The 57,671-nt window shown below is 53.2% G+C and carries 54 protein-coding genes and 2 pseudogenes (2 of these 56 cut by a window edge); 22 read left to right on the forward strand and 34 right to left on the reverse strand.

Going from position 1 to position 57,671, the window contains the following annotated elements:
- The 3 genes in view from lpxA to lpxB are tightly spaced (each overlapping or abutting the next) and all read left to right on the forward strand, a layout consistent with a single transcriptional unit that may run on beyond the window.
- Positions 1–150, forward strand: partial view of an acyl-ACP--UDP-N-acetylglucosamine O-acyltransferase gene (gene lpxA / locus HRQ87_RS11255; protein ID WP_174138359.1) — the 3' portion only. Its footprint begins 648 nt before the window's first position; the window shows 150 of its 798 coding nt (coding positions 649–798); the start codon falls outside the window, past its left edge; its stop codon occupies positions 148–150.
- Entirely contained in the window at positions 150–971 is an 822-nt protein-coding gene (locus HRQ87_RS11260; protein WP_174138361.1) for an LpxI family protein, read from the forward strand. Before lpxA ends, HRQ87_RS11260 begins: the two co-directional genes overlap by 1 nt.
- Positions 968–2,149 carry a lipid-A-disaccharide synthase gene (gene lpxB, locus HRQ87_RS11265; RefSeq protein WP_174138363.1) on the forward strand — a complete coding sequence of 394 codons (1,182 nt, stop codon included), beginning with the start codon at positions 968–970 and terminating at the stop codon, positions 2,147–2,149. The genes HRQ87_RS11260 and lpxB overlap by 4 nt, the downstream gene beginning before the upstream one ends.
- A 43-nt stretch (positions 2,150–2,192) precedes the next feature.
- Here lpxB and mnmA read toward each other — a convergent pair whose 3' ends face one another.
- Positions 2,193–3,338 (reverse strand): tRNA 2-thiouridine(34) synthase MnmA, encoded by a 1,146-nt coding sequence (gene mnmA / locus HRQ87_RS11270; RefSeq protein ID WP_174138365.1) that lies wholly within the window; start codon positions 3,336–3,338, stop codon positions 2,193–2,195.
- Between the two features lie 122 nt (positions 3,339–3,460).
- Between mnmA and sciP the strand changes: the two genes are divergently transcribed.
- The 5 genes from sciP to HRQ87_RS20485 all read left to right on the forward strand — a co-directional run bounded on the left by sciP (position 3,461) and on the right by HRQ87_RS20485 (position 9,127).
- Entirely contained in the window at positions 3,461–3,739 is a 279-nt protein-coding gene (sciP, locus tag HRQ87_RS11275) for a CtrA inhibitor SciP (protein ID WP_174138367.1), read from the forward strand.
- Positions 3,740–3,835: 96 nt separating this feature from the next.
- Positions 3,836–4,552 (forward strand): response regulator transcription factor CtrA, encoded by a 717-nt coding sequence (gene ctrA / locus HRQ87_RS11280; protein ID WP_174138369.1) that lies wholly within the window; start codon positions 3,836–3,838, stop codon positions 4,550–4,552.
- A 123-nt stretch (positions 4,553–4,675) separates the two neighbouring features.
- Entirely contained in the window at positions 4,676–6,808 is a 2,133-nt protein-coding gene (ligA, locus tag HRQ87_RS11285) for an NAD-dependent DNA ligase LigA (protein ID WP_174138370.1), read from the forward strand.
- On the forward strand, positions 6,805–8,895 hold the full coding sequence (gene recG, locus HRQ87_RS11290) for an ATP-dependent DNA helicase RecG (RefSeq protein WP_174138371.1): 2,091 nt from the start codon (positions 6,805–6,807) through the stop codon (positions 8,893–8,895). The genes ligA and recG overlap by 4 nt, the downstream gene beginning before the upstream one ends.
- Before the next feature lie 109 nt (positions 8,896–9,004).
- On the forward strand, positions 9,005–9,127 hold the full coding sequence (locus tag HRQ87_RS20485) for a hypothetical protein (protein WP_281356637.1): 123 nt from the start codon (positions 9,005–9,007) through the stop codon (positions 9,125–9,127).
- A 404-nt stretch (positions 9,128–9,531) separates the two neighbouring features.
- Here the strand turns inward: HRQ87_RS20485 and HRQ87_RS20640 are convergent.
- Both HRQ87_RS20640 and HRQ87_RS11300 read right to left on the reverse strand, forming a co-directional pair.
- Positions 9,532–9,765 (reverse strand): annotated as a pseudogene (locus tag HRQ87_RS20640) (Tn3 family transposase); the annotation flags it as partial.
- Positions 9,764–10,221 (reverse strand): annotated as a pseudogene (locus HRQ87_RS11300) (DUF4158 domain-containing protein); the annotation flags it as partial. The pseudogenes HRQ87_RS20640 and HRQ87_RS11300, both read right to left, overlap by 2 nt.
- Positions 10,222–10,365: 144 nt before the next feature.
- Between HRQ87_RS11300 and HRQ87_RS11305 the strand changes: the two are divergent.
- Entirely contained in the window at positions 10,366–10,608 is a 243-nt protein-coding gene (locus HRQ87_RS11305) for a hypothetical protein (protein WP_174138374.1), read from the forward strand.
- A gap of 168 nt (positions 10,609–10,776) precedes the next feature.
- Here HRQ87_RS11305 and HRQ87_RS11310 read toward each other — a convergent pair whose 3' ends face one another.
- From HRQ87_RS11310 to HRQ87_RS11325, 4 genes are all read right to left on the reverse strand, one after another.
- Complete coding sequence (locus HRQ87_RS11310; RefSeq protein ID WP_174138375.1) at positions 10,777–12,582, reverse strand: purple acid phosphatase family protein; 1,806 nt, start codon at positions 12,580–12,582, stop codon at positions 10,777–10,779.
- A 639-nt stretch (positions 12,583–13,221) separates the two neighbouring features.
- Complete coding sequence (locus tag HRQ87_RS11315; protein WP_174138377.1) at positions 13,222–15,801, reverse strand: HWE histidine kinase domain-containing protein; 2,580 nt, start codon at positions 15,799–15,801, stop codon at positions 13,222–13,224.
- Complete coding sequence (locus HRQ87_RS11320; protein ID WP_174138379.1) at positions 15,798–16,358, reverse strand: heme oxygenase-like domain-containing protein; 561 nt, start codon at positions 16,356–16,358, stop codon at positions 15,798–15,800. Before HRQ87_RS11320 ends, HRQ87_RS11315 begins: the two co-directional genes overlap by 4 nt.
- Before the next feature lie 489 nt (positions 16,359–16,847).
- Positions 16,848–17,885 (reverse strand): LacI family DNA-binding transcriptional regulator, encoded by a 1,038-nt coding sequence (locus HRQ87_RS11325; protein WP_174138381.1) that lies wholly within the window; start codon positions 17,883–17,885, stop codon positions 16,848–16,850.
- A 128-nt stretch (positions 17,886–18,013) separates the two neighbouring features.
- On the opposite strand from HRQ87_RS11325, the gene HRQ87_RS11330 reads away from it, so the two are divergent.
- From HRQ87_RS11330 to HRQ87_RS11350, 5 genes are all read left to right on the forward strand, one after another.
- Positions 18,014–19,528 carry a sugar ABC transporter ATP-binding protein gene (locus tag HRQ87_RS11330; RefSeq protein ID WP_174138383.1) on the forward strand — a complete coding sequence of 505 codons (1,515 nt, stop codon included), beginning with the start codon at positions 18,014–18,016 and terminating at the stop codon, positions 19,526–19,528.
- Between the two features lie 10 nt (positions 19,529–19,538).
- Entirely contained in the window at positions 19,539–20,543 is a 1,005-nt protein-coding gene (locus HRQ87_RS11335) for an ABC transporter permease (RefSeq protein ID WP_174138385.1), read from the forward strand.
- A 30-nt stretch (positions 20,544–20,573) separates the two neighbouring features.
- The gene (locus HRQ87_RS11340) at positions 20,574–21,512 is read left to right on the forward strand and encodes a substrate-binding domain-containing protein (protein ID WP_174138387.1); all 939 of its coding nucleotides are present in this window, start codon (positions 20,574–20,576) and stop codon (positions 21,510–21,512) included.
- Positions 21,513–21,588: 76 nt separating this feature from the next.
- Positions 21,589–22,650: a sugar phosphate isomerase/epimerase family protein gene (locus HRQ87_RS11345; RefSeq protein ID WP_174138389.1), complete on the forward strand. Its 1,062-nt coding sequence runs from the start codon at positions 21,589–21,591 to the stop codon at positions 22,648–22,650.
- Entirely contained in the window at positions 22,647–23,765 is a 1,119-nt protein-coding gene (locus tag HRQ87_RS11350) for a Gfo/Idh/MocA family protein (protein ID WP_174138391.1), read from the forward strand. Before HRQ87_RS11345 ends, HRQ87_RS11350 begins: the two co-directional genes overlap by 4 nt.
- Positions 23,766–23,911: 146 nt before the next feature.
- Here the strand turns inward: HRQ87_RS11350 and HRQ87_RS11355 are convergent, their stop codons facing one another.
- Complete coding sequence (locus tag HRQ87_RS11355) at positions 23,912–24,190, reverse strand: hypothetical protein (RefSeq protein WP_174138393.1); 279 nt, start codon at positions 24,188–24,190, stop codon at positions 23,912–23,914.
- Positions 24,191–24,336: 146 nt separating this feature from the next.
- Between HRQ87_RS11355 and HRQ87_RS11360 the strand changes: the two genes are divergently transcribed.
- From HRQ87_RS11360 to HRQ87_RS11370, 3 genes are read left to right on the forward strand one after another with little or no spacing between them, the layout of a single operon-like run.
- Positions 24,337–25,560: a helix-turn-helix domain-containing protein gene (locus HRQ87_RS11360; protein ID WP_174138395.1), complete on the forward strand. Its 1,224-nt coding sequence runs from the start codon at positions 24,337–24,339 to the stop codon at positions 25,558–25,560.
- A gap of 29 nt (positions 25,561–25,589) precedes the next feature.
- Complete coding sequence (locus HRQ87_RS11365; protein ID WP_174138397.1) at positions 25,590–26,744, forward strand: alpha/beta hydrolase family protein; 1,155 nt, start codon at positions 25,590–25,592, stop codon at positions 26,742–26,744.
- Complete coding sequence (locus HRQ87_RS11370) at positions 26,726–27,133, forward strand: hypothetical protein (RefSeq protein WP_174138399.1); 408 nt, start codon at positions 26,726–26,728, stop codon at positions 27,131–27,133. The genes HRQ87_RS11365 and HRQ87_RS11370 overlap by 19 nt, the downstream gene beginning before the upstream one ends.
- A 395-nt stretch (positions 27,134–27,528) precedes the next feature.
- Here the strand turns inward: HRQ87_RS11370 and HRQ87_RS11375 are convergent, their stop codons facing one another.
- From HRQ87_RS11375 to HRQ87_RS11475, 21 genes are all read right to left on the reverse strand, one after another.
- On the reverse strand, positions 27,529–28,893 hold the full coding sequence (locus tag HRQ87_RS11375) for a TolC family protein (protein ID WP_174138400.1): 1,365 nt from the start codon (positions 28,891–28,893) through the stop codon (positions 27,529–27,531).
- Positions 28,890–29,630: an RND family efflux transporter gene (locus HRQ87_RS11380; protein ID WP_174138402.1), complete on the reverse strand. Its 741-nt coding sequence runs from the start codon at positions 29,628–29,630 to the stop codon at positions 28,890–28,892. The genes HRQ87_RS11375 and HRQ87_RS11380 overlap by 4 nt, the downstream gene beginning before the upstream one ends.
- 116 nt (positions 29,631–29,746) lie before the next feature.
- Positions 29,747–30,463 (reverse strand): ABC transporter ATP-binding protein, encoded by a 717-nt coding sequence (locus tag HRQ87_RS11385; protein ID WP_174138404.1) that lies wholly within the window; start codon positions 30,461–30,463, stop codon positions 29,747–29,749.
- Positions 30,460–31,656: an ABC transporter permease gene (locus tag HRQ87_RS11390; protein WP_281356639.1), complete on the reverse strand. Its 1,197-nt coding sequence runs from the start codon at positions 31,654–31,656 to the stop codon at positions 30,460–30,462. The genes HRQ87_RS11385 and HRQ87_RS11390 overlap by 4 nt, the downstream gene beginning before the upstream one ends.
- A 257-nt stretch (positions 31,657–31,913) precedes the next feature.
- Entirely contained in the window at positions 31,914–33,068 is a 1,155-nt protein-coding gene (locus HRQ87_RS11395) for a sensor histidine kinase (RefSeq protein WP_174138408.1), read from the reverse strand.
- Complete coding sequence (locus tag HRQ87_RS11400) at positions 33,068–33,775, reverse strand: response regulator transcription factor (RefSeq protein WP_174138411.1); 708 nt, start codon at positions 33,773–33,775, stop codon at positions 33,068–33,070. Before HRQ87_RS11400 ends, HRQ87_RS11395 begins: the two co-directional genes overlap by 1 nt.
- A 272-nt stretch (positions 33,776–34,047) precedes the next feature.
- Positions 34,048–34,563, reverse strand: coding sequence for an IclR family transcriptional regulator (locus HRQ87_RS11405; protein WP_174138413.1), 516 nt, complete (start codon positions 34,561–34,563; stop codon positions 34,048–34,050).
- A gap of 916 nt (positions 34,564–35,479) precedes the next feature.
- Positions 35,480–35,662: a hypothetical protein gene (locus tag HRQ87_RS11410; RefSeq protein WP_174138414.1), complete on the reverse strand. Its 183-nt coding sequence runs from the start codon at positions 35,660–35,662 to the stop codon at positions 35,480–35,482.
- 114 nt (positions 35,663–35,776) lie between these two features.
- Positions 35,777–38,074, reverse strand: a complete 2,298-nt coding sequence (locus HRQ87_RS11415) for a DUF3772 domain-containing protein (protein ID WP_174138415.1) — start codon at positions 38,072–38,074, stop codon at positions 35,777–35,779.
- Positions 38,074–39,108: a cysteine synthase A gene (locus tag HRQ87_RS11420; RefSeq protein ID WP_174138416.1), complete on the reverse strand. Its 1,035-nt coding sequence runs from the start codon at positions 39,106–39,108 to the stop codon at positions 38,074–38,076. Before HRQ87_RS11420 ends, HRQ87_RS11415 begins: the two co-directional genes overlap by 1 nt.
- A gap of 49 nt (positions 39,109–39,157) precedes the next feature.
- Positions 39,158–39,799, reverse strand: a complete 642-nt coding sequence (locus tag HRQ87_RS11425; RefSeq protein ID WP_174138417.1) for an NUDIX domain-containing protein — start codon at positions 39,797–39,799, stop codon at positions 39,158–39,160.
- Between the two features lie 132 nt (positions 39,800–39,931).
- Positions 39,932–40,225, reverse strand: coding sequence for a gamma-glutamylcyclotransferase (locus HRQ87_RS20645; RefSeq protein WP_174138418.1), 294 nt, complete (start codon positions 40,223–40,225; stop codon positions 39,932–39,934).
- Positions 40,226–40,271: 46 nt separating this feature from the next.
- Entirely contained in the window at positions 40,272–40,730 is a 459-nt protein-coding gene (locus HRQ87_RS11435; RefSeq protein ID WP_174138419.1) for a TrgA family protein, read from the reverse strand.
- Positions 40,731–40,757: 27 nt separating this feature from the next.
- Entirely contained in the window at positions 40,758–41,969 is a 1,212-nt protein-coding gene (locus HRQ87_RS11440) for an SAM-dependent methyltransferase (RefSeq protein WP_174138421.1), read from the reverse strand.
- A 77-nt stretch (positions 41,970–42,046) separates the two neighbouring features.
- Positions 42,047–43,465, reverse strand: coding sequence for a cryptochrome/photolyase family protein (locus HRQ87_RS11445; RefSeq protein ID WP_174138423.1), 1,419 nt, complete (start codon positions 43,463–43,465; stop codon positions 42,047–42,049).
- A 37-nt stretch (positions 43,466–43,502) separates the two neighbouring features.
- The gene (locus HRQ87_RS11450; protein ID WP_174138425.1) at positions 43,503–44,729 is read right to left on the reverse strand and encodes an aminotransferase class V-fold PLP-dependent enzyme; all 1,227 of its coding nucleotides are present in this window, start codon (positions 44,727–44,729) and stop codon (positions 43,503–43,505) included.
- 15 nt (positions 44,730–44,744) lie between these two features.
- Positions 44,745–45,734, reverse strand: coding sequence for an MDR family oxidoreductase (locus HRQ87_RS11455; protein ID WP_174138427.1), 990 nt, complete (start codon positions 45,732–45,734; stop codon positions 44,745–44,747).
- Between the two features lie 170 nt (positions 45,735–45,904).
- Positions 45,905–46,573, reverse strand: a complete 669-nt coding sequence (locus tag HRQ87_RS11460) for an alpha/beta hydrolase (RefSeq protein ID WP_174138429.1) — start codon at positions 46,571–46,573, stop codon at positions 45,905–45,907.
- Positions 46,570–47,196, reverse strand: a complete 627-nt coding sequence (locus tag HRQ87_RS11465) for a DNA-3-methyladenine glycosylase family protein (RefSeq protein ID WP_174138431.1) — start codon at positions 47,194–47,196, stop codon at positions 46,570–46,572. The genes HRQ87_RS11460 and HRQ87_RS11465 overlap by 4 nt, the downstream gene beginning before the upstream one ends.
- A gap of 7 nt (positions 47,197–47,203) precedes the next feature.
- Positions 47,204–47,986, reverse strand: coding sequence for a hypothetical protein (locus HRQ87_RS11470; RefSeq protein WP_174138433.1), 783 nt, complete (start codon positions 47,984–47,986; stop codon positions 47,204–47,206).
- The gene (locus tag HRQ87_RS11475) at positions 47,983–48,726 is read right to left on the reverse strand and encodes a cobalt-precorrin-6A reductase (protein WP_174138435.1); all 744 of its coding nucleotides are present in this window, start codon (positions 48,724–48,726) and stop codon (positions 47,983–47,985) included. The genes HRQ87_RS11470 and HRQ87_RS11475 overlap by 4 nt, the downstream gene beginning before the upstream one ends.
- Before the next feature lie 82 nt (positions 48,727–48,808).
- Here HRQ87_RS11475 and HRQ87_RS11480 point away from each other — a divergent pair, with 82 nt between their 5' ends.
- The 3 genes from HRQ87_RS11480 (at position 48,809) to HRQ87_RS11490 (ending at position 51,169) form a co-directional block, all read left to right on the forward strand.
- Positions 48,809–50,032 carry an MFS transporter gene (locus HRQ87_RS11480; RefSeq protein WP_425501561.1) on the forward strand — a complete coding sequence of 408 codons (1,224 nt, stop codon included), beginning with the start codon at positions 48,809–48,811 and terminating at the stop codon, positions 50,030–50,032.
- Positions 50,033–50,054: 22 nt separating this feature from the next.
- Positions 50,055–50,438 carry a hypothetical protein gene (locus HRQ87_RS11485; RefSeq protein WP_174138437.1) on the forward strand — a complete coding sequence of 128 codons (384 nt, stop codon included), beginning with the start codon at positions 50,055–50,057 and terminating at the stop codon, positions 50,436–50,438.
- An 83-nt stretch (positions 50,439–50,521) separates the two neighbouring features.
- A complete protein-coding gene (locus HRQ87_RS11490) occupies positions 50,522–51,169 on the forward strand; it encodes a hypothetical protein (protein WP_174138438.1) in 648 nt (215 codons plus the stop codon).
- Here the strand turns inward: HRQ87_RS11490 and HRQ87_RS11495 are convergent.
- From HRQ87_RS11495 to HRQ87_RS11510, 4 genes are all read right to left on the reverse strand, one after another.
- Positions 51,152–51,916 carry a squalene/phytoene synthase family protein gene (locus tag HRQ87_RS11495; protein ID WP_174138440.1) on the reverse strand — a complete coding sequence of 255 codons (765 nt, stop codon included), beginning with the start codon at positions 51,914–51,916 and terminating at the stop codon, positions 51,152–51,154. The genes HRQ87_RS11490 and HRQ87_RS11495 overlap by 18 nt on opposite strands.
- A 43-nt stretch (positions 51,917–51,959) precedes the next feature.
- Entirely contained in the window at positions 51,960–53,576 is a 1,617-nt protein-coding gene (cimA, locus tag HRQ87_RS11500; RefSeq protein ID WP_174138443.1) for a citramalate synthase, read from the reverse strand.
- A 199-nt stretch (positions 53,577–53,775) separates the two neighbouring features.
- Positions 53,776–55,200 (reverse strand): cysteine--tRNA ligase, encoded by a 1,425-nt coding sequence (gene cysS, locus HRQ87_RS11505; RefSeq protein ID WP_174138445.1) that lies wholly within the window; start codon positions 55,198–55,200, stop codon positions 53,776–53,778.
- A 169-nt stretch (positions 55,201–55,369) separates the two neighbouring features.
- Positions 55,370–55,813, reverse strand: a complete 444-nt coding sequence (locus tag HRQ87_RS11510) for a MarR family winged helix-turn-helix transcriptional regulator (protein WP_174138447.1) — start codon at positions 55,811–55,813, stop codon at positions 55,370–55,372.
- Positions 55,814–55,884: 71 nt separating this feature from the next.
- Between HRQ87_RS11510 and HRQ87_RS11515 the strand changes: the two genes are divergently transcribed.
- Both HRQ87_RS11515 and HRQ87_RS11520 read left to right on the forward strand, forming a co-directional pair.
- On the forward strand, positions 55,885–56,253 hold the full coding sequence (locus HRQ87_RS11515) for a DUF1428 domain-containing protein (protein WP_174138449.1): 369 nt from the start codon (positions 55,885–55,887) through the stop codon (positions 56,251–56,253).
- A gap of 11 nt (positions 56,254–56,264) precedes the next feature.
- On the forward strand, positions 56,265–56,921 hold the full coding sequence (locus HRQ87_RS11520; protein ID WP_174138451.1) for a glutathione S-transferase family protein: 657 nt from the start codon (positions 56,265–56,267) through the stop codon (positions 56,919–56,921).
- Between the two features lie 2 nt (positions 56,922–56,923).
- Here HRQ87_RS11520 and HRQ87_RS11525 read toward each other — a convergent pair whose 3' ends face one another.
- On the reverse strand, positions 56,924–57,671 hold the 3' portion of the coding sequence (locus HRQ87_RS11525) for a hypothetical protein (RefSeq protein ID WP_174138453.1). The gene runs 182 nt beyond the window's last position; 748 of the gene's 930 nt are visible here — the last part of the coding sequence; its start codon lies beyond the right edge, outside the window; the stop codon is at positions 56,924–56,926.

Below are 57,671 nucleotides of genomic sequence, written 5' to 3' on the forward strand. Positions count from 1 at the left end.
CGGGCGGCCTTTCAAATGCTGGCACAAGGCGAAGGTGCTTTTATCGACCGCGCCCGAAAATTATCAGATGAAACCGAAAGTGATTATGTACGTGAGGTAGTTGATTTCGTTCTGGGCGACTCGGATCGGTCGTTCCTGACCCCGCGCTGATGATTGCGATTGTTGCAGGGCAGGGTGATCTTCCGCGCCACATTATAAAATCGCTGCAAGCGCAAAATCTGCCATTTCAACTATGCCAGATGCATGGATTTCCCGTTTCCCTTGATCACCCGGTTCTTGAATTCAGAATTGAACAGTTGGGCAGTTTTCTGCAAGAGCTTAAGGCACGGGATGTAACCAAAGTGGTATTTGCCGGATCTGTTCACAGACCAAAGATTGATCCAACCGCAATTAATGCGCAGACCATACCTTTGGTGCCACGCATGATGCAGGCAATACAGCAAGGCGATGATGCAGCATTACGTGTTGTATTGGATATCTTTCAGGATGCAGGATTCTCGATCTGTGCCGCTGTTGATATTGCACCTAATTTGATGCCTGATGCTGGTAATTATACCGACGTATTCCCATCTGATATTCATAAAAAAGATACCAGTCGTGCCGTTAAGTTATTAGATACAATCGCACCGCTAGATATTGGGCAGGCTTGTGTTGTGGGCTCTGGCCAGGTCATTGCAGTCGAAGGGATCATGGGCACAGACTGGATGCTGTTGTCACTAAATCCTGATCTGATTGAACAGTCAGCTGCCCGACCAAAAGGGGGGGTGTTCTATAAAGCCCCCAAATTCGACCAGGACCGTCGGATTGACATGCCGACGATTGGTGTATCAACGGTGGATTCTGTTGAAGCCGCTGGCTTGGACGGGATTGTGATCGAAGCACGCGGTGTCCAGGTTCTTGATTTTGACAAGGTTGTGGCACGTGCAAATGAAAAGGGCCTGTTCCTTTGGGTGCGTGAAAGATCCCTATGAAACTGTTTTTAATCGCGGGTGAACCGTCTGGCGATAAACTTGGCGCGGCCCTTATGAAAGGGCTACAGCAGCTTATTCCTGACGTAGAATTTCACGGTATTGGTGGTCCCTTGATGCAGCAACAGGGTTTGATCAGCCTGTTTCCGATGGACGAACTTAGTATCATGGGCATTGCCGAGGTTTTGCCAAAGTATTTCCATCTAAAGCGACGGATCAGGCAAACTGCGGATAAGGTTCTGACACTGAAGCCAGATGCGTTGATCACAATTGACAGCCCTGATTTTTGTCTGCGTGTTGCAAAGATTGTAAAAGCGCAAAGTTATATCAGAACAGTACATTATGTTGCGCCAACCGTTTGGGCCTGGCGCCCAAAGCGGGCACAGAAAATGGCACAAATGATCGATCATGTACTGGCACTATTTCCGTTTGAACCGCCATACATGCAAGCGGCCGGAATGCGGTGCGATTTTGTTGGTCATCCTGTGGTGTCCGAACCACAGGCGAATGATGCGGATGTGCAGGCGTTTCGCCAAAGATATGATATCGCTGATCAGACCCCTGTCGTTCTTGTTCTTCCTGGCTCCCGCAAGGGCGAGGTCAGTCGCCTTGCAGCGATTTTCGGGCAGGCTTTAAAACCTGTTCTGACCAAACATCCAGATGCGCGTATTGTTGTCCCTGTGGCATCGCCCGTATCAGGATTGGTTCAGGATTTGACCAGTGATTGGCCCTGCAAGCCAATCATTCTTGATCCAGCCCAAATGTCTATTGATGCGTATGTTTCCGAAAAACGTACAGCTTTTCGTGCCGCTGATGTGGCGTTGGCTGCTTCTGGAACCGTGTCGCTTGAATTAGCTGCAAGTGCGACGCCAATGGTCATCGCCTATGATATGAACATCATTTCAAGATACCTGATCCGGCGTATGTTGCTGGTTGATACAGTCACTTTGGTTAATCTGGTCTCTGAAACGCGGACAGTGCCTGAATTTCTTGGCGCTGACTGCCAGCCTGAACCGATTGGGCAAGCTTTGATTGGTGTTTTGGCCGATCCGTCAGCGCAACTGGACGCGATGCGCGTAACCTTATCGCGACTGGGACAAGGTCAAAAGGACCCGGGGCTTCGCGCTGCTGAAGCCATCATTGACGATATCAGTAGAATATCCGCCACTGATCAAAGATGATGACGCAATTGTCGCGCAAAACCCGCAAGGGTTTGATAAGCGGTTAATATCCACGCCAGATCCAACCACCGCCCAGGATACGGCTGCCAGACGTTTCATAAAACACGCAAGCTTGACCCGGTGACACACCTTCTTCGGGGGTCAACAGTTCGATTTCTGCTTCTGTGTCTGAAATTGGTCGGATGATCGCATCGCGCGGAGGACGTGTTGATCGTACTTTGATCGCGACGTGACGTTCGGACTGATCGCTAAACTTTCCATCGCCCAACCAATTGATTTCACGCACAGGAATGGTGCGCGTGGCCAGCATCTCTTTGGGGCCAACAATTACGTGACGTTTATCGACATCAAGCCTGACCACATAAAGCGGGTCGCCCAGGCCACCAATCCCAAGACCGCGACGTTGACCAATCGTATAATGGATCACACCTTTGTGCTGGCCTAGAATATTCCCATCGACATCAACAATATCTCCGGGATCCGCAGCCCCAGGGCGCAGTTTTTCAATCACGCTGGCGTAATTCCCGTTTGGCACAAAGCAGATGTCCTGACTGTCCGGTTTGTCCGCCACGCTTAGCCCATATCGGCTGGCCAAAGCACGCGTTGCCTCTTTTGACGGCAAATGCCCAAGCGGAAAACGTAGGTAATCCAATTGTTCCGGGGTCGTCGAGAACAAAAAATAGCTTTGATCCCGCGCGGCATCTTCGGCGCTATGTAACTCGGGCCCTTTTTGCCCCATTTTGCGCTGAATGTAATGGCCTGTGGCCATGCAATCGGCGTCCAGATCCTTGGCCGTTTCCAGCAGGTCCTTGAATTTCACCCTCTCATTACAGCGTATGCAAGGAACAGGCGTCGCGCCCGCCAGATAGCTGTCGGCGAATTCGTCGATGACGGCTTCCCTAAAGGTGTTTTCATAATCCAGCACGTAATGGGGAAAGCCCATTTCTTCAGCCACGCGCCGGGCGTCGTGAATATCACGGCCCGCACAACACGCGCCTTTCTTGGCCAAGGCAGCACCGTGGTCATAAAGCTGAAGGGTAACGCCTACGACATCGTATCCTTCTTCAGCCAATTGTGCTGCCACAACAGAACTGTCGACACCACCGGACATGGCAACCACCACACGTGTTTCAGCCGGAGTTTTCGCAAACCCCAGTGAATTCACTACTTTGTCATTGTCCAGCGCCATAAAATTCTCCTGAATTTTAAACGAAATATAGGAAAATGCGAAAGACTAACAAGGGGGTGTTTCACCACACGTTAATCCCGTCACGTCATGGTGACCACAATATGACTAAAGGGGTGAGTACTATGTATCTAAAGAAAATTGAAGGACCAAGATCTGTAACCTTGTCGGATGGATCGATTATGACACGTGCCGATTTGCCGCCCATTGGAACAAGCCGATGGGTTGCATCGCGTAAGGCTTGTGTGGTGCGGGCTGTGGCCCACGGGCTATTGGGCAAAAAAGAGGCGTTGAGCACCTATGACATCTCGGAAGAGGAGTTTGATGCCTGGTGTAATGCAATCGCGGACCATGGGATAGGTGCCCTTAAGACAACTGCGATACAAAAATATCGACAACCTTAAGTTGCTTAGTTAATATTTTCGCAACGGTAACTTGTCGTTAACCATTGCTTGCGAGTGTAGCAGGGAATGAAGCGATACCAGCGGAGATTAAAGAGTATGCGAGTGTTATTGGTTGAAGACGATCCCACCACATCCAAAAGCATCGAACTGATGCTAACCCACGCAAATCTAAATGTTTATGCGACAGATTTGGGTGAAGAAGGTATCGATCTGGCAAAATTATATGATTATGATTTGATTTTGCTGGATTTGAACCTTCCGGATATGAACGGTCATGAGGTGCTGCGCCAGCTGCGCCTTGCCAGGATTGAAACCCCCATTCTGATTCTATCAGGCGCGGATGATACTGAAAATAAGATCAAAGGATTTGGCTTCGGTGCAGATGATTATCTGACAAAGCCGTTCCACCGCGAAGAACTGGTTGCCCGTATTCATGCGATTATTCGACGTTCCAAGGGACATTCGCAGTCGGTTATTAAAACCGGTAAGATCGCGGTTAACCTTGATGCAAAAACGGTCGATGTCGAAGGGGCTTCTGTTCATCTGACCGGAAAAGAATATCAAATGCTTGAGCTTTTAAGCCTGCGCAAAGGGACGACGTTAACGAAAGAGATGTTCTTGAACCATCTTTATGGCGGCATGGATGAACCGGAACTCAAGATCATTGATGTATTCATCTGTAAGTTGCGCAAGAAACTGGCCGCTGCAACAGATGGTGACAATTACATAGAAACAGTTTGGGGCCGTGGCTATGTACTGCGCGACCCTCAACGTGATCAAATTCCTGCCGAACGCATAGCGGTCGGCGCATAATTTTATCAGCTCTTTGTAAAAAGGGCTGATTTTCTTACACGGCATATCTTCATATATTGCTTCTGGTCTGGACCTCTTTCGCACTGCCTCATATCACTAAGGCATTACGAAAGAGGCAGATCAATGACTTCCAAAGATACCGCAGACATCGACGTTGATCTTCTTGATCACAATCAGGCCCAAGTTGAACTGGCGCGGTTGGCGGATCTTCTTTCAAAAGCAAATCGCGATTATCATACAGCTGATGCACCGGATATTTCCGATGCAGATTATGATGCATTAAAACGCCGCAATATACAGATTGAAACGCGCTTTCCTGATTTGAAACGCAATGACAGCCCGTCAGAAAAAGTCGGGGCGCCGATTGCCGATGGCTTTTCAAAGGTTATTCATGAAATTCGAATGCTGTCTTTGGGCAATGCATTTAACGATAAAGATGTTACTGATTTCGACATAAGCATCAGAAAATACCTTGGGCTGACCGATGCGCCAGCTTTAACTTACACCGCTGAACCAAAGATTGATGGATTATCCCTGTCGTTGCGTTATGAAAACGGCCACCTTGTTCAAGCGGCCACGCGGGGCGATGGTGAGGTTGGTGAAAACGTCACAGAAAATGCGCGTACCATCAGTGATATACCACAAATGCTTTCAGATGCCCCCGATATTCTGGAAGTGCGCGGCGAAGTTTACATGTCTCATGAGGATTTCTCTGCTTTAAACAATCGCCAGACATCAGCAGGTCTGAAAACATTTGCCAATCCGCGAAACGCTGCTGCGGGGTCTTTGCGCCAATTGGATGCAAGTGTCACACAAAACAGGCCGCTACGGTTTTTTGCCTATGCATGGGGTGCTTTGTCGGACCCGCTGGCAGAAACGCAAATGGGGGCGATTGAACGCCTGGCGCAGTTGGGGTTTTCAGTCAATCCACTGACAGTCCTTTGTGTGGGGCCAACAGAAATGATCCGCCACTATGTACAGATCGAAGAGCAGCGCGCAACGCTTGGCTATGATATTGACGGTGTTGTGTACAAGCTTGACGATCTTGCATTGCAGCGCCGCCTTGGCTTTCGGTCCACAACGCCGCGTTGGGCGATTGCTCATAAATTCCCTGCAGAGCTGGCTTGGACGCGCCTTGAAAATATTGATATCCAAGTGGGACGTACTGGTGCCTTATCCCCTGTGGCACGCTTGACTCCTGTCACCGTCGGTGGCGTTGTTGTGTCAAACGCGACTTTGCATAACGAAGATTATATCGCAGGTCAGGATTCAGGCGGGCAACCCATTCGGGGTGGGCGCGATATTCGGGTCGGCGATTGGGTTCAGATTTATCGCGCCGGTGACGTCATTCCCAAGATCAAAGATGTTGATCTGACAAAACGTCCAGATGACACACACCCCTTTGATTTTCCAACCCAATGCCCGGAATGCGGATCGGATGCAGTTCGTGAAACGGGTGATGCTGTTCGGCGTTGTACCGGGGGGCTTATCTGTCCTGCGCAAGCCGTTGAAAAGTTAAAACATTTTGTCAGCCGCGCAGCGTTCGATATTGAAGGCATGGGTGCGAAACAGGTTGAACAGTTTCATAACGATGGCTGGGTCAGAGAACCGTCGGATATCTTCACCTTGCGTGATCGGTATGGATCCGGTTTGCAGCAGCTGCAAAATCGCGAAGGCTGGGGTGAGAAATCTGCGCAAAACCTGTTTCAAGCCATTGATGAAAAACGTAAAATCTCACTTGGCCGGGTTATTTTTGCGTTAGGTATCCGCCATGTTGGTGACAGCTCTGCCAGTCTGCTGGCCAATAACTATGGCACCTGGCAGGCTTTTGAAACGGCAATGACATCTGCAACAATTGGCAAAGGCGATGAATGGGATACACTGATCGCAATTGACGGGGTGGGCAGCGTCATGGCGGCCTCGGTCGTTACGGCATTTCATCAAGAAGCCGAGCGTGCATCAATTGACCGACTGATTGCCCATCTTGATATTCAACCTGCAATCAAACGCGTGAACACAGACAGTCCGGTAGCAGGCAAAACTATCGTTTTTACCGGGGCATTGGAAAAAATGACACGGGCCGAAGCCAAAGCACGCGCTGAAGCTTTTGGTGCAAAGGTATCAGGGTCTGTATCGGCAAAAACCGATTTGGTCATCGCGGGGCCGGGTGCGGGATCCAAGGGTAAAAAGGCCGTCGAGTTAGGCATTGAAACCATTGACGAAGATGGTTGGCTTGCTTTGATCGGCGACGCATGACCGGGCGTCCGGAAATTCTGTTTCCCCTGTTTTCCGCGCTGGATACGCTTGACGGGATAGGGCCCAAGACTGCCAAAAATCTGGAAAACGCCCATATTTTAACGCCCCGTGATTTAGCGTTTACATTGCCGCATTCTGGCATTGATCGAACCCGTCGTGCATCGGTCATGGATGTCGTACCACCAACGACAGTAACGGTTGAGGTAACAGTTGGCACGCACATTCCGGCCAAACGCAAGGGCGGCCCGCATCGCGTGAATGTTCAGGATGCCAAAACCTCGTTCCAGCTGGTGTTCTTCCATGCACGTGAACCCTATCTGCAATCAATCCTGCCAACAGGACAGCGCCGCTTGGTTTCCGGCAAGGTTGAGCTGTTCGATGGTCTGGCCCAGATTGTCCACCCGGATCATATTCTGCGATTGGACGAAGCAGGCGATATGCCTGATTTCGAACCGGTCTATCCGCTGACAGCTGGGGTGACGCAGAAAACCATGGGCAAAGCAACAGCGTCGGCATTAGAGCGCGTGCCGGATTTAGCAGAATGGATTGATCCCGCGCTGTGCAAACGGGAAGGATGGCCAGCGTTTAAAACCGCAATTCAACTGGCTCATATGCCTGAAAAAACAACAGATATTTCGCCATCAGCGCCAGCGCGACAACGTTTGGCTTATGACGAGTTATTCGCACACCAACTGACATTGGCATTGGCGCGGTCTGCTGTCCGCAAGGCCAAGGGCATGCCTGTCATCGGCACGGGTAGATTGCAGCAAAAGGTTCTGGACAGTTTGCCCTATGCCCCCACTGGCGCGCAGACGCGTGCAATCGCTGAGATCAAAGATGATATGGCACAGCCCGTTCGAATGAACAGGCTTTTGCAAGGGGATGTTGGTGCGGGCAAAACTCTGGTCGCGTTCATGGCCTTGCTGATCGCGGTCGAAGCGGGCGGGCAGGGCGTCATGATGGCCCCTACGGAAATTCTGGCACGACAACATCAGGAGGGGCTGGTAAATTTGGCCAATGCCGCAGGGGTGCGACTTGAAATTTTGACGGGTCGTGACAAGGGCAAAGATCGCCTTGCTAAATTGCAGGACTTAGCGAATGGCAATATCCAAATTTTGATCGGTACTCATGCAGTCTTTCAAAAAGACATTTTTTTTAAAGACTTGCGCCTGGCTATTATTGACGAACAGCACCGCTTTGGTGTGCGGCAAAGGTTGGAATTGGGTGCCAAAGGGGCAGCAACTGATGTTCTGGTGATGACGGCGACGCCGATACCGCGTACGCTGTCATTGGCGCAATACGGGGATATGGATATTTCAATCCTCGATGAAAAACCGCCCGGCAGAAAGCCTATCAAGACAGCGATGATCTCGGATGGACGGATGGATCAGGTGATATCCCATCTACGCGATGCAATTGCCGAAGGGCGGCAGGCTTATTGGGTTTGTCCGTTGGTTGAGGAAAGCGAAATTCTGGACATGACCGCGGCAGAGGAACGTTTCAAACGCTTGCGTGCCGTCTTGGGCGATGATGTCGTTGGGTTGGTTCATGGGCAATTGCCGTCTGCTGAAAAAGATGCAGCCATGGCCCGGTTTGTGGCCGGTGAGACTAAGATTTTGGTCGCCACGACGGTTATTGAAGTCGGGGTCAATGTTCCAAACGCGACGATTATGGTCATTGAACGCGCCGAGACGTTTGGTCTGGCACAGTTGCATCAGCTGCGCGGCCGTGTCGGTCGTGGATCTGCCGCATCAACGTGCTTGCTGATCTATCAAGTGCCTTTGTCCGAAACGGGTCGCCGTCGGTTGCAAACGCTGCGTGACACCGAAGATGGCTTTAAGATTGCGGAAGAGGATCTGGCCATGCGTGGGGCAGGTGACGTAATTGGTGCAGCACAATCCGGGTTGCCGCGATTTCGTATTGCAGACCTGGAACGCAACACTGGCCTTATGGCATTGGCGCAAACCGATGCACGTAAATTGCTTCTGGATGATCCGACCCTGGAAACCAACCGGGGGCGTGCTGCACGTGTTCTGCTTTGGTTAATGGAACAGGATAAAGCAATTCGTTTGATTTCAGTAGGTTAGAAAGTTTTGTGCTAATTTGTTCACAAATGTTCCTAAAAAGTTCTTTACATCGATTAAGAAAAATGAGAACAAAAGGTTAACACAGACATCAGATCAAAGGAGATAACCCATGTTGAACGATGTAAAAGACGCTTTCGTCCGGTCATCCGATACGCTTCTGCTAGATGCAGTTGGGGCAGGTGCTTTGATTGTGATGCTGTTCGTTGGATTACTGGTGCCCGGTCTTTTATGACCGTTTCTTCCTGCCTGCGGTCTGTATCGCAAGTCCCGCATCTTGTCCCCAACTTTGATGTGTTTGACTGAATACTGCCTTGTTTCAAGTCCCTAGGGTGATCTGTCCTTCACCCGACTGAATTTGCGATACGATAGATACGCCACCTTTCGCCGCCATCCCAGCTTGGATGTGCGGCGATTTTTTTCTGTATGTTGGAATTCTCTAATCAAGCAGGTCGTTAAGCATCGCATGGCTCCTTCAGGCGATCCAGTCCATGCCACTCACACATGCAAACATACAGCGTTTCTAGATCAGTATCGGTCAATCGCAGTTTTTCAAACGGTAGGATGATCGCACTCTCAGGCTCGCATCTGCGCCGCAAAAGGGGAAAGAGGGGTAGATTCCGGCTGAGTGCAGGATACGTTGATGAGATTAATGGTTTCACCATGTCGCGCGGCGGGAAAGAACTGGCCATCGCTAGACGCGGTGACGCCGCCACCCCAATGTATCGTCATTGGCAAGTGTGATTTTGCTGTGATCACAGTTGCGAGCGCCCGATTTATGACACCGCTTTCAATGTGGCAGCGAGACATACGTGATGGCTGAAAGAAGTCACGTGTGTTGGTCGCTTCGGCCATATTGTTTAAACCAAGGTTGCCGAAGCCAAACGAACCCTACTGATGATACCACCGACCATTTCTTTCAAAAGACCATCCAGCCGGTCTCTTTCTTTATTGCTGAGCTGACCTGCGATCCGGCTTTATATGCGGCGCTCTGCCGCGACAAGAGCGTCTGCACACAGCCGCTCCACAAACGAGACACCCGGCAGGATCGTCTGGGTGCGGTGACATTGTTCGACAAATTTCTGCGCCGACTCCTTGTTTGAATGACCAGTCTCTGCCTCGTTTTCAAGCCAGACCTTAAGATCACGCGCGCCCCGCCCCGAGAACATCCGGTAGCCATAGATCGACCGAAGCTCGATAAGATGCGCACGCCTCGTTTCTGTCCGATGGGCATAATCGATCAGATCGTCGGGATTCAGTCCAAGCTGAGCAACCAAAAACCTTGTGAGTGACTCGGGGCATCTTTTCCCCCTGTGACAACAATCGCCCAAGGCAGATGGTTCACAGTCGTTGGATATCCAGCGCGATGCACTGATCGCCGCAGGCGTTGCTGAGGATCAGATATAGTCGGACCTCGCATCTAGTTTGATGAGTTTTTCAACTTTATGACGAACTGGATGGAACCAATCCAAGATGAATACGACCAAGCAAGGCCGTACGATTGAAATCCTACACTGGGGCGTGGGCTTGGCGGCGTGTGCAGCTCTACTTTTTGTCTTGGTTGCTGCTCTAATTTTCTATGTGGATGACGATAGCGAAACCTCAGTGCTGTTTGCGTTGGCTTTTCTCGTGCCGCTGATTATTTGCTCAGGCTTATACCTAGCCGCAGTTATGCCATTTCTGGGGCCAAAAAGGGGTTACAGGCGCGGCTTTTAACTATTAAGTGCGAAGGCGAAAAAAGATAACCAGAAATGTCGGGTCTCTTTATTGTGGAAAGCTCCAAGCGTTTCGATTGGGTTCGGAAGCTGGTATTTGTTCCTTCGCCTTCTTTGTGGTGTCGGCACTCATGCACTGACTGCGCAGGGCAGATAACGCGGCCGGAATTCAGTCTTCGATTTCAATGCGGTCGTGCTCTATCCCGTCGACGTCGTAGGCGCGGTAGATCATACGGTCGTCGTCGCGCATGACGTCGATGATCTGGAACATCTGCCGCTCTTTCACGGACAGCTCGATATAGTCGTGGCTGTCGATCTCGTAGAACTTCTCTCCCGCGCTGGAGACGACATAGTAGATGCCGCCGTCATCGACCGTCGAGACCTCGCCGCCCAGCATCGGATGAGTGCGCATATAACCGTGGTCGTGGCCCTGGAAGACCATCGAGATGACGTCGTTCTGTTCCCAGGTGGGCATCCAGTTTTCGGTGATGTGGCCATAATAGCGGCCCGGGCGCGACGTGTAGGCGGCATGGTGGGTGAACACAAAGGAGAAATCGTCGGCAGCGTCTTCAAGGGCCGTTGGCAGCCAGTCGCGCTGTTCGCCGTTCCAAGCATTGCTGTCAAGCATGATGAAAGTGTTGCCACCGAATTCGAAGTGGTAGGCGAGCTCTGCGGGGATCCTTTCGGGCCCGTTTTCGGGCAGGCGGAATGTGGCGCGGTAATAGGCAGGATCGTCATCGGGCAGGTATTCGTGATTGCCCGCGATCGGTGCAAGGGGGATCGACCGGCCCGCATCGCCGAGGGCGGCGAAAAAATCGTCCCATTGATCGGCATCGTTGCCGCGGCTCACTAGGTCTCCACCGAAGATTAGAAGGTCGATATCGGGACGCATCCGCATGAGTGTGTCCATGACGCTTTCGAACCGGTCGAAGCCTTCCTGGACGTCGCCGATATAGGCAAACGACATGGGGTGTTCGCCGCTGCGCGCTGTCTCGAACGTCGCAGCGGAGGACCAGCCGGTTTGGTCAGAGCCGACGGCGTAGGTATATTCAGTGCCGCGTTCCAGATCATCGAGGAGTACGCTGTGGCGGTGGACTGCTGTCTGGTTGACAACACGCCGGCTTTCCACGACGGCGGTGTTGGCGGGGAAAATCTGCGGGTCGGGCCGGCTCGGGGCGTTATAGTCCTCTGCCAGCCAGAGGGCGACGGATTGGTCCGTGACGGAAGTACTGGTGCGCCAGTTGACGGCCATCTGTTCGCGCGGGTTTTCAGCGATCGTCAGGAAAATTTGATCGGGGCGGTTGGTCGCCGGGTGGTCTGTTTCATGGAACGCGCCGTAGATCGCAGCGGCGGAGCGCCGGTCGGATGGGGTGCGAATAAGCGTCATGCCTTCGAGTTCCGGCGAGACAGCATCCAGCGTGACGGAGCGGTCGACATAGGTCAGCGCCCCCAGTTCCAGTGTGCCGGTGTTGAGGGTGTCGGGGACGAGGTTAGTGATCTGAGCCGGTGCGATCTGGCCCTGAGGGGTAACGCCGATGAAGTAGTGTTCGCGGACCACGCGGAGGGCGTGGATGCCGAGCCCGACCTCTCCAGCCGGGTAGTCGCGGCGCCAAACGTCAAAGTTGCGCTGGTAGGCCTCGGCCGAGAAATTGGTGCGGTCGAAGCCTTGGTCTTGTAGCCAGAAGGGTTCGTTCACTTCATCGAGGCGGGTGTCGCGAAAAATGTAAACGGTGACAGGTTCCTGCGCCGTGAAGATGATATAGCCGGTGGCAAAGAGGGCGCGCTCGTCCTCGGTGAGGAGGGCTTCGAAATCGCCTGACTCGGCATCGATGATCTGCTCTGGCGCGAGGGTTTGCAGGAAGCGGTTCTTAATCGCGTCTGTTGTGTCAGCGATCGGGTCCGCGCTCGCCATAACTGCGGCAGTCCAAGCCGCAAAACTGATCGCTAAGAAGAAGGATTGGCGAACAGATTTCATTGAAAAGCTCCAGAGTTTGACGTGATCATAGCTAGGATTATTTTACGACAGATTTATGACATGGACATTAGGGCACGACGCGATCTAATCGATGATTTGCAGACGCCCATCCGACGACTGCGAGCCAACATGGCCGGCGCAAATTTTTGGAGCAGCTAAACCTCGGTAATTGGCGGTGCCTGATTGGAGCAGCTAAACCTCGGTAATTGGCGGTGCCTGATTATGGATATCGTTCCAACCAACTGCGCCCATGTGGACTCGACCAAAATGTCTCGCCCCGTCAAACGGCATTCCTTTTGGGTTTCAGAACGCTCATACGGCAGGTTCAGACTTGTACGAAATCCCATGCTGCCTGTGCAGCACAAACTGTTATAGCTGCCATTCATGCACCGCGCAGCATCGGTGAATCTGGGCTCTTCCGGCACCTGCACCGCGATCTTTACGAACGACCGGTTCAAGAAACACTACCGTTCGTTGCATGAAGCATGAACTGTTAAGACGCCGACAAAGAGTGCATTCGCTGCGACTGCGCCAATGGCCGCTTTTCGAAGCCAGATGATGAGCGTCGATCTGTTCAGAACAAGCTACTTACCGACTTTCCGGAAGATTGTGATCCAGGTTAGTCGGCGGAAGCTGGTTCTAATCATCTGGACGTGAGAAAGCAGAACTCATCGCTTTGACAAGACTTTCGGCAGTGAAAGGTTTTTTAGCGATGATCGCAGGTGGATAGCTGGCCGTTATACTTTCGGTGTCACCATAGCCAGTCGCGAGCACAAAAGGGATGTTGCGGTCCGCCAAAACCTGCGCGACAGGAAGGGACGTCTGGTCACCCAAATTTACATCAAGAAGCGCGAAGGTGATTGTGTTAGCCTTAAGAACAGCCAGCGCATCGGCGACAGAGCTGGACATGTGAACATTGTCCGCTCCGTTGTCTTTGAGAATATCGGAGGCATCCAGCGCGATCACCATATTGTCCTCAACCACCAGGACGTCGCCGCTCAGGTTTAATGATCGGCTTTCTTTGTTGTCCACGATACTCAGGCTGTCGTCTGCAACAATCTCTTGGATATCAGAAATGGCAGTAGATGGGATCATGATGTCTGCTTCAAATCCGGTCATAAGATAACGCGTTTTGACCGTACCCTTGAGTTCGTAAGGTATCGTTTTTTCAATGATTGTCGTTCCAAATCCCTGACGGGATGGCGCCTTTACCGGTGGGCCACCAATTTCGCGCCATTCGATCTGCAACGCCCCGTCATCCTGAATACGAAGATCAATTGAAATTCTTCCAGAACGGTCCGTCAGCGCGCCGTATTTAGCGGCGTTTGTCACCATTTCGTGGATCACTAATGCCATCGTTGAGAACGCATCAGGCCTGAGCATGGGCGCATCGCCTGTGATCGACACGCGATCCTTCGCATCCGTCAGAAAGGCGTTCACTTCGACCTCAATCAGCTGTCTTAATGAACTGGGTGACCACTCCTGCCGTGTGAGTTGATCATGCGCGCGCGCCAACGCCTGCACGCGTCCGTCCAGCACTTTGGTGTAAGTTGCGACGTCTTGCGCGCCAGCCCGGCTTTGAGAGACCAAGCCTTGGATCAGATTGAGAATATTGCGGACACGGTGGTTAAGCTCGGCGATCAAAAGTTCTTGCTTGTCAGCGGCTTTCTGGCGGGTTTCATTCGCGTTATCAGTCAGTTTCAGCACGATCTCGATCAGTGACACCCGCAACGACTCGCCTATTTGAACCTCACTGTCGGTCCAACGGGTCGACGTGTTCCTGACCATTTCCGACCACGCATCGAAACTTTTGCGAGGTGTCAGGCGTGTCCCGTTTGGGCCGACTTCGACCGGTTTGTTCGGGTCACCCGCCCATTTAACCGATTTGGCGACCTCGCGCCGGAAAAACACGATATAGTCCCGTGGCGTACGAGAAATCGGAACAGCAAGGACACCCGCAATATCAGCAGAGAAATCCGCAGCCTCCGGGTACAGCGCCGCAAGCCTGTGCGTCGCAAAGACCTGACCTGTCGGAGCAGTGTTCAGGAATCGTGCGAGTTTCTTGAATTCCACCTCGTCAGGTGCGTCCCCAATAGATGCATAGCGCCCATCTGAGTAAACCGCGACACCATCGTTTGCGATGAGGCCACGCAATTCGTCCGCGATCATCTCAAACCCATTGATAAGATTTGTCCCACCGGAGAGTTGGATCATCAGATTGTCATGCATCTGCCGCGTTTCGCTGCTCTGAACGCGCGATGCTATGTCGATTTTCTGAACCAGCTCATACGAGAAGAACTGCGCGAACAGCTCGATTGCAGTGCGCCGCTCAAAATCGACGTGGTGAGGCGCTTCGTGGTGGCAGGCGAACAAACCCCAAAGCTTTCCATCTTTGATGATCGAGACTGACATAGAGGCTGCCACGCCCATATTCCGTAGATATTCCAGATGGATGGGCGACACGGCGCGCATTACAGACAACGACAGGTCCATTGGGATGCCCTGCACATTCGTGGGCGGGGTAATCGGCGATACCGCCCCGTCGACATCAGCAATAAGCCGCAGCGTGCTGCGCATATACAACGCGCGTGCTTGCTTCGGGATGTCACTGGCAGGATAGCGAAGCCCAAGAAAGGGCACCATACTCGACTTACGCTTTTCCGCGATGACCTCACCGGTACCGTCTTCGTCGAATTGGTAGACCATCACACGGTCAAAACCGGACATGACCTGAACAGCCATCGCGGCCTGATCACAAGCGGCTTTGATGTCATTGGCACGTCTTACCCGCGCGATCAAAGGCTGAACCAAACTCATTTCGTCGCGACTTTCGATGTCAATCTTGGGTTCAAATTCGAAGACATACGTTTGATCCAACATATGCACCGACACGTCGAACAACTTGCCGTCGCCCAGAACGTCGTATCCAAACAGCCGGGACGAACTGGTCTCTACATTCAATAGTTGCAGTTTTGTACGTAGATCGTGAACTGTCTTCTCAGGCAGCAAGTCCATCAACCGTCCACCGACTGCGTCGTCTGGCGAGACCTGGAGGATATCCTGCACATTTTCTGAGACATGATTAACCATGAAATCAGAAGACGTTGCAATCAGACATCCATACCCCTGCACACCGCCCAGCAAATGGATTGGTTCCCGGTCACAATTGGTAAGATCAACCGCTTCGTCTGATGTGATGTAGTTTTGTTCTTCGGTCATGCGAGCGCACCCTCAACTGTAACTATCTTGGCGAACGCCGCCGCGAAAAGTTGGAATTGTATTCTTGTGTCTTCTACGATGCCATCAGCACGTGCGCTGCCAGGTGGCATAGCTGAAAGCGCACGACATGTTTCGGGCCACAGTTTCGGATCGATGGCTTGACTAAAATATGTGTTTGCGCGTTGGACGCAGGGATCCGTCGATGCGCCCCATCGTTTGCGCAGGATTTTTGAACCAAGCCGGGATCCCGCCACCATATAATCGATGGATAAGGGGTCGAGCGCAGATGGCGCCGGTAGGTCAACCGCATGTCGGTTCCCAGATACAATCTCAAGATCTGCGGTAAGCCCGTCGATCATGTCAGACAGTACCGACGTAGAAAGCCCCTGATCCAACGATCGTGACCGCATCACAACAAAGCAGCAATGGTGTATTTGCAAAAACACTCTGAAATCATCCAATTGCGCAATGTCGAGCGTCGTGATCATTCGATCCAGAAGATCATGATCCGTGCGTGTTTGCTCCCGAATCACGTGTCGAAAATCCATTTCCATCATGGTCCCATGCCCCAAAAGCGAAGACCGATTTGGGTAATTGTTATTATTTGGTGTGGATGTCTCACAGCGCAGCATCTTTGTCATTAATCTATGACATACATATCCCATACATTTATTCATTAACAGTCTTTGAGCCATCCGCAGGCGTTACATCCGTACCGAGAGGATGGATTTCCGCTGATTAATGTTGGCTGAAGTTGCTCTGTGCTAAAAGTATCACCTGAGCAATCTGCAAAGCTGACGTCGGTGCAGTTTGCAGCATCATTCAAAAAAGGCTCGTTCCGGATCGTCCCTGCAGTTTGTTCGAATGTCTGTTCCTAAATACGAAATGCATTATAACGATATCTCTTGATTATCGTTACTCAGTAAAACGAGGTTAGCTACAGGGCAGGGCGGTCACGGTAGTAGCTCGTACTGATAACCAAACACCGTTACACACTTGCTCGCTCAGCAAGGACTGAGATTAGAATTAATCACTAGGCTCGTGGGCTACGTTGCTGTGAACCCACGATTTAGTGCGACACTCGCCCGCTCGACAAGCTCAACCGGCAGAGTCGTGATCATATTGCTTGCGTCATTGTCACCTGCAATCAACTCAAGCAATATCCGCGTTGCGCGCTCGCCGATTTCTGCGCGTGGTTGATGGATTGTCGTAAGTGCGGGCTGAGCCGTTCTGGAGAAAGCAATGTCATCAAATCCGACGACTGATACATCTTGGGGGACATGAATGCCGTGTTCTGCCAGACGTGACATCAGCCCAATGGCCATTTCATCGTTTGCACAGAGTACCGCGTCTGGCATCGATCCCGCTGCGATCAAGACCGAGGCTGCCGCAATGCCGCTTTCGATCGTGAAATCGCCATCGAGAAACATGTCTGGCGAAACCTGAAGGCCAGCCGCTTTCATGGTACGCGCGAAGCCTTTGGCACGTTGACACGTCAGAATGTTGCTTACTGGGCCCCGCAGGTGGACGATACGACGATGTCCGTGATCGAGCAGATATTGCGTGACCAAGGCTGCTGCGCGGTCATTGTCTATTCCCACATGCGGCACGATCTGGTCGGCGAGGGCTTCCGAAACCGAGACAATGGGAAGGCGACGCCCCGGTGTTTCACCGATCTTGGTCGCCACAGAAGCCGGCAAGTGACCGTTCAGCAGAAGCGCGCCGTCGGCTTGGCTATTGAGGAGGTTGTTGAGGTATTTCTCCTCGCGCATATGGTCGTGGGCAGTGTGACCGATCAGGATTGTCTGACCCGCTGAAGAAGCAACGCGTTCGATCCCCGCGAGGATTTCCGAGAAGAAGGTGTTGCCGATATCCGGAACTAGGACAACGATCGCATTTGACCGCTGTTGGCGAAGATTTCGCGCTGCAAGATTGAGCGTGTAGTTCGTTTGGCTGATCGCGCTGTAGACGGCTTTGCGTGTAGAATCAGTGACAAGGTCTGGTGTGTGAATGACCCTGCTGACAGTGGCAGTCGATACCCCGGCAAGTTTGGCAACATCTCCGATCGTGGCGCGCTTGTTCATTCAATTCCCTTTTGTGCCAACGGCTTAGTTCGTTCTATTTCACCGAGCAATTATTCTTCTTTACAGTTAGAAATGTAAAGCATTACATTCCTATGTAAAGGATTACATTGCTTCTTTGGGGAGGAAACATGGCGCCGAAAACGACGCATCCCACCGTCTTGCTAAGCGGAACGGGCCTGCGCAAATCCTACGGGCCAGTAGAGGTTTTGCACGGTGTCGATTTTGAGGTCCGTGCTGGGGAAGTGCATGCGCTGTTGGGGGAAAACGGCGCAGGCAAGTCGACATTGGTCAAGATCCTTTCCGGCCTCGTGCAACCTAGTGAAGGAATGGTTGCCTTGGACGATAAGTCCGTTGCCTTTGCCACCGTCGCAGATGCGGAGAATGCGGGGATCGTGCTGATCCATCAGGAGTTTAATCTCGCCGAGCTTCGCACCGTTGAGGAAAACATCTTTCTTGGGCGAGAGCGGCGCAAGGGTCTGTTTCTTGACAAGGCAGCGATGCGTATCGAGGCGCGTATGCTGCTTGATCAGTTAAATTGCGCGGCCCCCGTGACGGCACAGGTCGCCAGCCTGCCGGTCGCCGACAAACAGATGGTCGAAATTGCGAAGGCGATGTCGCGCAAAGCGCGGGTCCTGTTCCTTGATGAACCGACAGCGGTGCTAACAAAGGCCGAAACCGCTTCGCTTTTCGCGCTGGTTGCGCGTCTTAAGGCGGAAGGCGTCGGTATCGTCTTCATCTCTCACAAGCTTGATGAAGTCGAAGCCATCGCAGACCGGATCACCGTGCTGCGCGATGGCAACCATGTGACGACGGTATCCGCCGAAGGTATCAGCCCCGACGATATGGCGCGGATGATGGTGGGTCGCGAATTATCGGATTTCTACCCCAATATATCGGCGCCGTCGGCAGAAACCCTGCTGGAGGTCAAAGAAGTCTCTGCACCGGGCGTACGTCGCGCAAGTTTCGACCTCAGGCGCGGCGAAGTTCTAGGTTTTGCTGGGCTTCAGGGCGCAGGGCGGACGGCGCTCATGGAAGCTATCATTGGTCTTCATGCCATAGAAAGCGGGACATTGCGGCTGAACGGCGATGCTTGCACGTTTGATAGCGTCGCAAAGTCAAAAGCCAGCCGTATCGCCTATCTGACCAAAGACCGCAAGGGCAAGGGGCTTTTGCTGGGCAACGATCTTGTCTGGAACTTTTCTTTGTTCGCGCTCGACAAGTTCGCGACACCGTTCCTAGACCGGAAGGCAGAGCGCGCGGCATATGACGCAGCAACGCAGGCGGTCGATCTGCGGGCGGGATCGCCGAAAATGACGGCGGGCAGCCTGTCCGGTGGAAACCAGCAGAAGTTACTACTGGCCAAAATCCTCGAAGCAAATCCGCAGGTCATCATCATCGACGAACCGACACGCGGCATCGATGTGGGTGCAAAGGCGCAGATCTACGGTTTCATCGCTGATCTGGCAGCCGAAGGGCGGGGCGTAATCGTCCTGTCGTCCGAACTACCCGAGATCATCGGGCTGAGCCACCGTGTCGTCGTCATGCACAACGGCATGGTCACTGGCAGTTTGTCCGGTGAAGACATCAACGAAGAAACAATCATGCGCTACGCCTCGGGCCTTGTGTCCGAACGCGCAGCGTGAAGGAACGCCTATGACAGATACAACCGCACGACAGACCAAGCCGGGCTTGCTGGCAGGACTTGATTGGAAATTGCTAGGCCCTCTGACGGCGCTGGTTGTCCTGTTGATCATCGGTAGCCTGTTGAACGAAAACTTCCTGTCGTCGGGCAACCTGCTGAACATTCTGACACGATCCGCCTTCATTGGGATCATCGCCATCGGCGCGACCTTCGTGATCTCATCCGGCGGCATCGACCTGAGCGTCGGGTCCATGGCGGCTTTCACGGCGGGTGTCATGATCATGCTGATGAACTGGATGCTCGGCATGACCGACATGATCTGGCTGATCGTTGCTGTCGGCATCATGGCAGGGGCGCTAATCGGCAGTGCGGCGGGCTGGCTCAACGGGATCCTGATCACCCGCGGCGGGATCGAGGCCTTTATCGTGACGCTTGGCACTATGGGCATCTACCGCAGCCTTGTGACTTACCTCGCCGATGGTGGCACGCTCAGCCTCGACCGCGAGGTGCGGGCGCTCTACCGGCCCGTCTACTACGGTGACATTTTTGGCCTACCGATCCCAGTCCTGTTTTTTGCGCTGGCGGCGATCCTTGGCTGGATAGTGCTGAACAACACCGCTTTCGGACGCCACGTACAGTCGGTCGGCGCGAACGAGGATGTCGCCCGCTATTCGGCCATCAATACCGACCGTATCAAGGTCTATGCCTTCATGATCCAAGGGGCGTGCGTTGCCCTTGCCACAATCGTCTATGTTCCGCGTCTGGGGTCAGCGTCTGCCACCACTGGGGTTCTGTGGGAGCTTGAGGCGATTGCGGCCGTGATCATCGGCGGCACGCTTTTGAAGGGCGGATATGGCCGCATCGGTGGCACCATCGCAGGTGCGCTGATCCTTACCCTGATCGGTAACATCCTCAACCTCACCGATCTGATCTCAAACTACCTCAACGGCGCTGTCCAAGGCGTCATCATCATCGCAGCCGTGTTTTTGCAACGCGGGCTGCGCCGCAAATCCTGACTTCAAGCAAATAAAACGGGAGGAAACCTAATGACACGCTTGTTTACTACAGTGGCCGCCATTGCGATCACATCAACCGCCGCAATGGCAGAGGATATCACCATCGGCGTATCGATCCCCGCCGCAACCCACGGCTGGGCCGGCGGCCTGAATTGGCACGCGACAGAGGCCGAACGCCGGCTCGAAGCCGCGCATGAAGGCCTCGATATCGTCATCACGACCGCCAGTTCAGCCACTGAGCAGGCCAACGCGCTCGAAGATCTTGTCGCGGTTCAGAATATCGACGCGCTGGTGATCCTGCCATTCGAATCCGACCCGCTGACCGACCCGGTCGCACAGGTCGCGGAAAGTGGTGCCTTTATCACTGTGGTCGACCGCGGTCTGGCGGACCCATCGATCCAAAACATCTATGTCGCGGGCGATAATGTGGGTTTTGGCCGGTCGGCCGGCGAATACATGATCGACGCGCTTGACGGTGCGGGCAAGGTCGTGGCCATGCGCGGTATCCCGACGGTCATCGATGATCAGCGCATGCAGGGCTTTGAAGAGGCGATCGCCGGCTCGGGCATCGAACTGATGGCTGCCGAACATGCCAACTGGTCGCGCGACGACGCGTTCGAAGTCATGCAGGACTATCTTGTTCGCTTTCCAGAGATCGATGCGGTCTGGGCAGCTGACGACGACATGGCCCTTGGTGCGCTGGAAGCGATCCGTGAAGCCGGGCGCGAAGATGAAATGTTCCTTGTCGGTGGCGGTGGCGCCTCTGCGGTGATCAAAGGTGTGGCCGAAGGCGATACGGCAATCCCGGCAACGGTGCTTTACCCGCCGTCGATGATCGCCACGGCGATTGATCTGACGGTTGCACGTTTCATGTCTAACGGGCCGGTGGAAGGGACCTTCAATCTGGCCTCGCCGCTGATCACGGCGGACAATGCTGCCGCGTTCTACTTCCCGAATTCGCCTTACTGATGTAAGGCGTCCTCCCAGTCCGGGGCGCCCAGGATTTGTGCCCCGGACATCAGTACTTCTGCAAGAGGGAAACACCATGGCTGCTACCATGAAAGGCCCCGGTCTGTTTCTGGCGCAATTCGCTGGTGACGAGGCGCCGTTCCATAGCCTTGAGGCGATTACACAATGGGCTGCGCGCCTTGGCTACAAGGGTGTGCAGATTCCGACATTCGATAGCCGCCTGTTCGACCTGAAACTGGCAGCGGACAGCCAGGCATATTGTGACGAGGTTAAGGGGACCTGTGCTGATGCTGGCGTTGAGATCACAGAGCTTTCCACCCACTTGCAAGGTCAGCTTGTCGCTGTACACCCCGCCTATGACCTTGCTTTCGACGCTTTCGCACCTGCGGCGGTGCACGGCAAACCAGCCGCGCGGCAGGCCTGGGCCGTCGAACAAATGACGCTCGCTGCAAAGGCGTCCGGCAATCTTGGCCTCGATGTATCGGTCAGTTTCACCGGTTCACTGGCCTTTCCTTATCTCTATCCATGGCCGCAACGTCCCGCGGGCCTGATCGAAGACGCGTTCGGTGAATTGGTAAAACGGTGGCGCCCGATCCTTGATATCTACGACGATCATGGTGTTGATATCGCCTATGAGATTCACCCCGGCGAAGATGTATTCGACGGCGCGACATGGGAACGTTTTCTAGATGGACTGGGCGGGCATCGTCGCGCCGCGATCAACTACGACCCGTCACATTTTTTGCTGCAACAGCTCGACTATCTCCAGTTTATCGATCTCTATAACGACCGCATTCGCGCTTTTCACGTCAAGGACGCTGAGTTTAACGCTACGGGTCGGCAGGGCGTTTATTCTGGCTATGCAGGTTGGACGGACCGCGCCGGTCGTTTCCGGTCGCTTGGTGACGGGCAGGTAGATTTTGGCGGTATCTTCGCAAAGCTGGCGCAATATGGCTATGACAGATGGGCCGTTCTCGAATGGGAATGCTGCCTGAAATCGCCGGAGCAGGGTGCAGCCGAAGGCGCACCTTTCATAGCGCGCCACATCATCGACGTGACAGATAAGGCGTTTGACGATTTTGCCGGGGCCGCGACCGATACCGCGCGCAACAGAAAAATGCTGGGGCTTGAGCCATGAGACCGCTGAAACTTGGCATGGTTGGCGGCGGGCAGGGTGCCTTCATTGGCGGCGTACACCGCATGGCGGCGCGACTTGATGGCCATTGGCAACTCGTGGCCGGAGCATTTTCATCGGACGCAGTTCGCGCGCACGCATCTGCGGCGGAACTGGGCATTGATCTCGATCGTAGCTATGGCAGTTTCACGGACATGGCGGCGCAAGAGGCCGCACATCCCGACCGGATAGATGCTGTCGCCATCGTCACCCCGAACCATATGCACGCACCAGCAGCCATCGCTTTTCTGGAGGCTGGAATTCCGGTTATCTGTGACAAGCCTTTGACGGCCACGATGGATCAAGCGCATGCGCTGGCGCAAACGGTGCGCGATACGGGAACACCATTTTTTCTGACCCACAATTACACCGGCTACCCGTTGATCCGTGAAGCCCGCGCCATGGTCGCGCGTGGTGATCTCGGCAAAATCCGCGTCATTCAGGCCGAATATGCGCAAGGGTGGCTGGCGCAGCCGCTGGAAGGCGAGGGGCAAAAACAGGCGGCGTGGCGCACCGACCCCGACAAATCCGGGGCCGGCGGGGCCATTGGTGATATAGGCACGCACGCGCTCAACCTACTCAGCTTCGTGACGGGTGAGGTACCAGCGCACCTGTCGGCCGACCTGCAAAGTTTCGTCTCGGGGCGCAAGCTAGATGACAACGCCCATATCACGCTGCGCTTCGACAGCGGTGCACGCGGCATGATCTGGGCCAGCCAGGTTGCCGTGGGCTGCGAAAACGGACTGAGGCTGCGCATCTACGGGGACGAGGCGGGACTGGAATGGTCGCAGGAAGACCCAAACCGCATGAAACTGACATCGCTCAATGCCCCCGCGCGCTGGCTGACCCGTGCGGGCGCCGGAACGAGCGACCTGGCCACGCGCATCCCGGCGGGCCACCCGGAAGGCTACCTCGAAGCATTCGCAACGCTGTATGCGGAAATCGCCCGCGCCTTGCGGGGCGAAAACGAAGCGGCAGAACTCGTCCCGGGGCTCAATGCCGGACTCGAGGGAATGGCATTTATCAGCGCCTGTGTCGCATCGTCGTCTACAGGCGGGAAATGGGTGTCTCTGGATTGATGAATCGCTGGATTTTCCGATAGCTCATTTGCGCCAATCCTCAATCGTTCTTGGTGCGGGACTACGCGGCATCGGTTTGCGTCGCTTGCCTGACAGAGCGTTTCCAGCGATGGCCGCAAGCAAAACTGCGCCTCCAGTCAATGTGTTCAGCGTGACCGTTTCGCCGATAAACAACCAGACCCATACCCTAGTGCGACGTCAACCTGACCCAAGCCGTAGTCAAACACCTGATATGACAGCCCGTCCAAACCGATATGGAACCTTTCGGTGTCATAGCTGATGACAGGTGCGAAGCTGGCTGTATCTTCTTCGCCAACATAGATCCCGGTCGCAGCTACGCCTGCGCCCCCGACTGTCCATTGCCCTTCGGCAGACGCGGCACTGGCCATTATAACCAACACCACCGACAACATTTGTTTACGCATCGTTCTATCCTTGCTTGAGATGTGAATGTCATCTGACTGCCAATGTCCAAGCATCGGATCGTCCGTATTTACAGGGACGGACAGATCATTGGTGCCCGGAGCATTTTTGATCTGGCTTTCCAAGGCCCCTTGGGACAGTTTGCGGCATGAACGAAATCATCGTTGAATTGATCAGTACGGCAACTATTGCGATTGCGGTGTTAGGCATTGCGTTCTGTTTGATGCAGACCGCATACCGTTGCCTAAATCTCAGCTTTGCAACGTTCCTCGGCGTTGTGGCACTGAACAACATCCCCGATTCATTCGGCCGTATGATCGACCTGACGCAGCCGGGCTTTTTGCAAGGTGTCATCTTCGCAATTTGGTTGTGCAGTGCCTTATGTCTTGCCCCATCTCTTTGGGCATATGTCTTTACGCTGACATCCCATGCGCAACGTCGCCCAAAACAGCCGTACCGGCATATTGTGCTGCCCGCACTTGGCGCTGTCGCCGGTATCCTTTGGATCCTCGGGCCCAGCGACACGATAGCGGTTCTTCTTTCAGATACTGACGTGCCATTGTCCGGTTGGTTGCTGGTGCTTGCCACGTGGATCGGCCTTTTGCAGCTGGCGCTCTACCCTCAGTTGGCGGTTTATCTGTTTTTAATCATGCGCCGCTTATTGCAGTACAAACGCAGGCTGCGTGACATCTATGCCAGCACCGAAGCGCACGAGCTTCGCTGGATCTACGTGATCGGAGCGCTGGGTTTACTTTTCTGGGTGGCTCAATCAGTGTTCCTCGCTATTTCGATTGATCCCGAGTGGACCATCGTACCAACGGCGATACTGAGCCTCGCAGGACTTGCCCTTTTTGCGGCGACGACGCTCTGGGGGTTGCGCCAGCGTCCGCCATTGGTTCCCAAAACCGAGGATGAGCAACCGGCTGAAAACGACACGGACGGTCAGACGGAGACAGCGACCCCGAAATACGGCAAATCCGCCCTCAGCGCAGAGGCTTCTGCCCGCCTTGCCCGCAAGGTGCAGGCCGCGATGGAGGTTGACCACCTGCACCGTGACCCAAACCTGTCGCTTTGGGCGCTGGCGCGCCATATCGGGGCATCGCCGAACTATATCTCGCAGACACTGAACGACGTGATCGGTGAAAGCTTCTTTGATTTCGTCAACCGGCACCGTGTCATCGAAGCGATGAAGCTGCTGTCCACGACCGACGATACCGTCTTGGCGATCACCTATGATGTCGGCTTCAACGCACGGTCGTCCTTTTACAACGCCTTTAAGCGCGTCACCGGTCAAACGCCGACCGGTTATCGAAAATCACTGTCTGTCCGTGAGGGGATGGACGACGCAAGCCAAAAGGTGCGCGAAACCTGATCTCATCATGACCGATCAGGAGACGAAGAATGACTTCCCGCCACCCCATCAAGGCACTATGGCGTCGTTTGACGCCAGCACCCACACCCTCACACAGCCGATTATCGCGCGATCCATCAATCAAGCAGCGTACTTCCAACACCGGGAAACTTATGCTGAGCGTCGCAGTGTTGTTGTCCGCATGCACCGGGATCACAGACCTTTCCGCACGGCCGCAGGACCCGGTTGATCGGCGTTACAAAATCGAAGAGGTCCGCTTTGCTGGCGGACCGGGCGTCACGTTGGCAGGTGAACTGACCATGCCGCAAACAGGCGGGCCCTTTCAGGCCATTGTGTTGATCTCAGGCTCTGGTCCACAAGACCGGGATGAAGCACTCGCGGGACACAGGCCGTTTCTGGTCCTGTCTGACCATCTGACCCGCGCGGGTTTTGCCGTTTTGCGCTATGATGATCGTGGCTTTGCCGAAAGCACCGGGACTTTTGAGACGGCGAACTTGTACGACTTTGCCGATGATGCTGCGGGTGCCTATCGCTATCTGCAAAGCCGCCCAGAGATTGATAATGCAGCTATTGGCTATATCGGCCATTCCGAAGGCGCTTATATTGCGCCGGTCGCCGCGCGGCAAACCGACCCTGCCTTTATGGTATTTCTCGCCGGTGCTGCACGTCCGCTCTTTCCCGATGTGATTGCAACACAATCAGCTGATCTCATGCGGGCGCAGGGGGCTGATGAAGCCACAATCGACGCCGCTGTGACGCAGTTTCACGCAGGATCGTCAATTCTGAAACAGCAAGCGCCGCTGTCTGAGATACGCGATGACCTGGACAATTATCTGACGTCACAGGGCATGGGCCGTCGTGATCGGCGGGAGGTTCTCGATCAATTCGCGACCCGCTGGGGCGTGAGCCACGCAAACTACGATTCAAGGGCGGAATTGCGGTCGCTGTCAAATCCGGTCCTCGCTCTGCTCGGTGAAAAAGACTTGCAAGTCTCCGCGAAAGAGGAAGCCCCGGCAATGCGCGCGTCCCTTCGGCACCCCGGGTCCGAAGTGCAAGTGATCGCAGGGGCAAATCACCTGTTCCAGCCGTCGCAAACAGGTTTGCCATCCGAATATTCCGACATCGAAACCACCATATCAATTGATGTCCTGAACCGGATCAGCACGTGGATCAGCGCGCTGTAGGCCTGACTGACACCCAATCAATCAGCTATGCGATCTCGTCTCTGACGGTCGCCCATTCAGAAAGAAAAGCCAAAATGATTATCACGAAGACTACCACAAGCGCCATAGCGGTCGTCGCCCTTACGCTCAGTGGTTGCACCACACCCGAAAAGCCTCTGACCAGCATGAGCTGCACCGAACTCGCGATGGAAATTGGAAAAATGACACAGGCACGCGATGAGGCTGCCATTGATAGTGCCGTTGGTGCAATTGATGTTATAATTGCCGACACCAGAGCCGAGGAAATCGAAGGCGGCGTCGAAGCGCTGATCGGCGACATATCGGGCGCTGCGGCGCAAAGCGAACTCAACAGACTTAACCGTGTATTCGCTCAAAAAGGCTGCGCCTGATCTAACACGCGCACCGCTCACAATCAAAGTTGCTGGCCGCCATACGACAAGCGGCCCGCAGCACGTACGACCCCCGTTTTCCTCAGGCGCAATGTCAGAGATATACGGGATTATCGCCAACGCAGTTCAGTTCTGCGCACGGTATTTTCCTGCGCGCCAGCAGCTGTCCGCAACTAAATGCGAACATGAACCCCAAAGCCAATTACAGCGCAATAAAACCATTGCAAACAAAGATTGCGCTGGACTCATGGTGGCATTCATTTGGTACCTGCCATGGCAGTCGTCAGTGTAACCAATTGTCACGCAAAAAAATCGAATGAGCAACAGCATGACTTGGTCTGTAGCGTTTTGAAGCTGATCTCTAGATATGGCAGCGGCAGCATCTGTCTTCGATGCTAGGGGCAGTTCTGATCGCTCGCGTCCGATCCCATTGCATCATGGCGCTCGACTGCCGCACGGAAGGCTGTGGCGCGAGCCGCATCGATGTCTGTCTGAGCATTGGCAAGGGCCAATCGGCTCTCGGCCAGTTCAAGGTCACCGTCAAGTCCGGCGTTTCGTCTTGCCCGTACCCGATCGAGGTCGGCGGCAAGGAGGCGGTAGGACGCGAGGCGGGCCGTCAGCCGAGCTTCTGCGGCCTGAAGATCAACGCTGGCTTCCAATGCGGTGATTTCGGCGGTCATGCGTGCCCGGAGCCAAGCAATCTCAGCCGACGCGACACCAAGGCGCGCCCTGTCGACTTGTCGCCGGGCCGTGCCGTCGTCAAGAAGTGTGCCTTCGAGGCGAACGGTGCTGGCCAGTACGGCTGCATTTCCTGCCAAAAGCCCTGCCAACGTTCGGGAGGTCGAGGCCAGCGATCCGGTTACGACGAGGCGGGGCCGTGTGTCGCGGAGGACTGCGGCACGCTCTGCATCGGCAGCGCGGAAGCGTAACCAAGCCGCGCAAACGTCGGGGCGGTTCGCCACGCGACTAAGGTCTGTCCGCGCGGCGATCGCAGGACGGCGAAGATCACGCAGTGGTATGCGCCCCGGTATCGTCTGCACCCCAAGGGCGCGCAGTCGGGCCTCTGCCAAGGCGACACGACCGGTCGCTTCGGCTGCGGTAACTCGGGCCTGGGTTACGTCCTGAAGACGGGACGCAAGATCAGCGCCGGTGCTTTCACCGCCTTCTGCCCGGGCGCGAAGTGCCGGGATCACTGCTTCCGTCAGGCGCACCTGTTCGGCTGCGCGTGTAGCTTGGGTTCGGGCCTCGGCAAGGGCAATCCAGGCTTCCGTGACGGCTTTTGCAAGGGTCCGTCGCGCCGCGAACAGGTCAAGCCCCTCCGCTTGCCACTCCAGCCGCGCCGCCGCCAAGGCCGCGTCCAAACGTCCGGTCAGGTCAGGCTCGTATTCGGCCGTAAGCTCAATGCCGATATTGCGGCGTGTCTCGGTTTCGCCGCCATTATCTGGGCCAAACTGTGTCTCCGTTCCGGCAGTGATACGGCTCGACCCTCCAAGCCGAAGCCCTGTCGAGGCGCGGGCTTGAGCCAAGGCGAGGTCGGCAGCGCGAGCTCGTGCGCGTGCCGCGGCGACGTCAAGACCGCCAATATCGGCTTCCGTCAGCATGCGGCGCAGACCCGCATCGCCAAAGTCCAGCGACCAGACGGATGCCTCGGATACAGCCAGATCGGCGGCACGCACAGCATCGGTGGGCCGCCCGTCCAGATCTGGCGGCAAGGCGCACCCAGACAGTGCAACCGACAGCAGGAGGGCGGCAATCCTCATCGCAGCACGCGCACGATCATTCGCTGACCCAGGATCAGCCGATTGGTAACCCCCGGGTCTTCGTCTATCCGCACGACGATCTGGATCGTCCGGGCGTCAGTGCCCGCCGTTTGGCCGGGCGTGCCAAAGACAGCTGCGACACGAAGGACTTCGCCCGCCAAGCTCTCCCCGCTACCCCGCTCAAGCAGGATTTCAGCCCGCTGGCCTGGCTCGACAAGGCCCACGAACTGCTCGTCAAGATCGGCGCGCACAACGCGCGGTGCATCGGGGGCGAGAAGGAACATCTCGGTGATCGTCGATGTGCTTGTCCCATCGCCGACCCGAGCCGAGCTGCGAAGGATCAACCCCGCAATCGGCGCGCGAATGACATGGGCCTCAACCTCTTGCTCTTGCTGTGCCACCCGCTGCCGGGCCAGCTCGATAGCAAGGACCGCGCTACGCGCCTCCAGCGCGGCCACGTCCGCAGCCCGAAGTGCTTCATCAGCCTGCCGCGCGGGAATTGCATCAGCGTCGGCGAGCGGCGCCAGACGCGCAGCTTCTGCCTGAGCCTGTTCGGCGCGGAGAGAGGCAAGTTCAGATGAAAGCTCGGTCTGACGAAGCTCATCGCGCGCAATACCGAGTTGAAGCCTGGCGGCCGTGTCGTCAATCCTGGCCAAGGGCTGATTGGCCTGAACCCGTATGCCTTCGGTCACCATAACTTCGGCGATCAACCCCTCACGCCGCGCCGCGAGCCGCATTAGCCCACCCTCAACATCCACTGTGCCGTTCGCTACGGCCAACCAAGGCCCATCGAGAGGTTGCGCCAAGGAAGGTGCTGGAAAAACGAGTGTTATAAGAACGAGAAAGATACGGATCATATTGGAGCGATTTCCCTGGTTTGTGTTCCAATGATGCGCCCATCCTCCATGCGCAGGATGCTGTCTGCGAAAGGGGTCAAGCGGTCATCATGCGTGACGCAAACCACCGCAGCACCGGATTGGCGAGCAAGGTCGCGAAGACGCGAAGCAACAAGTTGTCCATTTTCGCTGTCTAGAGCGCTGGTTGGTTCATCAGCGAAGATCACACTTGGTCGCTTCGCCAAGGCGCAGGCGACAGCGACGCGTTGCTTTTCACCGCCGGACAGGGCGGCGGGGAGCATCTCCATCCGATCGCCCAGGCCGACATCCCGAAGAGATGACCGCGCCATTGTGTCAGCCTTATGCCGAGGCATACCCATCTCGCGCAGCACAAAGGCGATCTGCTCGCGCGCGCGCAAGCTGGGCAGCAGGATTGAGCCTTGAAAGATGAAGCCCATATGAGCCAATCGGAACGCATCGCGCGCTTTCGTGGGGAGAGACCAGAGCGATGTGTCCCGGGCTGTCACGACCCCGCTGTCCGGCTGTGTCAGCCCGGCAAGCATTGCCAGAAGTGTGGACTTACCGCAGCCCGAGGGCCCTTTGATGAGGGTGAAAGCCCCGACGCGAACCGAGATGTCGAGGTCTCGTACCACGTTGACGGAGGTCGGCCCATTCTGAAACGACTTGGCCAGCCCACGGGCTTCAAGGGCCAAGGGTGCAACGCTCTGGGTCATCGCAATAGCGCCGCCGGGTCGGCCTTGCGCAGCCGGCGCAGCGCCATGAGGTTTGACAGGAAAACGACTGCCATAAGCGCAATTGCGCAGGATATCGCCAGGGTCGGTGTCATTGCGAGCGAGACACCAAGACGTCCAAGGTAGCCTATCAGCGCGCCCGCCACGGCGCCTGTTACACACAATGATGCGATCCCCACGATCCCGGCCTGAGCCATGACCAGCCATTGCAGCCGACCGAAGGACAGCCCGTAAGCCCGAAGTGCCGCGTATTCACGAATTGACGCGGCAACAGCCCCGCTGAGCGATTGGCTGACGACAAGAAGCGTGACGACCAACGCAATGCCCACCGAGGCCATGAAGATCACGCCGAGAAACGAGGTGAACGCCCAACTGAACATGGTGGATCGGATCAGTTCCTCAGGGGTCCAGAACGCAAGCTTAGGTCCACCCATCTCTGTCAGGTTCGGATCCAACTGCATATCACCCTCGCCGAAGGGCACCATTTGGCTTGTCAGCAATGCGTCTACAGCCTCGGGCGGCAGGTCGTCCCGCAGGCTGAGCAGCATGAAGGACGTTTCAGGCGTTCCCTCGCCATTGACCATGCGTGCGGTTGCCTGCGATGTAATCACTGTGGAGGTAAATGCGCCCCGCAGACCCGGCAGGGCGCCGATGACCCTCACCGGTCGCTCGTTTATCAAGACCCGCGCACCGACTTCGACCCCGAGACCAGCTGCAATAACCTCGTCGATGATGACTGTGCTCGGTTCCGCCAGCGCAGATCGCATGCCAGCCGGAACCAGTTTACCAAAAAGCATCGCATCCGGCGAACTCGCCGTCCCAACGATTTCGACAAAACGGCGTTCAACATCGCCCAGCTCATCAACCTCGGCCATGAGGGAAAGGGTGCCGAATTCTTTTGTGAATGGCTCGATATCGTCGATTTCGGGAAAGAGCCAGAGCAGGGCAGTATCCGATGCTTTGAGGGTTCCCGTATCGTCTATCGAGAGCGTATCCGACGGCCCGACCCAGACCTGAGCCGAGGACATGACAACAGGCGCCACGATGCTGCGGAACGCCCCCATCATCAACCCAAGCTGCATCATCATGAGAAGGCCAGACACGGCGACCGAGATCACCACCGGAAGGTAGCGACGCCAATCGTGCCGAACGGAAGACCACGCAATCCGAAACATAGGTCAGTCGGCTTCGGAGCGGCTTATCACAAGGGCTGCGAAACCACCCATGCAACCGGCGGTGTCAATGAACAGGCAACAGGAAATCATCTGGGCCAGCGCAGTTCTGGTCGGCATTCACCATTTAGCCCAACATGATCGTACGAACGGAAAGGCCGATGGCCAAATTGAATAGCACTATGAAAAGTCGCAAGCCGGGTCATTATCGGGGCTCCAAATAGAGATGCCGTGGATAACCTTGTTTAGAACCCGAATGTTCAGGCTGTTTGCGCGTTTTGTGGAGAGACTGTGGAGATGGATGGGGTGCGCGCAGCATCGAAGCGAAGTTCGAAGATCGCACCTCCGCCTGGGCGATCTGCATAGCATACTTCGGCGTCATGCGCCTTGGCGATAGCCTGTACGACCGAGAGCCCGAGGCCTGATCCGACATCCCCGCGCACATCGTCGGCCCGCCAGAAACGGTCAAATGCGCGGCCGGCCTCATCGGCTGGAAGCCCAGGGCCACGATCCATTACTCTAAGCCACGCTGCGTTCTCGTTCGATCCGGTCTCGACCCGTATCGTGCCACCCCCGTGGTGAACGGCGTTCCATAGAAGGGCCTGAAGTACTTGCATAATCCGGAGGGCATCCCCTTCGACAGGTGCCGGCTTGAGGTCCGTCGCGATAGTTGTTCTGTCCATGTTCGGTATGGCGTTTGCGGTCGTCATTTGGCTACGGACCACCTCGGCCAGGTCGACGGATTCTAACGTCAAAGACAACCGACCTGCCTCGGACAATGTCAGAAGGCGCAGGTCTTCCACGATCCGCGTGAGCAGGTTCACTTGGCCCAGAAGGGCAAGGATGTCCGAGCGATCTGTCGGAAATACGCCGTCAAGCATCCCGTGCAAGCGCCCCGACAGAACCGTCAGCGGCGTGCGGAGTTCGTGGGCGATGGCTGCCGAGCTTTCACGACGCTCTCGTTCCAAGCGTTCGGCTGCAGCCGCCATTTTATTAAAGTCACGAATGAAGCGTTCGACCTCTTCGGTCGTGCGCAGGACGGTCGGCGCACGGGCAGACAGATCGCCCGCGCTGATCTTGCCAGCGACCTCCGAGAGAGACAACAGCGGGCGCAGCAGGCGCCGCCCACCGATCAGGCTGACGATTGCGCCTGTTAATAGTCCGACCAAAGCGATTGCGGCGATCCCGATGCCAACGATCCGACCAGAGTAATAGGCGTCCATACGATCCACTAATTCCGTCGAAAGAGCCTCTGTTTCTTTATTCAGTTCGGCCAGTAGATCAGGTGGCAAGGATCGCTCGAACTCGTTCCACAAGACGACTTCTCCGATCCAGACCAACCCCAGGATCACGATGACTGCCGCAAGCGCAGCCGATCCGCCGATGCGAAGAAGATGAGACGACAGCGGCCTCATTACACAGAATCCAGCCGGTAACCTACGCCTCGTACAGTCCGTATCCAAATCTCCGCCTCGCTGTCGGCAAGCTTCCTGCGCAGGTTCGACAGATGGCTGTCGACGGTGCGGTCCATCGCCTCGCTGTGACCAAGGCAGGCGTCCAAGAGATCGTCCCGCGAGAACACGCGACCGGTATGGCGCATCAAATGGGACAGCAGGCTGAACTCGCTGGGCGTCAGCTCAATCGTGCCATTTGGACCCGCGGCGCGATGGGCATCCAGGTCGAGCGTGATTGCCCCCAAACGCAAGGTTCGCGCCTCAGCAGACCGTCCCCGCCTTAGAACGGCGGCAACTCGGGCTACAACCTCGTTCGGGTTGAAAGGCTTGGTCACGTAATCATCTGCTCCGATCCGGAGCGCGGACAATTTATCCAAGTCGTCATCCATCGCGCTGACGACTATCACTGGCGTCTCACCGTCAACCCGCAGCGCAGACAAAACCGCGAAACCGTCTCGTGCTGGAAGGTTCAAATCAAGAAGCAGAAGATCGGGTTTAAGCTTTGCAGCATGCATCAGAGCCATATCGCCGTCGGCAGCTGTCACCGTCCGATAGTTCGACCGCTCCAGATATCGCGACAGGATGTCGGCAATCTCCGGGTCGTCCTCTACGATAAGGATCAGCGGTTGCGGCGAGGAACGCGGAATGGATGAGGAGCTTGGCTTCATTGAATAATTATAGATTAGAAAAGTACATGATACGAGACCAGAGTGGGTCGGTTCTTTCAAACACCTTCAAACTTTCTTGTTGTTTGACTTTTCGCTCAGTCATGCTGCTCCCCTAGTTGGTAGGGCGGGTTGAGATATGTGTGAACAGAGTTTTGTGGCAAGGGGGCGGATAAGGGGACAAGCAATTACAGCGATGAGTTTAAGCGCGACGCGGTGCATCACATCACGGTGCCTAGGTATCCGGTCCGGGAGTTTTCCCGATGTTTGGCTGCTCATCGCGCACCGAGGGCGCGGCTGATTTGGCTAGCTGCGGTCCGCGTTTGCACGAGTATCGAGTCTGGAACAGTATCCGTCATGCGCGTCGTGCTGATCGCGCCAATCATTTCACCTGATATATCGAAAATCGGTGCGGCGACGGAGCAAAGGCCGCTTTCAAAATTGCCAATGCTGACGATAAGATCAGATTTGAGGTCCTGCCTGCGAAAATCGAGTATTTTCTGGACTGCTTCGGTGGGACTGTCCTTGTAGAGACGACGTATCGCCGGTTCGCTTTTGGGGCATAGCATCAGGCGACCCATAGAGGTGGCTGCCGCGGGGAGCCGACTTCCTACGTGGACTAGCGAAGAAAGACCGCTGGTTGCGGCAAAGCGCAGCAAATACATCACGTATTGTCCATCCAGGACACCCAAGTGCGTCGACCAATCGGTCAGATCGCGTAACCGCGTGAGCATAGGTGTGCTGACTTCAAGCAATTCGCTGCTGGCGTGGTAGCCATAAGTGAGCTGCAAGACGCTAGGCCCCAGCTTGAATCGGCCATGCTCGGGGACTTCAAGGAGATACCCTTCATGCAAAAGCGTGTGTACCGTTCGAAAAACTGCCGATTTTGATACGTTCGGAGCATTGCGCGACTTTTGCCGTGACTACCGATGCTCTAAGTCCACGGCTTACCGCTGTCTGGCACGGGCGAGAACCGATGATCGGGCCAGCATTCTGCGCCGATCCAAAGCCAGGGCGTAAGCCAACAAGCGTCATGCTAAGCGACCATCATGAACAAGTCATCAAACGCGTGCTGCGAAAGAAATTCCTGATAAGAAACGGGGCCTCCGTCAGCGGCGTACTTATATCCATCAATGCCGAGCTAGAGGGCAGGGGGCTTCACAAAATCAGCAAGTCGACTGTCGAGCGTCGGATCGGCATCATTCAAGATCGATACCTCAAAAGAAAGCGGGCAGGGAGTACAGCAGCAAGACAGGCTTTCCAGATCATTCGTGGTCGATATGAAGTAAAGGACTCGCTGGCAGTCGTGCAAATCGACCACACTACTAGACATTATTGTTGTCGATCAAATCTCCAACGATCCAATCGGCCGTCCCTACCTGACGGTGCTGCTTGATCTCGGATCCCGAATGCTAACGGGCATCTACCTTTCAATAGATGCGCCATCGGCAGTCAATCTAATGATGGCTTTTCAACGGGCAGTGTTTCCGAAGGCAGATTATCTTCGTCAAATGGGCATTAGCCTAAAATGGCCGGCCCACGGGCTCCCACTTGTCATCAGCAGCGACAACGGCAGCGATCTCAAATCGAAGGCCTTCACGCTCGTACTTACGACAAGCTGTGCGAGGATCAGCTTCGCGTTCATTGTGGCGGCGATCTTCGCGCCGCGACTGGCGGTCAATAAGACCGCCAGTAACGCTTGCTATGTTAAGCGCCCCCGAAAAGACGCTTTACGCGCGCGATTTCGTCGATGACGACGAGAAGATCAACGCCAGTATCGTCAGCGATACGGTCTTTGGCTTCGTCAAGGATGGAAATAATCTCATCCTGTACCGCCAACTTAGAGCGCGTCTTGTTGCGCTTAAAGAGAGTAGTGACTTTTTCCGACATTTTGTAATACTCCAGTTAGATGAAGTACCAAAATCCAATAATCAATATTATGTTAATAATTTAAATTACATCTAATTTAACCAATAATTATTCGTTTATAAAAAATAATCATTGTCACTCACAATCCTTATTAGCTTTCAAAGCTTCAGGATTTCTAAGCCATACGTCACGTTGTGCAAACGGTATTTCAATTCCTTCTTCAGCAAATCGCTTTGCTATGGCATGGTTCATTTCTGATTTTACACTCAAAAGCCAATTTACATCGCGCAATATGGCGCGGATTTCGAAATCGAGTGAGTCAGCGCCAAAGCCCATGAAAAGAACATTTGGTGGCGGGTTGAGAACGACCATGGGATGGTCTTTCGCGATCTCTGACAGGATGGCTTCGACTTTCTTTGTATCAGTTCCATATGCAACGCCAACAGGCACGATGGCGCGGCCGATTGAGTTGCCGCGGGTCCAATTGATCACCTGATTTGAAATTAAGTCCGCATTTGGAACAATTACATCCGTACGATCAAACGTCTCTATACGTGTTGATCGTACGGAAATTGTACGCACATAGCCCATTCTGCCGCCAACTTCGATCCAATCACCTTCGCTGATGGGACGTTCGATCAAAAGAATGATACCAGAGACAAAGTTTGAAACGATATTTTGAAGACCAAAACCAATGCCAACAGAAAGTGCACCAGCGACAAAAGCCAGTGATGTCAAATTGATACCAGCCGCAGTTATTGCTGCAATAGCAGCAAGAAATACACCAATATAACCGGTGCCTGATACAATGGCGTTACGTCCACCGACATCGACACGGGTCTTTGGCAAAACAGAATTACGCAAACCCGCCTGGATTAACCGTGTCAGCATAAAGCCTAAAGCAAAGACGATGGCAACGGTCAGAAAATCAGTTGGAGATATCCGTGTTTCACCAATGGCAAAGCCTTCGCGAAACTGGGTCCACATTTCAGTTAGGTCTGATACCCTGCCACCCCAGATCAATACCAGAAGCGGCATCGCAGCAACTGCCAGTACAAAACTGATTAACACTGGTATTAAGGCATCCTTACTGTCTTCACCTCGTCGGGTTAGCAACGCATAGACATTAGAAACCTGGCGCTGCAAAACGCTGACTAGAATTATCAAACCAAGCGTCAAAACTGTAGGAAAAACAATGAACTCTGCGGCGATGTTATATCCAAATGCTGCGATAATCGGTCCTGCAAAAGAAATGCCGTAAATGACCTTGGAAAGGATCGATAAAAGTCCATTTCGGTAATTTTTTTCTGTGTTTTCCTGAATATCGGCATTTAGATGTGCTTTGATCAAGTTCGCGATCCGGTACAAAATCACACAAGACAGAACAATAAGCGGGAACTGTAAAACTGTGATAACTTCTGCTGAATACCGTTCGTACCCTTTATAGGCATCAATCAGGGCGACAAACCCCAGCAAAAAACCAAGGCTTGCCATGTTAAATCGGGCTTGACGTCTTTGCCTTTCATCTAAGGTAAGCAAACTGTATTGCGCATCGCTGCGGGGAAAAGCACGCATGCCCAACCAACGCGCCGCAAAGAAAGAAAGCCCCATAAACGGTATAACAGACAACAAAATATCGCCGCGCAGGCCAACAAGACCAGATTGATAAACAGCGCGCGTGATGGCAATGATACCAATCATTGGTATGATGATCTGACCAATCGAGATTAAAAAACTCCAGACCCCCTGCCCGCGTCCTGACAGTTTGGTCGCAAGACGTTCCATCCAGATGCGGCCACGTAGAATTAGGATCAAGGCAAATATCAGGAAAATAATAGCCACAGGCAAACCTTGGCGTAACTCGGTACGCTGCGCTGGACTAAGCCACGCATTTCGCACTTCATCCTTGATACGAACTGACGTTGTTTGAACGGCATCAAGGGCATCATCCCAATGGGATGGATTCACCGGGCTTGGACCTGCACGCAGCAAAGCATCGGCCTGGCGATCCCGTACAATCCGATCAATTTCACCGATCAATCCGTTGGCACGGCTGTATGCTTCTTCGGCCGTTACAATAGGTGCACGCAATCGCGTCAGCTGTTCGCGCAGCGCTGTGCGTCGACTGGCAATTTCAGCAGCTTCTGTTTGCCCTTCTTCCGGGGCAGGCCCAAGAGACGCAATTTGATTTTGCAGTGTTTCAATCCGCGCCCGGTTGGTATTTTGTGCTGACAAAAACCCTTCGCGCCAGACAGCGAGCTGTGATCGCAGCTGTTCTAACGCAGCGCTAGAAGCCCGCCCGGCCTGTATGGCATCTTCGGCACGTGTCGCAATATTTTCCCACTGTTGATAATCAGGTGGGGCTACATCCTGTGCAAATGCTGAAAAGCCGAAAAAGGCAAAGATGATCAGAAAAACAAAGCGATACAGCATCATACGTCTTCAAATACACCGGGAATACTGCGCGGCGCGCTTTCCAGCCAATCCGGCACCGGCAAACCTTTCTGCGCCAAGAATTCGGGGTTGAAAAGTTTGGATTGATATCGCGTACCGTAATCACACAGGATCGTCACGATCGTATGGCCTGGCCCCATATCCTGCGCCATTCTGATTGCACCCGCAATATTGATACCTGACGATCCGCCCAAAACCAATCCTTCGTGGCGAAGCAGATCAAAGACGATTGGCAGCGCCTCGGCATCTGGAATGTTAAATGACATATCGGGCGTAAACCCTTGTAAATTGGCGGTGATACGCCCCTGCCCTATACCTTCACTTATGGAAGAACCGTCGGATTTCATCTCTCCTGTCGTATAAAAACTGTGCAATGCGGCACCATCAGGATCCGCCAAACCGATCTTAACGCCCTTTGGCTTAAGCGCTGTCGCCACGCCTGCCAATGTCCCGCCAGAGCCGACTGCACAAATGAAACCATCAACCTTGCCATCAGTATCACGCCATATTTCAGGCCCGGTGGTTTCTATGTGGGCTTGTCTGTTGGCGATATTGTCGAATTGATTGGCCCAGATCGCGCCATTGGGTTCAGATTTAGCCAATTTTGCTGCAAGTCGCTCCGAATAACGCACATAGTTATTTGGGTTTTTATAAGGGGCCGCAGGCACTTGTACCAGTTCAGCACCCGCCAGACGCAGCATATCTTTCTTTTCCTGACTTTGCGTCTCAGGAATGACGATGACAGTTTTAAAGCCCATAGAGGCACCAACCAAGGCAAGTCCAATCCCTGTGTTCCCGGCCGTCCCTTCAACAATGGTTCCGCCAGGTTTCAACAGGCCCTTTTCCACGGCATCACGAATGATATAAAGTGCGGCGCGGTCTTTGACCGACTGCCCAGGGTTCATAAATTCTGCTTTACCCAGAATGGTGCATCCTGTCGCCTCACTTGCGGCTTTCAAGCGGATTAATGGGGTGTTGCCGATTGCTTCGGCCAGATCGTTATGGATAGGCATGGCTGCTCCGTTCGTGCTGACATAGCTTTAGGGCCAGCTTTTGCGGAACTCAAGCAGATGCGCGCAATCTTTCGCGGTTTCGATCAAGCCAAAGCAGCATCAAGATCAGCGGCCCAACCTGCGCCTCGCCCGTTTCGATCAATCTGAGTGCGTCATCAAAGGCAAGAACATGCATGAATATATCTTCCCTTTCTGCATCCAGACCACCAAGCCTGTGATTAACATCTGACAAGTCGCATAGGCCAACGAAACTATGGAAGTAATCGGTCGAACATCCTGGCGATGTATAGTATTGTGAAATGGGATGCAGGTTCGACAGAACAATACCGGCTTCCTCTTCCACTTCACGGATCGCACACTGCTCGGGTGTTTCGCCGGGATCAACCAAGCCAGCCACCGGCTCAAGCATCCATGGTTTTTTATCGCCCCGCGCATAAGGACCCATGCGAAATTGCTCGACCAATAAAACAGTATCGTGGATTGGATTATAAGGGATGACCAGGGCCGCATCATTGCCGATGAACACTTCGCGCGTTTGTATGTCACATAATGAACCATTGAATGTTGGATGCCGTAATCCCAGTCGATTTGCAGAAAAGAAACCTGAAAAAAGCGGCTCATAGGTGATTTGATGAACCTCAGATGCGTCCATGTTGTGACGTACATCACACGGCGCGGGTGTTTGCGCCATAAGTCGTGCCCACGCTTGCCTTGAGATACATTAATAACGCGCCGTAATATTTTGTTTTAAAAAATGTTATAGTATTTCATACATCTTGGGAGATTGCGATCTGAAGCTGTCCGTAATCTTTTACCTAAGTCTTCAGATCCCAGTCACCGTCATGTTCGCGGTCTTGCAAATTTGGAAAATAGGCCCAAGCCTGTACAGAGTTACCACCAGAATTGACATCAATAGACTGCCTTGAATACTCAAAAAAACGGCTTCGTAATAATCCAGCCGTTCGATATCTTTGGACTGCAGATTATATACTAGAATGCCATCCGCGGACTGCTCTTTGTTTTCGATCAAAAGCGGATATGCAACTGATTTCGCACGACAGACCTTATGTGCGGGCAGCGACGCAGCATTCAATGGCGGAAAATCGGTTTTTCTCAAAACCTACAATAAATGATGTCGACGTGTTCCGTAAAGAAACAGTGCGTCAGGCAAAGCGTTGCCCGACCCATTCTGTTAGCATACCTGCCAACATACCGCCGATTAATAGGGTACCAAGTATCTCGTAGTTTGCCATGATTATGAAATGCTCAGCCATCAACTCAAATACGCCAACAACAGCCTCCATACCGTTATCATACCGCCTTCTAAGCGATTGTATAATCATAATGTAGCTGGAAAATGTAAAAAGCGATACGACTGCGAAAATAACGGCCGCCGTTATGCCATAACTGAACGATGCAACATATCCACCAGGTGCACGCGACCCTGCAACCATCCAACCTGCACCTGCGCCGATCAGAATATTTATGGGTATGAAATATCCCATATTTTGTTCGGTCGGCATTGCCTCAATCACAAGATTGGCAGTCAGCATTGCAAGCCCCCCGAACGCAATCGCTGCGGTTAGCTTGGCTGCGGTTGGCATAACAAGCGAAGTCGGCATCACAAAAGTCCCCTTTTTACGCGCCCCCTACCCTTGGGGACGTGTGACTGTAATCTGAGTCACGTCGCAATTTCCGCTATGAAAGGTCGCAGCGCAAGAGGTTAGATAAAAGTTCCACATTCTGCGAAACCGATCATCGAACCCAAGAGCCGAAACCTGATCCCACTTAGCATTGAATGTATCATGCCAACGACGCAAAGTCTGACTGTAACTTTCGCCAAATTCGATTGATCGAGTTACCCTTAGGCCCGATTGTTCAACCTCGGCCCGCAAAGCTTTGGGGCTGGGCAACATGCCGCCTGGGAAGATGTATTTCTGAATGAAATCAACACCTCGTCGATAAACATCCCAACGTCGATCTTGCACTGTAATTATTTGTAAAGTTGCGTGTTTTCCAGGCTTAAGACGGTCACGAACACTGTTGAAATATATAGGCCAGTATTTTTCACCAACAGCTTCAAACATCTCGATGGATGCGATGCCGTCATACGTGCCTTTTTCGTCGCGGTAATCCTGCAGCTTGATCTCGACAAGGTGCTGTAAACCCGCTTTTCTGATACGCTCTTGGGCATAGTCGTGCTGCTCTTGGCTGATGGTCAGCCCTGTGACTTTAAGGCCACGTTCAGCAGCAGCATATTCCGCAAATCCACCCCATCCGCAGCCAATTTCCAGAACATGATCCCCGGGACGAGCCCCCATTTCATCAATCATCGAAGCATATTTTCGGACCTGGGCATTCTCCATGCTTTCTTGACCGGTCTCAAAAAGAGCCGAAGAATAGGTCATGGTTTCATCTAACCACAGTCCGTAAAATTCATTCCCAAGATCATAGTGATATGAGATGTTTTTGCGCGCCTGACGCTTAGAATTTGACTGCAACCAAAAGCGAAATTTCTCATAGGCGCGTATGAATGCCTGGCCATGAAAGCCGTCGTAAATCGTATCATTGTCGGCATGTACCAGATCCATAAAGGCCTGAAGATCAGGTGTTGACCACCATTGATCCAGATAGGCGTCACAAAACCCCAAATCCCCTTCGCGGATAAGACGTGCAAAGATATCCTTATTGTGAATATTCAATTGCGCGACAGGACCGGGATTTTTGCCCTCGGCCCTAAAGCACCGACCATCTGGCAATATCATATCCAACCGACCATTTTCCATGTGCTGCGCCATGTCAAAGACAGCCGTAAAGTAACGTGGCAGATCAGTCTGCCCTTCTGTTGTTGTCAGTATCATGCCTGTTTTCCCCAAACTCACTGAATACTTATTGGACAAGGTATTGACCTTATTTGGTTTTCATACACCTGTCATTGTTAAAAACTTCGATTTTCATAGGCAGAAAGTGCAGCTTTTCGCCCCTCATCTACCTTTACAACGGGATCAGGATAATCATCTTCAGGTGACATTTTCCATTGTTTCGGTATTGCGTCGAAATACTGCAATGCTTGCTTGGCCGGGTTTTTGCGGCCTTCTGCAATCCATGTGCTGACATACTCGCGGTTCTTGTCGAACTTATCCAGCTGTGTAACGGGGTTAAACACTCGGAAATAAGGCGTTGCATCAGGCCCAGATCCTGCGGACCACTGCCATCCCATTGCATTGCTGGCCGGATCCCAATCGATCAGACAATCTTCAAACCAGTTCAGACCGATTTTCCAATGGCACAGCAGATGTTTTGTCAAATAGCTGGCCACGATCATACGGCCGCGGTTGTGCATATGACCTGTCACATACATTTCGCGCAGGGCAGCATCGACAAATTGAATGCCTGTGCGCCCCTGTTTCCAGGCCTTCACTTCTGCCTTGCGTTCATCTTCGTTCCAAGGAAATGCATCCCAATCTTCACGCCAGTTGTCATCGATAATGCGCGGCGTATGGTGGACCAGATGATATGCAAATTCACGCCAAACCAACTCTTTCAGGAATGTTTCGGCACCTTTTTTACCTTCTTGCATCGCGCGTTGACCGGCATGCCAGCAACTGCGCGGGCTGATTTCACCATAGGTCAGGTTTTCGCTTAACTTGGATGTACCGGGTTGCCATGGCAAATCGCGGTTGGTTTGATAATCATTAATCCAGTTGCCGATAAAATTGCCCAATCGGCTGGTGGCTGCACTTTCGCCGACACAGACATATTGTGCAACAATATCGCGCCCGCGCTGCATATCCCCCCCCATGCTCCAATCTTTGATTTCATCAGAAACAGGCCATTGATCCGGTGCAGGTATATCAGAGGGCGCAGCGATCAGATCGGCAACATCACGGTTTCGAACGGATTTCCACATCGGCGTGAAAACCTTGTAAAATCCGCCGGTATTTGTTTCGACACTTGTCGGCTCAAACAATAGGTGTCCGCGGAAAACTTTCGTTTCGACCTCCATGTCTTCAAGGGATTTTTTGACTGCTTTGTCGCGCTTGACCGCATCCGGATCATACGCCATTGACCAATAAACAGCCTGTGCATTTGTGTCTTTCGCTAAGCCCTTTAAGACATCGGCTGCATTGCCCCTACGCAAAATTAGTTTGCTACCTTTGTCCGCGATTTCACGTGACAGATTTTCGACAGACAGGCCCAATCGCCATTTTGGGGCGGCCCCATGATTTTCGACAACTTCATCGTGAATAAACACCGGAATGACCGGGCACCCCTGATTGACAGCTTTAGTAAGTGCCGGATGATCTCCCAAACGAAGATCACGACGAAACCAGACGATAATGGGTTTATTGTTCATTTAGGTCTCAAAATCCAAGGCATCCATCGGGGCTATACTACAAGACCTGATCTAGCGCGTTGATAACACGATCAAGTTCCGAAGCCACATTGTAATGAACAAAACTAAGTCGCAACACGCCTTTTGCTGGATCGATGCCCATCGCCTTAAGCGGGCGCACCGCATAAAAATCACCGCCGCCAGCCATAATTCCATGATGTGCAAGCCTTGCAGCAGCATCCTCTGCCTTACCAGATATCTCAATTGCGAATGTGGGCGCGCGTAATTTCGCATCTTTAGGGCCTAACAACCGAATGTTATTTTTAGATGATAAGTAATCCAGCAAAGGCTTCATCAGATCTATTTCATAAGCCCTAACCAGATCATGAACACATCCCGCACGCCCTGCCCCGTCACGGCCGGCTTTAAAATGCTGTGAATACAAGGCGTCTACGTAATCTGCGATACCAGCACAGGCTGCCACTTGAGCATGATCCGGGCCTGCTGGTGAAAAGCGTTTATGCAGCGCATCACCATTAAAACTATGTGCCTGGTTTGGTAAAGCAGCAGCCAAAGCGCGGCGAATAACCATAATACCCTGATGGGGTCCATAGGTTTTGTAGCTTGAAAACATATAGATATCAGCACCAAGCTTGCTAACGTTAGGAAAACCATGTGGTGCATAGCTGACACCATCTACACACACGACAGCCCCGACAGCATGGGCAAGCTGTGTGATTTCCTCGACCGGATTGATTTCACCGATGACATTCGAACAATGCGGAAAACAGACCAGCTTGACCGTATCATCCAGTAGGTTTTTCAGATCCTCAATATCCAGATGACCCGTTTCTGGGTCGATTTTCCATTCGCGTATCTCAATTCCGAAATTGGCCAATTTACGCCAAGCCCCTGAATTTGCTTCATGATCCTGATCTGTGACGATGATTGTCTGACCTGGAACCATCCATTCCGCAAAGGCATTCGCCAACACATAAACATTTTGTGTCGTCGATGGACCAAAGACCAGCTCATCTGATCCCACGTTCAAAAGCCGCGCCAGACGTTCGCGCGCTTCGTCCATTTCATCGCCCGCCAAAAGCGATGCGGCATAAGGTGCATAGGGTTGAACTTTGCGTTGTTTGTAAAACCGCGTCAGCCGCCAGATCACATGCCTGCACGCATACGATCCCCCGGCATTTTCCGCAAAAACCTGATCGCGAAGCGATGGTTCGGAAAACGCCAGAAACTGGCCCCGGACGAAATCTGTATCAAGTTTGGTCATAATGATCACGCAACCTTAAGCGTTTACATCCACAACCACGCGACCTTTGATCTGGCCTTTCAAAATGTCAGCACCAAGTTTCGGCAGATCTTGTAATGTCGCAGCTTCGATCATCATTTCAAGGTTTTCCATTGGAAGATCACTCGCAAGGCGTTTCCACACATTCAACCTGTTTTCATAAGGTTGCATCACACTGTCGATGCCCAAAAGTGTCACACCGCGCAGCAAAAACGGAATAACTGTGGTTGAAAGCGCAGCCCCCCCTGCTAGCCCCACCGCCGCAACAGATCCACCATATTTCATCTGCGTCAGAACACGCGCCAGCATTGTGCCGCCCACCGCATCAATGCACGCAGCCCATTTTTCTGAATCTAATGGCTTTTTGGTGGGTTCTGATAATTCCTCACGTGGAACAATATGATTGGCGCCAAGGTTTTTCAGATATTGAATCGTTTCAGGGCGTCCTGTCACAGCTGCAACGTCATAACCTAGACTGGCGAGTATCGTTGTGGCGACCGACCCAACGCCGCCTGAGGCACCAGTGACTAAAACCGTTCCTTTTTCAGGGGTTAAGCCCTGTTGTTCAAGTTCATTAATGGCAAGCATCGCAGTAAAGCCTGCAGTTCCGATTGCCATTGCCTGCCGTGTGGTCAAAGCCTCTGGCAATGGAACAAGCCAGTCGGCTTTAACCCGCGCCTTTTGTGAATACCCGCCCCAATGCGCTTCGCCCACACGCCAGCCGGTTAACACGACTTTGTCGCCCGGGACATAACGGGCATCGCTGCTATCAGAAACAGTTCCGGCGAAATCAATGCCCGGTATGTGGGGATAATTGCGCACCAACCCACCACCAGGACCGATGCATAGACCATCTTTGTAGTTAACAGTCGAATGTTCCACGTCTACCGTAACATCGGCATCGGGCAATTGCGACAAGTTGATCTGCTGGACGCTGGCATGCGTTGTGCCATCATCATTCTTTTCAACCACCAAAGCGTTGAACATTGTGTCCCCCCGTTTTTATTATCTTATTTCATTCACATAGCCCACTAAAACACATCATCAATACCAGTTTCATGATCATAACAATTGCGCAGTTTGATCAATCTAATCTAAGGTTATTGAGTTTAGATTTTTCGTTTAAGAAATCGTTATTAATGAGCTATTTAGTTAGCTTATGAATAGCCCAACCGGTCGCGCATGAATGCAAGCGCTACCGACAAGCCATCTGGCGCGATGCCATGTGCTGTGCCCTTCATGATGTGCGCAAAAACGTCTTTGAACCCTGCGTCTTGCAAGGCTTGCGCGGCCTCGGGCAAGCTTTGAACCGGGACCACATCGTCCTGGTCGCCGTGTACCAGAAGTATGGGCATTTTAGATACCGTTTCATCGGGCAAAAGATCGGGATTCAAAAGACGGCCAGAAAACCCCACAACAGCGGCAATAGCATCTTCGCGACGGGGCGCGACATGCAGCGCCATCATGGTGCCTTGGGAAAAACCCAGGACCAGCAGCTGTTCGGGCAGGATATCTTCGTCCACCATCACCCCATCCAGAAAAGCGTTCAGATCATCAACAGCTGCAATCATGCCTATGTTGGCATCTTCTTCGGATGATCCGTCAATCCATGGGATCGGAAACCATTGATAGCCCATCGGCGCCCCCGCACAGGCCTCGGGCGCGTCGGGGGCGATGAACATCGTGTCTGGTAGGTGTTCGGCCAAAGGATCAGCCAGCCCCAAAAGATCTGCACCATTGGCCCCATAGCCATGCAAAAAAACGACAACAGATCGTGTATCGCCTGAAAGCGCCGCGCGGCGGCCTGCCTGTAGTGCACGTGTCATCGAATACCTTCCCTGTCTTTTGCAACCTTGTAGTAGGCCCATAAAAGCCGCGCTGCAACCGATCGCCATGGGCTCCAATCATCTGCCATTTCGCGCATTGCTTTTTCCTTGGGCCGATCATCCAGATCAAACAGAATGCGCGCGGCTTCCTGCAGGGCCAGATCACCTGGGGCGAAGACATCTGCGTGACCAAGCGAAAACATCGCATAGATTTCCGCCGTCCAAACCCCGATACCCGGAACCTGTGTCAGGGTTTTGACAACGTGACCTGTGGGGGCATCTTGCAGGGATCTAAAGTCAATCCGCGCTTCGGCCAAAGCCTTGGCATAGCGGATTTTTTGTCGACTAAGCCCGCAGTTGCGCAAATCTTCGTCACTGGCCCACATGACCTTGCGCGGGCCGGTCAACCTGGCATCCCGCAACCTGCCCCAGATCGCGTTTGCTGCTGCAACGGACACCTGCTGGCTGACAATTGCACTCAATAATTGCGCATACCCATCCTTGCGCCGCCGCAATGGCAGTGGCCCCGTCAAAGTCAGCGCATGGGCGAACCGTTTGTCATGCGATGCAAGCCATGCAGCACCTTCGGCCACGTCATCATGGGTCTGAATGATCCGCTGCATAATCGCTTTATGACCTATGACTGTCTGTTCTGAATGCTTCTATAGCGTCAGCGACTTGCAATGCCTTACCTGCAATTTCTTTTTCGTTAACCTCGTCCATACCAAAAGCGACCATGCGGTCGTAAAGCGATTGGCTGGTGTAATGTTCATATGGAACAGAGGCGTCAGGCCAAAAGCTATTTATCCAGACGCCGGGCTTTCCAAGTTCGCACCAATCGCTCCAAAGCTGCTTGGCCAATTGATCGGTTGGCCATTGAAACACCTGATCAAACAATGATGTCGCGTCCCATTGGGCATAGCCAAAAATACTCAGGACATCATCAAGACGGTATTTTTCGTCATAAATATCGTATGTACGACCAACCTGAGTTTCCAGATACAGACGCTGGAAACGGTCAATGACATCCCATTCTTCATCAGACCAGTGTTCGCGCTTACCGGTGGGAAATTTAGATAACGCAACTTCATTCCCGACCGATGATACGTCTTCCCTTGCCGCCAGAGCATCGAAAACACGTGGCAACAGATAGGACCAAGTTCTTTTGGAAAATGTGTCATCAACCGCGGCAAAAAACCAGTCTTTCAGATAATGAAACGGTAAATCGCGTTGTCCATGGTTAAAGAAATCAGCCTTGATATTTGGCTCCATACAACAATCACAGGCACCGACTGTTTCTGGCGGTTCGCTGGCGGCAAATACGCGATAGGCGTCTTGGACAACATCATAAAGCGGGTTGTCCGGATCGGCATGGCCATCTGGGCCACGTGTTTTGATACGATTGGCTTTCATTTTTCACGAATACCCAAAGTTTTCACCCAATTCAAAGCCTGATCCACGCTTTCGACTTGCGGCGCGTCCAGCTTTGCAGGGCGGCGGATCATGGCAACCGGAAGACCGAGCGCCCGCGCGGCGTCCAATTTGCTGCGACTTGCCATGCCGCCCGCATTTTTGACAACCAGCCAGTCAATGCCAAGGGATGTGAACAATTCTTCTTCCTCAGCCTGGCTAAAGGGCGGGATGCCCACCAGATATTCGCCGCCTTTGAACGGAAACGGACCCTTGGGCTGATCAATGCGGCGGCAGATCAGACGGCGGCCAGACATATTCGCAAAGCGGTCCAGCGTCTGGCGACCTGTGGCCAGAAAGACGGTCGCATCCACGGGGATATGATCAGCCGCTTGTGTTTCATCATCAATCACCGTCCAGCTATCGTCGGGGGCTGGCTTCCATTCCGGGCGCAAAAGCTGCAAATAAGGAATACCCATTTGCGCACAAACCTGCGACGTGCGCAGCGATATAAGATGCGCAAATGGGTGCGTCGCGTCCAGCACCGCTGCGATCCCTTGAGTTTGCAGAAATTCAGCAAACGGTTCCGCCCCACCAAAACCGCCGATCCGTAGTCGTATACCCAGATCATCTGGCACACGGTTGTCGCTTGCAAAAGACGCAATCGTATCAATTCCCATCGCCATCAGGCTATGGGCTAATGTGCGGGCTTCACCCGATCCTGCAAGAAGCAATACACGCATAAGGCGTTGGAATACCCGGCCTATTGCCGCACGGCAAGCGTGATGCTTGCCAAGGTCGATCTGACCGGATACCGCTTTCGCAATGAGCTATATGACCGATGATAAGCGCGCCATGCGCAATGTTGCGACACTTGTCGTGGCACAGGCTATTTTGGGCAGCCAGATCACCATGATTTTCGTGATCGGTGGCTTGGCAGGGCAAATGCTGGCGCCGAATCCCTGCCTGGCAACATTGCCAATTTCGCTCATCGTTTTTGGGTCCATGACCACAGCCCCCTGGTTAAGCCGCGTGATGCAGATACGGGGCCGGCGTGTTGGCTTTCTAATCGGTGCTGTTGGCGGGCTGATGGGGGGCGTCATTTCAGCATACGGACTGTTTATCGCGAATTTCTGGGTGTTTCTGATCGGCAGTTACATGACCGGTATCTATATGTCCGCACAGGGTTTTTATCGCTTTGCCGCCGCTGACACCGCATCTGATGCTTTCAAACCCAAAGCTATTTCCTATGTTATGGCGGGCGGTTTGATTTCCGCAATCATCGGGCCGCAGATCGTCAGTTTTATGACAACAGGCAATCCCGATGCCAGTCATATGCGGTATTTCAACATTTATGTTGTGGCAATATTGTTAAACGCTGCGGGGCTTGTCATTTTCTTTTGGCTTGACATCCCCACCCCCTCCAAACCAACAGCGCAGTCAGGTGGCGGTCGCAGTTATGTCGAATTGCTGCGTGATCCCAAAATCGCCGTGGCTGTTATTTGCGCGATGGTATCCTACGCGCTGATGAACTTGGTGATGACATCAACACCCCTTGCGGTGGTCGGATGTGGTTTCACCGAAGCTGATGCATCCGGCGTGGTCAAAGCTCATGTATTGGCAATGTTTGGGCCATCCTTTTTCACGGGCCATCTGATTGCGCGCTTTGGTGTGGAAAAAATCATTGCCACGGGGCTTGTCATATTGGCCATTGCGGGTGTTGTCGCCATTCAAGGTGTTGAGATTGGCAACTTTTACGTTGCCTTGATACTGCTTGGTATCGGCTGGAACTTCGGCTTTATCGGTGCCACGACATTACTGGCCACAGCCCACCGTCCCGAAGAACGCGGACGCGTGCAAGGCATGAATGACATGATCGTCTTTGGCTGCGTGACGATTGCATCGCTTGCCTCAGGGGGGTTGATGAACTGTTCTGGCGGCGATGTGGTGCAAGGCTGGACTGCTGTAAACTTGGCTATGGTGCCATTTTTGGTCTTGGCAGGTGGCGCGCTGATCTGGTTAGTAATGCGACCAAAAGAAATAGCGTAACAAGTATTAAAAGGATAAAAAGTTGAAACTTTATATTAAAAAATGGATCTCATGGTCGGTGCTTACTGCAGGGGTGCTTATCTTAGCCGTCGTTTTGATATCCGGGAACCCTGTCTCATTGATTGGTCCGATAATCATGGTCGTTTATGGCATTTTGACCTTGGTTAACCCGATGGTCCGATATCAAAACAATCAATTGGAATTTTATAATCCTTTAGGGATGCGGTTAAAAACATGGCCGCTGGAAAGCCTTACAGTTGATGACAGTACAGGCAAAACAATCATTTTTGGTGAAAAGAAAAACGGTAAAGTCAAAAAGATTCTTGCTGCACCCAATCATACCTATGACAATGAACAATCCCAGGCGCTTATTGATCATGTCAGGGCCGAAAAAGCATTTGGTTGATAATTACTTGAAATGTTTTCAAATGCACAAAGAGGCAATTTAGAACAATGTTATTTCGTCGCAAACCGACCATTAGTGACGATATGTCAGATTGGATTATCGAAAATTTTGAATGGGTTCTGGCACGTGACGATAACAAACTGAATGATTTGATCTTGCCCACCAAAGACTATTTCACAGCCCCCGGTGGACAGGACGAAAAAACAGCCCGTGCTGTTGCCGATGACGTTGCGCGGCACCTTAATATTGATCAGAAATTCCATATCGAACCGCTGCCAAATTTGCCTGATGAAATCGCACATCAGTATGGACAAATGTCTGATATCGCAGGACAATATTGGCATGACACCGATGAACCACTGATCACCTATAGTCCCCGAAATATGCGGCAACCCATGAATTTCATCGCCACTATGGCGCATGAGTTTCTGCACTTGAAACTTGCTGATCATGAACATCTATTGCCCGGTGGTGAGGCCATGCATGAGCTGACGACAGATCTGCATATGATTATCGAAGGTTTTGGTGTTTTCGCACTGGAAGGTGCAGATCAGGCAGGTTGGTCCGGCTATATGACCCAACCAACCTGCGCTTATGCTTTGGCTGTTTTTCTGAAATTCAAAGGTTTGGATGCAATGGCGACCAATTCTTATTTATCAAGCCGACCACGAAAATATCTGAAAGTCGCAATCGCCAATGTGGACCGGATAGATTTACCATCGGTTGGTTAATGCGTATCCCATCAGCCGTATTTTTGAGATAAACGCGCTTTCGGTTAAATTCCCATCCGCGACGCGTTCCGGAGCTTTAATCGCTGTCGATAATATTGCTTTGGCCCGCCATCCCGCGCGCAATGCAGACGCTGCAGCTGGCGATATTTCGGCGCGTCTTGATCTGGCTTGCAGTAGTCTGTGTAAAGCTTGTTCACCAAGGGCTTTCACAGCCTCAGCGCGACCATCAAGTAAGGGTTTTCGTCCTCGGCCTTCCAACTTTGGGATAGCACAAAACCAGTTTGCTATCCCGACCCCATAGGCAAAGTCACGGACAACCGCTTCATTCGCATTTCCAAGGGCGCGCACGGCCGCCCACATCAAGTTGCCGGAAGTCGTCTGAATATAATCTTCAAAATGCGCCGTATCTTCAAAGACATCCTTGTAAATATCCCACCGCCGAATTGCGACCAGCTTATCTAAAAGCTGTGCGCCTGTTTTATCCAGAACTGCGGCCAGTGCATCAACGACCTCATGCCGTCGCACGGGCCCAGCCTGCGCGATTTCTTCCAAGGCATCACGCCACCATTGCAGCCGCATTTCAGCGATCATAGGTTCTTCAGTGACCCATGGCGCACGCGACACCTCAACATTAAAGGCATAGATCGGGAACAACACACGCCGCGCTTCAACCGGGGCCGACATGGCTGCCAGAAAACGATCCGGATCGGCTTTTTCAACCAGTGCGGCGCAGGCATCAAGGCTCATACATCACCTTCATTGTTCCAAAAATACTCAAGACGCAATGGTTTCAACCTGCACTATCGCGCACCAGCTTCCATTTGATCGCATCCAACAACGCCTCAAATGACGCGTCTACTATGTTGGGCGACACACCCACTGTTGACCACTGCTGACCGGCGCTGTCTTTGCTGTCAATAATGACACGCGTCACAGCTTCGGTTCCGCCATCGGTGATCCGCACCTTAAAGTCCACCAGCCGCATATCGTCAATCATCTGCTGATAGGGGCCCAGATCCTTGGCCAATGCTTTTGCCAGCGCATTGACCGGCCCGCGATCACTGCCAGTCTCATCCATACTTTCACTGACTGACAGCATTTTCTGATCGCCAACCTTAACAACCACCACGGCTTCAGACAGGGAAACCATTTGATTATATTTGTTTTTTCGACGCTCAACAGTTACCTTATATCGCTTCACCTCGAAAAACTGCGGCAGCATGCCCAGTTCTTCCCGCGCGATCAGCTCAAACGATGCCTGCGCGGTATCGTAGCTATAGCCCACGGCCTCGCGCTCTTTGATCCGGTCCAGAATGCGCGGCAATGCCGGGTCGTTCTTGGCTACATCAAGCCCTGCCTCGGACAAGCGCCGCCGCAGGTTCGATTGACCCGCCTGGTTAGACATCGGGATAATGCGGGAATTTCCCACCAATGCAGGGTCGACATGTTCGTATGTTGCCGGGTCTTTCACAATCGCACTGGCGTGCAGACCGGCCTTATGGGCAAAAGCGCTGGCACCAACAAAGGCCGATTGCTTTTGCGGCACGCGGTTCAGGATGTCATCCAGCAGACGCGAGGCGCGGGTCAGGCCCTGTAACGCGTCCAAAGTCACGCCGGTCTCAAACTGGCTGGCATAGGGTTCTTTCAGCAATAACAAAGGGATAAGCGTCGTTAGATTGGCATTGCCGCAGCGCTCGCCCAGTCCATTCAACGTGCCTTGTACATGACGCACCCCCGCATCGATTGCCGCTAGAGTGTTCGCGATCGCGTTTTCCGTATCATTATGCGTGTGAATACCAAGATCAGATCCAAGAATGCCATCTGCGATAACGTCGCGCGTTATCTGACTGATTTCATGGGGTAACGTGCCGCCATTGGTATCGCACAAAACCACCCAACGGGCCCCCACCACATGGGCTGCATCAATACAATCCAGCGCGTAACCGGGGTTGGCCTTGTAGCCATCGAAAAAATGCTCGGCATCAAAGATCGCCTCGCGGCCCTGACTGCTGATATGGTGGATCGAGGCCTGAATATTGTCGATATTTTCGTCGAGCGAGATACCAAGAGCGTTGGTCACATGAAAATCATGGGTCTTACCGACCAGACAGACGCTTTCGGTACCCGCATTCATGACGGCCGCCAGAACATCGTCATTCTCAGCCGACCGCCCTGCCCGCTTGGTCATACCAAAGGCGGTCAGCGTGGCGCTGGTTTTGGGCGCGCTGTCAAAGAATTCGCTATCGGTCGGGTTCGCGCCTGGCCAGCCGCCTTCGATGTGATCTATCCCAAGCTGGTCGAGAACCTGTGTGATCTGAATTTTCTCAGCAGTCGAAAACTGTACGCCCTGCGTCTGCTGCCCGTCGCGCAGCGTGGTGTCGTAAAGATAGAGCCGTTCTTTCGTCATGTCCCATCCTCCCGCCGCAGCCAATGCACCTCAAATCCCCCGAGGTCCCGGATCAAGTCCGGGACTGCGCGGACTGAAGCTTCGGTTTTCCGAATATGCATGACGCATGCGTCATGCATAGCGCCCGACCCGCCCCCCCACGGGGCGGGCGCTTCTCGCCCTTCCCGTGCGCGTCGGTCGCTGGACATAGCTGCGACTGTCATTTCAAGACCTCAAGCTTTGCTACGTCCAAATTTGGCCCAGCAATGACTTCGATCTGGGTCTTGCCCATACGAACCTCTGCACCAGCCTCTGCCAAAGCAGACTTCATTGCATCCAATACAACAAAATTCTTTGTCTTTATTGCTGTTTCACGCAATTCAGTAAGACGTTTCGCATATGCAGATAAATCAACGGATGGTATGTCCCAAGCGCCAAGATCATCTGTAAGCAAACCAAGCAACTGCGCGCTAGCCAAAAAAACACCTCGAAGATCATCGGATGAAAGACCGATATATTCCACACCATTTACTTCAAAATTTTTATGTGCGCGAATGTCATCAAAAAATGAGTGCAAATAATAAATGGCTAAAGGTAGATTTAAATCATCAGATAACGAGTCTAAGATGCACTCATGCGGTATACTGGGTTTAACTCCTTGAGTTATATCATACCATTTTCTAATAGTTCTTTCTGCTTCCTCCCGCTTCTTTTCCGTCCAATCCATCGGCTTGCTGTAATGCGTGCTCAGCATCACGAACCGGATCACTTCGCCCGGCACACCCTGATCCAACAAGTCGCGGACGGTGAAGAAATTGCCTAAGGATTTGGACATCTTCTTGCCCTCGACCTGCAGCATCTCGTTATGCAGCCAATAGCGGGCGAAATCGCCCTTGGGGTGGGCGCACATGGATTGGGCGATTTCGTTTTCGTGGTGGGGGAACTGAAGGTCGATCCCGCCGCCGTGGATGTCGAAGGTCTCGCCCAACAGATCATCCGCCATGGCAGAGCACTCGATATGCCAACCGGGCCGCCCCCTGCCCCACGGGCTGTCCCACCCTGGCAGATCATCGGTCGAAGGCTTCCACAGTACGAAATCCATCGGGTTACGCTTATAAGGCGCGACTTCGACTCGTGCGCCGGCCATCATGTCATCAATGGAACGGCCGGATAGTTTTCCATAGTTTTCATAGCTTTCGACAGCGAACAGAACGTGGCCCTCGGCCTCATACGCGTGTCCCTTAGCGACCAGCCCCTCAATCATCGCGACCATCTGCGGGATATACTGCGTGGCGCGGGGCATATGAGTGGGTTCCATCGCGCCAATAGCCGCCATGTCCTCCAGATACCATTGCGCCGTCTCGGCGGTGATATTCTCAATGGATCGCCCCGTTTCAGCAGCGCGAGCATTGATCTTATCGTCCACATCCGTAAAATTGCGCACATAGGTCACGTGGTCGGCCCCATAGACATGCCGCAGCAGCCGGAACAGCACGTCAAACACCACCACGGGCCGCGCGTTGCCCAGATGCGCGCGGTCATAGACCGTCGGCCCACAGACATACATGCGCACGTTTTTGGGGTCGAGCGGCTGAAAGACCTCTTTCTTGCGGGTCTTCGTGTTGGTCAGTTTGATCGTTGTCATAGGGTCCTCACACGCGGGGTCGCGGCGGGCTTAGCAACTTCGATGGATAGATGGAATAGAAGAACGGCCCGCCTGACGATGTCAGATGGTAATGCAAATACAAATGATGCATATTTTGCTCATGCTAAGGGTCTTAGCATGGGCCATCATTTTGACAAAGGGTTAATTGCTATTTGATCTGACCCAAAGCTGTGCGCAGTTGGCTGGGGTTGATTTCAGATAATTCGGCATCAACCTGATCATGGGTCAACCGCCATACGGGCAAAGCATCCCGCAAAAGCGCCCTGCCCTGATCTGTTAAAACCAACCGGCGCGCGCGGGCGTCTTTTTCATCAGCGATCATGTCAACCAGTTCGCGTCGTTGCAAAGGTTTCAGCGCTGCGGTCAATGTCGTACGATCCATACCCAAAAAAGGCACCAGATCTGTGATCCGCGGACCTTCAGGACGGTTCAATGACATCAAAAGTGAAAACTGACCATTGGTTATTCCAAAGGGTTTCAATGCGACATCAAACCGGCGCGCCAATAAACGCGCAGCCCTTTGAACACTAAAGCACAAGCAACGGTCCCGCACTTCAATCGTGGCGGAAAATGGCAGATCAATCTGTTTCATAATATTTATGTTGATATCAACATAACCAACTGTCAACCTAACGATACGATTCTGATAAAGGGGAGTTTGAAATGTCTTATATTAGTGGATTTTTGCTGGCTGTACCGACTGCGAATAAAGATGAATACAAAAAACATGCCGAAGCTGCATGGCCGATTTTCAAAGACTATGGCTGTTTATCTTGTCACGAAAACTGGGGTGTGGATGTGCAAGATGGCAAGGTCACGTCGTTTCCGATGGCCGTTAAGAAAGAAGACAATGAAACAGTTGTTTTTTCCTGGATGATATGGCCCGACAAGAAAACGGCAGATGACGGATGGGAAAAAATGATGAACGATCCGCGTATGGAGCAACTTGCGGAAATGCCCTATGATGGGATGCGCATGATGTGGGGCGGGTTCGAACCGCTGGTCGACATGCGCGCCAAAGTGTCAGCATAGGTACAGATGCCATGACCATTACAATCAGCGCATTTGCCTGGGTGCCCCCGTTTGCGCAGGGCTATGTGAAAGACATCCGCGCCCGTTGGGCGCTTGAGGAAGCCGGTCTGCCCTACGAACTTCACCTGCTGCGTGGGGATGATCAGAACAGCGTGGACTACCGGTCATGGCAGCCCTTCGGGCAGGTGCCCGCCTATCGCGATGATGAGGTTGAGCTGTTCGAAAGCGGCGCGATTGTTCTGCATATCGCAGCAAAATCCGATGCCCTGCGCCCGCGTGATGCGACTGAGGCGGCAAGTGTGCAGTCCTGGGTCTTTGCCGGTTTGAACTCAATCGAACCGATCAAAGAACGCTACACGCTGCCCGATATTTTCCATGCGGGTGAGCCCTGGGTTGATCAGGCGCGACCGCATTCTGAGCACCTGCTGGACAAGCGCCTGAAATCCCTTTCCAACTGGCTGGAAGACCGCGACTGGTTGACCGGTCGGTTCAGCGTGGCCGATATCATTATGGCAACCGTTCTGCGCGGGATCGAGGACCGCCCGGTCTTCACCCAATATACCAACCTGCCCCAATATCTGACACGATGCCTGGAACGGCCCGCTTTTGAAAGGGCCCTGCAGGCACAGATGAAAACATTCGCGCAGAATGAACCAGCGCCTGCTTGATATCAATTGTTCCTGATATAATACAATTCGGGAAAACAGCGTGCATCAAATCCACGTGAATCTTCAGGATGTAGGGGACGTAATCCTTCACATGTTTCCGCCATGCAGGTCTGCGGTTTATCAGGTGTCAAATTAAAAAAGATTGTTACATCGGCGAACATCGTCGCTGCAGGGTTCTGTTGAACAACAACAGGTATACAAGATAATGTCGCGCGAAATTGAGCGCCAGAATACCCTATATCTGAATACCGGTTACTAAGGCTGTAGTCAGCAGCGTTGTAATAAAGAGTTGCCCACATAGGAATATCCACCATCGGTATGTTGTCGGAGGTTTCAACCCCTTTTCTGTACAAAGTCGGATTTTCTGGCGGATGCAATGTCCAGTCGTTAGATACTTTTGTAAAAGAACCTTGTTCAACTGTCAGGTCTGAACTTGTAGCAATCATTGCCTGCCAACTTGAGTCAAGGATTGTTAGATCGTGCAACGCTTGACAGGCGGTGACCTGACCCTTGAGGTCAAAGCTTGCCTCGTTTTCCACAATTTTCAACAGTGCCGGAACACGTGGAGGTATCTCACTGTCCGAGCATGGAATTTCAATCCGCATATGCTCGCTGCCACGGCGCAAAATTTGAAAACATCTTTTAAAATTAGACTGAACGTAGCTGGGATCTTTGCCCCGCGCGATAGTGACAAAGTCACGTGTTTCCACGTCATAAATCCGAAAATTGACATCCTCGGCCGTTAACTGC

This window comes from Parasulfitobacter algicola, from assembly GCF_013315265.1.
GTDB lineage: Bacteria > Pseudomonadota > Alphaproteobacteria > Rhodobacterales > Rhodobacteraceae > Parasulfitobacter > Parasulfitobacter algicola.

Coding starts and splice junctions, on each gene's coding strand:
- HRQ87_RS11260 (WP_174138361.1), top strand. CDS start 150: ATGATTGCGATTGTTGCAGGGCAGGGTGATCTTCCGCGCCACATTATA.
- lpxB (WP_174138363.1), top strand. CDS start 968: ATGAAACTGTTTTTAATCGCGGGTGAACCGTCTGGCGATAAACTTGGC.
- mnmA (WP_174138365.1), bottom strand. CDS start 3,338: ATGGCGCTGGACAATGACAAAGTAGTGAATTCACTGGGGTTTGCGAAA.
- sciP (WP_174138367.1), top strand. CDS start 3,461: ATGTATCTAAAGAAAATTGAAGGACCAAGATCTGTAACCTTGTCGGAT.
- ctrA (WP_174138369.1), top strand. CDS start 3,836: ATGCGAGTGTTATTGGTTGAAGACGATCCCACCACATCCAAAAGCATC.
- ligA (WP_174138370.1), top strand. CDS start 4,676: ATGACTTCCAAAGATACCGCAGACATCGACGTTGATCTTCTTGATCAC.
- recG (WP_174138371.1), top strand. CDS start 6,805: ATGACCGGGCGTCCGGAAATTCTGTTTCCCCTGTTTTCCGCGCTGGAT.
- HRQ87_RS20485 (WP_281356637.1), top strand. CDS start 9,005: ATGTTGAACGATGTAAAAGACGCTTTCGTCCGGTCATCCGATACGCTT.
- HRQ87_RS11305 (WP_174138374.1), top strand. CDS start 10,366: ATGAATACGACCAAGCAAGGCCGTACGATTGAAATCCTACACTGGGGC.
- HRQ87_RS11310 (WP_174138375.1), bottom strand. CDS start 12,582: ATGAAATCTGTTCGCCAATCCTTCTTCTTAGCGATCAGTTTTGCGGCT.
- HRQ87_RS11315 (WP_174138377.1), bottom strand. CDS start 15,801: ATGACCGAAGAACAAAACTACATCACATCAGACGAAGCGGTTGATCTT.
- HRQ87_RS11320 (WP_174138379.1), bottom strand. CDS start 16,358: ATGATGGAAATGGATTTTCGACACGTGATTCGGGAGCAAACACGCACG.
- HRQ87_RS11325 (WP_174138381.1), bottom strand. CDS start 17,885: ATGAACAAGCGCGCCACGATCGGAGATGTTGCCAAACTTGCCGGGGTA.
- HRQ87_RS11330 (WP_174138383.1), top strand. CDS start 18,014: ATGGCGCCGAAAACGACGCATCCCACCGTCTTGCTAAGCGGAACGGGC.
- HRQ87_RS11335 (WP_174138385.1), top strand. CDS start 19,539: ATGACAGATACAACCGCACGACAGACCAAGCCGGGCTTGCTGGCAGGA.
- HRQ87_RS11340 (WP_174138387.1), top strand. CDS start 20,574: ATGACACGCTTGTTTACTACAGTGGCCGCCATTGCGATCACATCAACC.
- HRQ87_RS11345 (WP_174138389.1), top strand. CDS start 21,589: ATGGCTGCTACCATGAAAGGCCCCGGTCTGTTTCTGGCGCAATTCGCT.
- HRQ87_RS11350 (WP_174138391.1), top strand. CDS start 22,647: ATGAGACCGCTGAAACTTGGCATGGTTGGCGGCGGGCAGGGTGCCTTC.
- HRQ87_RS11355 (WP_174138393.1), bottom strand. CDS start 24,190: ATGCGTAAACAAATGTTGTCGGTGGTGTTGGTTATAATGGCCAGTGCC.
- HRQ87_RS11360 (WP_174138395.1), top strand. CDS start 24,337: ATGAACGAAATCATCGTTGAATTGATCAGTACGGCAACTATTGCGATT.
- HRQ87_RS11365 (WP_174138397.1), top strand. CDS start 25,590: ATGACTTCCCGCCACCCCATCAAGGCACTATGGCGTCGTTTGACGCCA.
- HRQ87_RS11375 (WP_174138400.1), bottom strand. CDS start 28,893: ATGAGGATTGCCGCCCTCCTGCTGTCGGTTGCACTGTCTGGGTGCGCC.
- HRQ87_RS11380 (WP_174138402.1), bottom strand. CDS start 29,630: ATGCGGCTCGCGGCGCGGCGTGAGGGGTTGATCGCCGAAGTTATGGTG.
- HRQ87_RS11385 (WP_174138404.1), bottom strand. CDS start 30,463: ATGACCCAGAGCGTTGCACCCTTGGCCCTTGAAGCCCGTGGGCTGGCC.
- HRQ87_RS11390 (WP_281356639.1), bottom strand. CDS start 31,656: ATGTTTCGGATTGCGTGGTCTTCCGTTCGGCACGATTGGCGTCGCTAC.
- HRQ87_RS11395 (WP_174138408.1), bottom strand. CDS start 33,068: ATGAGGCCGCTGTCGTCTCATCTTCTTCGCATCGGCGGATCGGCTGCG.
- HRQ87_RS11400 (WP_174138411.1), bottom strand. CDS start 33,775: ATGAAGCCAAGCTCCTCATCCATTCCGCGTTCCTCGCCGCAACCGCTG.
- HRQ87_RS11410 (WP_174138414.1), bottom strand. CDS start 35,662: ATGTCGGAAAAAGTCACTACTCTCTTTAAGCGCAACAAGACGCGCTCT.
- HRQ87_RS11415 (WP_174138415.1), bottom strand. CDS start 38,074: ATGCTGTATCGCTTTGTTTTTCTGATCATCTTTGCCTTTTTCGGCTTT.
- HRQ87_RS11420 (WP_174138416.1), bottom strand. CDS start 39,108: ATGCCTATCCATAACGATCTGGCCGAAGCAATCGGCAACACCCCATTA.
- HRQ87_RS11425 (WP_174138417.1), bottom strand. CDS start 39,799: ATGGCGCAAACACCCGCGCCGTGTGATGTACGTCACAACATGGACGCA.
- HRQ87_RS11435 (WP_174138419.1), bottom strand. CDS start 40,730: ATGCCGACTTCGCTTGTTATGCCAACCGCAGCCAAGCTAACCGCAGCG.
- HRQ87_RS11440 (WP_174138421.1), bottom strand. CDS start 41,969: ATGATACTGACAACAACAGAAGGGCAGACTGATCTGCCACGTTACTTT.
- HRQ87_RS11445 (WP_174138423.1), bottom strand. CDS start 43,465: ATGAACAATAAACCCATTATCGTCTGGTTTCGTCGTGATCTTCGTTTG.
- HRQ87_RS11450 (WP_174138425.1), bottom strand. CDS start 44,729: ATGACCAAACTTGATACAGATTTCGTCCGGGGCCAGTTTCTGGCGTTT.
- HRQ87_RS11455 (WP_174138427.1), bottom strand. CDS start 45,734: ATGTTCAACGCTTTGGTGGTTGAAAAGAATGATGATGGCACAACGCAT.
- HRQ87_RS11460 (WP_174138429.1), bottom strand. CDS start 46,573: ATGACACGTGCACTACAGGCAGGCCGCCGCGCGGCGCTTTCAGGCGAT.
- HRQ87_RS11465 (WP_174138431.1), bottom strand. CDS start 47,196: ATGCAGCGGATCATTCAGACCCATGATGACGTGGCCGAAGGTGCTGCA.
- HRQ87_RS11470 (WP_174138433.1), bottom strand. CDS start 47,986: ATGAAAGCCAATCGTATCAAAACACGTGGCCCAGATGGCCATGCCGAT.
- HRQ87_RS11475 (WP_174138435.1), bottom strand. CDS start 48,726: ATGCGTGTATTGCTTCTTGCAGGATCGGGTGAAGCCCGCACATTAGCC.
- HRQ87_RS11480 (WP_425501561.1), top strand. CDS start 48,809: ATGAGCTATATGACCGATGATAAGCGCGCCATGCGCAATGTTGCGACA.
- HRQ87_RS11490 (WP_174138438.1), top strand. CDS start 50,522: ATGTCAGATTGGATTATCGAAAATTTTGAATGGGTTCTGGCACGTGAC.
- HRQ87_RS11495 (WP_174138440.1), bottom strand. CDS start 51,916: ATGAGCCTTGATGCCTGCGCCGCACTGGTTGAAAAAGCCGATCCGGAT.
- cimA (WP_174138443.1), bottom strand. CDS start 53,576: ATGACGAAAGAACGGCTCTATCTTTACGACACCACGCTGCGCGACGGG.
- cysS (WP_174138445.1), bottom strand. CDS start 55,200: ATGACAACGATCAAACTGACCAACACGAAGACCCGCAAGAAAGAGGTC.
- HRQ87_RS11510 (WP_174138447.1), bottom strand. CDS start 55,813: ATGAAACAGATTGATCTGCCATTTTCCGCCACGATTGAAGTGCGGGAC.
- HRQ87_RS11515 (WP_174138449.1), top strand. CDS start 55,885: ATGTCTTATATTAGTGGATTTTTGCTGGCTGTACCGACTGCGAATAAA.
- HRQ87_RS11520 (WP_174138451.1), top strand. CDS start 56,265: ATGACCATTACAATCAGCGCATTTGCCTGGGTGCCCCCGTTTGCGCAG.